Annotated in this window: 52 protein-coding genes and 2 tRNA genes (2 of these 54 running past the window's edge); 35 read left to right on the top strand and 19 right to left on the bottom strand. The window is 56.4% G+C overall.

Annotation, left to right across the window (positions count from 1 at the left end; all coding sequences use genetic code 11):
• On the top strand, positions 1-864 hold the 3' portion of the coding sequence (locus EU556_RS10185) for an LLM class flavin-dependent oxidoreductase (RefSeq protein ID WP_135433790.1). The gene continues 306 nt to the left of window position 1, outside the view; 864 of the gene's 1,170 nt are visible here — the last part of the coding sequence; its start codon lies beyond the left edge, outside the window; its stop codon occupies positions 862-864.
• Between the two features lie 142 nt (positions 865-1,006).
• Here EU556_RS10185 and EU556_RS10180 read toward each other — a convergent pair whose 3' ends face one another.
• From EU556_RS10180 to EU556_RS10170, 3 genes are all read right to left on the bottom strand, one after another.
• Positions 1,007-1,627, bottom strand: a complete 621-nt coding sequence (locus tag EU556_RS10180) for a DNA-3-methyladenine glycosylase I (RefSeq protein ID WP_210116258.1) — start codon at positions 1,625-1,627, stop codon at positions 1,007-1,009.
• 88 nt (positions 1,628-1,715) lie between these two features.
• Complete coding sequence (locus EU556_RS10175; protein ID WP_135433788.1) at positions 1,716-2,903, bottom strand: MFS transporter; 1,188 nt, start codon at positions 2,901-2,903, stop codon at positions 1,716-1,718.
• 217 nt (positions 2,904-3,120) lie between these two features.
• The gene (locus EU556_RS10170) at positions 3,121-3,897 is read right to left on the bottom strand and encodes a Bax inhibitor-1/YccA family protein (RefSeq protein WP_394346109.1); all 777 of its coding nucleotides are present in this window, start codon (positions 3,895-3,897) and stop codon (positions 3,121-3,123) included.
• A gap of 87 nt (positions 3,898-3,984) precedes the next feature.
• Between EU556_RS10170 and EU556_RS10165 the strand changes: the two genes are divergently transcribed.
• On the top strand, positions 3,985-5,223 hold the full coding sequence (locus tag EU556_RS10165; protein ID WP_135433786.1) for an MFS transporter: 1,239 nt from the start codon (positions 3,985-3,987) through the stop codon (positions 5,221-5,223).
• Between the two features lie 14 nt (positions 5,224-5,237).
• Here the strand turns inward: EU556_RS10165 and EU556_RS10160 are convergent, their stop codons facing one another.
• A complete protein-coding gene (locus EU556_RS10160; RefSeq protein WP_135433784.1) occupies positions 5,238-5,888 on the bottom strand; it encodes a hypothetical protein in 651 nt (216 codons plus the stop codon).
• A 127-nt stretch (positions 5,889-6,015) separates the two neighbouring features.
• Here EU556_RS10160 and EU556_RS10155 point away from each other — a divergent pair, with 127 nt between their 5' ends.
• The 8 genes from EU556_RS10155 to EU556_RS10120 all read left to right on the top strand — a co-directional run bounded on the left by EU556_RS10155 (position 6,016) and on the right by EU556_RS10120 (position 15,041).
• Positions 6,016-6,630: a hypothetical protein gene (locus EU556_RS10155; protein ID WP_135433782.1), complete on the top strand. Its 615-nt coding sequence runs from the start codon at positions 6,016-6,018 to the stop codon at positions 6,628-6,630.
• Positions 6,631-6,724: 94 nt separating this feature from the next.
• Positions 6,725-7,738: an MBL fold metallo-hydrolase gene (locus EU556_RS10150; RefSeq protein ID WP_135433780.1), complete on the top strand. Its 1,014-nt coding sequence runs from the start codon at positions 6,725-6,727 to the stop codon at positions 7,736-7,738.
• A 195-nt stretch (positions 7,739-7,933) separates the two neighbouring features.
• Positions 7,934-9,415: a sodium:solute symporter gene (locus tag EU556_RS10145; RefSeq protein ID WP_167855531.1), complete on the top strand. Its 1,482-nt coding sequence runs from the start codon at positions 7,934-7,936 to the stop codon at positions 9,413-9,415.
• Positions 9,416-9,539: 124 nt separating this feature from the next.
• Positions 9,540-10,037, top strand: a complete 498-nt coding sequence (locus EU556_RS10140; protein ID WP_167855530.1) for an energy transducer TonB — start codon at positions 9,540-9,542, stop codon at positions 10,035-10,037.
• Positions 10,038-10,151: 114 nt separating this feature from the next.
• Positions 10,152-12,002, top strand: a complete 1,851-nt coding sequence (locus EU556_RS10135) for an ABC transporter ATP-binding protein (protein WP_245327558.1) — start codon at positions 10,152-10,154, stop codon at positions 12,000-12,002.
• Positions 12,003-12,901: 899 nt separating this feature from the next.
• On the top strand, positions 12,902-13,432 hold the full coding sequence (locus EU556_RS10130) for a hypothetical protein (protein WP_135433774.1): 531 nt from the start codon (positions 12,902-12,904) through the stop codon (positions 13,430-13,432).
• The gene (locus tag EU556_RS10125) at positions 13,429-13,977 is read left to right on the top strand and encodes a hypothetical protein (RefSeq protein WP_135433772.1); all 549 of its coding nucleotides are present in this window, start codon (positions 13,429-13,431) and stop codon (positions 13,975-13,977) included. Before EU556_RS10130 ends, EU556_RS10125 begins: the two co-directional genes overlap by 4 nt.
• A 158-nt stretch (positions 13,978-14,135) precedes the next feature.
• Positions 14,136-15,041 carry a DUF2911 domain-containing protein gene (locus EU556_RS10120; protein ID WP_135433770.1) on the top strand — a complete coding sequence of 302 codons (906 nt, stop codon included), beginning with the start codon at positions 14,136-14,138 and terminating at the stop codon, positions 15,039-15,041.
• A 154-nt stretch (positions 15,042-15,195) separates the two neighbouring features.
• Here the strand turns inward: EU556_RS10120 and EU556_RS10115 are convergent, their stop codons facing one another.
• The 4 genes from EU556_RS10115 to EU556_RS10100 all read right to left on the bottom strand — a co-directional run bounded on the left by EU556_RS10115 (position 15,196) and on the right by EU556_RS10100 (position 20,595).
• Positions 15,196-16,884, bottom strand: a complete 1,689-nt coding sequence (locus tag EU556_RS10115) for a sodium:solute symporter (protein WP_135433768.1) — start codon at positions 16,882-16,884, stop codon at positions 15,196-15,198.
• A complete protein-coding gene (locus tag EU556_RS10110; protein WP_135433766.1) occupies positions 16,881-17,063 on the bottom strand; it encodes a hypothetical protein in 183 nt (60 codons plus the stop codon). Before EU556_RS10110 ends, EU556_RS10115 begins: the two co-directional genes overlap by 4 nt.
• A gap of 18 nt (positions 17,064-17,081) precedes the next feature.
• Positions 17,082-17,759, bottom strand: coding sequence for a phosphatase PAP2 family protein (locus tag EU556_RS10105; RefSeq protein ID WP_135433764.1), 678 nt, complete (start codon positions 17,757-17,759; stop codon positions 17,082-17,084).
• 151 nt (positions 17,760-17,910) lie between these two features.
• Positions 17,911-20,595, bottom strand: a complete 2,685-nt coding sequence (locus EU556_RS10100) for a PIG-L family deacetylase (protein WP_135433762.1) — start codon at positions 20,593-20,595, stop codon at positions 17,911-17,913.
• Between the two features lie 228 nt (positions 20,596-20,823).
• Between EU556_RS10100 and EU556_RS10095 the strand changes: the two genes are divergently transcribed.
• Positions 20,824-21,729: a bestrophin family protein gene (locus tag EU556_RS10095; RefSeq protein ID WP_135433760.1), complete on the top strand. Its 906-nt coding sequence runs from the start codon at positions 20,824-20,826 to the stop codon at positions 21,727-21,729.
• A 125-nt stretch (positions 21,730-21,854) separates the two neighbouring features.
• Here the strand turns inward: EU556_RS10095 and EU556_RS10090 are convergent, their stop codons facing one another.
• A complete protein-coding gene (locus EU556_RS10090) occupies positions 21,855-22,526 on the bottom strand; it encodes a carbonic anhydrase (RefSeq protein ID WP_135433758.1) in 672 nt (223 codons plus the stop codon).
• Positions 22,527-22,856: 330 nt separating this feature from the next.
• Between EU556_RS10090 and EU556_RS10085 the strand changes: the two genes are divergently transcribed.
• The 5 genes from EU556_RS10085 (at position 22,857) to EU556_RS10065 (ending at position 29,586) form a co-directional block, all read left to right on the top strand.
• Entirely contained in the window at positions 22,857-24,503 is a 1,647-nt protein-coding gene (locus tag EU556_RS10085; RefSeq protein WP_135433756.1) for a S8 family peptidase, read from the top strand.
• A gap of 278 nt (positions 24,504-24,781) precedes the next feature.
• Positions 24,782-26,686, top strand: a complete 1,905-nt coding sequence (locus EU556_RS10080) for a T9SS type A sorting domain-containing protein (RefSeq protein ID WP_135433754.1) — start codon at positions 24,782-24,784, stop codon at positions 26,684-26,686.
• Between the two features lie 171 nt (positions 26,687-26,857).
• A complete protein-coding gene (locus EU556_RS10075) occupies positions 26,858-27,682 on the top strand; it encodes an MOSC domain-containing protein (protein WP_135433752.1) in 825 nt (274 codons plus the stop codon).
• A gap of 326 nt (positions 27,683-28,008) precedes the next feature.
• The gene (locus tag EU556_RS10070; protein ID WP_135433750.1) at positions 28,009-28,815 is read left to right on the top strand and encodes a DUF547 domain-containing protein; all 807 of its coding nucleotides are present in this window, start codon (positions 28,009-28,011) and stop codon (positions 28,813-28,815) included.
• 99 nt (positions 28,816-28,914) lie between these two features.
• A complete protein-coding gene (locus EU556_RS10065) occupies positions 28,915-29,586 on the top strand; it encodes a DUF2461 domain-containing protein (protein ID WP_135433748.1) in 672 nt (223 codons plus the stop codon).
• A gap of 229 nt (positions 29,587-29,815) precedes the next feature.
• Here EU556_RS10065 and EU556_RS10060 read toward each other — a convergent pair whose 3' ends face one another.
• Entirely contained in the window at positions 29,816-30,439 is a 624-nt protein-coding gene (locus EU556_RS10060) for a deoxynucleoside kinase (RefSeq protein WP_135433746.1), read from the bottom strand.
• 168 nt (positions 30,440-30,607) lie between these two features.
• Here EU556_RS10060 and EU556_RS10055 point away from each other — a divergent pair, with 168 nt between their 5' ends.
• Positions 30,608-31,078: a hypothetical protein gene (locus EU556_RS10055; RefSeq protein ID WP_135433744.1), complete on the top strand. Its 471-nt coding sequence runs from the start codon at positions 30,608-30,610 to the stop codon at positions 31,076-31,078.
• A 120-nt stretch (positions 31,079-31,198) separates the two neighbouring features.
• Here EU556_RS10055 and EU556_RS10050 read toward each other — a convergent pair whose 3' ends face one another.
• Positions 31,199-31,849 carry a DUF6565 domain-containing protein gene (locus tag EU556_RS10050; protein ID WP_135433742.1) on the bottom strand — a complete coding sequence of 217 codons (651 nt, stop codon included), beginning with the start codon at positions 31,847-31,849 and terminating at the stop codon, positions 31,199-31,201.
• A gap of 146 nt (positions 31,850-31,995) precedes the next feature.
• On the opposite strand from EU556_RS10050, the gene EU556_RS10045 reads away from it, so the two are divergent.
• Together EU556_RS10045 and EU556_RS10040 are read left to right on the top strand one after the other, a co-directional pair.
• A complete protein-coding gene (locus EU556_RS10045) occupies positions 31,996-32,511 on the top strand; it encodes a GNAT family N-acetyltransferase (protein WP_135433740.1) in 516 nt (171 codons plus the stop codon).
• 160 nt (positions 32,512-32,671) lie between these two features.
• Positions 32,672-32,950 (top strand): CDGSH iron-sulfur domain-containing protein, encoded by a 279-nt coding sequence (locus EU556_RS10040; protein ID WP_245327556.1) that lies wholly within the window; start codon positions 32,672-32,674, stop codon positions 32,948-32,950.
• Positions 32,951-33,050: 100 nt separating this feature from the next.
• On the opposite strand, the gene EU556_RS10035 is transcribed toward EU556_RS10040, so the two are convergent.
• Positions 33,051-33,311 (bottom strand): acyl-CoA-binding protein, encoded by a 261-nt coding sequence (locus EU556_RS10035; protein ID WP_135433738.1) that lies wholly within the window; start codon positions 33,309-33,311, stop codon positions 33,051-33,053.
• Between the two features lie 150 nt (positions 33,312-33,461).
• Here EU556_RS10035 and EU556_RS10030 point away from each other — a divergent pair, with 150 nt between their 5' ends.
• Positions 33,462-34,766: an amidohydrolase family protein gene (locus tag EU556_RS10030; protein ID WP_135433737.1), complete on the top strand. Its 1,305-nt coding sequence runs from the start codon at positions 33,462-33,464 to the stop codon at positions 34,764-34,766.
• Between the two features lie 212 nt (positions 34,767-34,978).
• Entirely contained in the window at positions 34,979-35,482 is a 504-nt protein-coding gene (locus EU556_RS10025; protein WP_135433735.1) for a CinA family protein, read from the top strand.
• Here EU556_RS10025 and EU556_RS10020 read toward each other — a convergent pair.
• Complete coding sequence (locus EU556_RS10020; protein ID WP_135433733.1) at positions 35,479-36,525, bottom strand: hypothetical protein; 1,047 nt, start codon at positions 36,523-36,525, stop codon at positions 35,479-35,481. The genes EU556_RS10025 and EU556_RS10020 overlap by 4 nt on opposite strands.
• A gap of 184 nt (positions 36,526-36,709) precedes the next feature.
• Here EU556_RS10020 and EU556_RS10015 point away from each other — a divergent pair, with 184 nt between their 5' ends.
• The 3 genes from EU556_RS10015 (at position 36,710) to EU556_RS10005 (ending at position 40,000) form a co-directional block, all read left to right on the top strand.
• The gene (locus tag EU556_RS10015) at positions 36,710-37,942 is read left to right on the top strand and encodes a S1/P1 nuclease (RefSeq protein ID WP_135433732.1); all 1,233 of its coding nucleotides are present in this window, start codon (positions 36,710-36,712) and stop codon (positions 37,940-37,942) included.
• A gap of 286 nt (positions 37,943-38,228) precedes the next feature.
• Positions 38,229-39,134 carry a manganese catalase family protein gene (locus tag EU556_RS10010; protein WP_135433730.1) on the top strand — a complete coding sequence of 302 codons (906 nt, stop codon included), beginning with the start codon at positions 38,229-38,231 and terminating at the stop codon, positions 39,132-39,134.
• A 116-nt stretch (positions 39,135-39,250) separates the two neighbouring features.
• On the top strand, positions 39,251-40,000 hold the full coding sequence (locus EU556_RS10005) for a peptidylprolyl isomerase (RefSeq protein ID WP_135433729.1): 750 nt from the start codon (positions 39,251-39,253) through the stop codon (positions 39,998-40,000).
• A gap of 105 nt (positions 40,001-40,105) precedes the next feature.
• Here EU556_RS10005 and EU556_RS10000 read toward each other — a convergent pair whose 3' ends face one another.
• The gene (locus tag EU556_RS10000) at positions 40,106-40,567 is read right to left on the bottom strand and encodes a hypothetical protein (protein ID WP_135433727.1); all 462 of its coding nucleotides are present in this window, start codon (positions 40,565-40,567) and stop codon (positions 40,106-40,108) included.
• Positions 40,568-40,664: 97 nt separating this feature from the next.
• A complete protein-coding gene (locus tag EU556_RS09995; protein ID WP_135433725.1) occupies positions 40,665-42,779 on the bottom strand; it encodes a M13 family metallopeptidase in 2,115 nt (704 codons plus the stop codon).
• Positions 42,780-43,040: 261 nt separating this feature from the next.
• On the opposite strand from EU556_RS09995, the gene xseA reads away from it, so the two are divergent.
• The 6 genes from xseA (at position 43,041) to EU556_RS09965 (ending at position 47,414) form a co-directional block, all read left to right on the top strand.
• Entirely contained in the window at positions 43,041-44,513 is a 1,473-nt protein-coding gene (gene xseA / locus EU556_RS09990) for an exodeoxyribonuclease VII large subunit (RefSeq protein ID WP_135433723.1), read from the top strand.
• A 17-nt stretch (positions 44,514-44,530) separates the two neighbouring features.
• On the top strand, positions 44,531-44,758 hold the full coding sequence (gene xseB, locus EU556_RS09985; RefSeq protein WP_135433721.1) for an exodeoxyribonuclease VII small subunit: 228 nt from the start codon (positions 44,531-44,533) through the stop codon (positions 44,756-44,758).
• A 200-nt stretch (positions 44,759-44,958) separates the two neighbouring features.
• Positions 44,959-45,333, top strand: a complete 375-nt coding sequence (locus tag EU556_RS09980) for a hypothetical protein (RefSeq protein ID WP_135433719.1) — start codon at positions 44,959-44,961, stop codon at positions 45,331-45,333.
• A 70-nt stretch (positions 45,334-45,403) separates the two neighbouring features.
• Positions 45,404-46,024, top strand: a complete 621-nt coding sequence (locus EU556_RS09975) for a hypothetical protein (protein ID WP_135433718.1) — start codon at positions 45,404-45,406, stop codon at positions 46,022-46,024.
• Positions 46,025-46,188: 164 nt separating this feature from the next.
• Positions 46,189-47,001 carry a sensor histidine kinase gene (locus tag EU556_RS09970; protein ID WP_135433716.1) on the top strand — a complete coding sequence of 271 codons (813 nt, stop codon included), beginning with the start codon at positions 46,189-46,191 and terminating at the stop codon, positions 46,999-47,001.
• Positions 46,998-47,414 (top strand): response regulator, encoded by a 417-nt coding sequence (locus tag EU556_RS09965; protein ID WP_135433714.1) that lies wholly within the window; start codon positions 46,998-47,000, stop codon positions 47,412-47,414. Before EU556_RS09970 ends, EU556_RS09965 begins: the two co-directional genes overlap by 4 nt.
• Positions 47,415-47,538: 124 nt before the next feature.
• Here EU556_RS09965 and EU556_RS09960 read toward each other — a convergent pair whose 3' ends face one another.
• Entirely contained in the window at positions 47,539-47,901 is a 363-nt protein-coding gene (locus EU556_RS09960; protein ID WP_135433712.1) for an MGMT family protein, read from the bottom strand.
• Between the two features lie 176 nt (positions 47,902-48,077).
• Between EU556_RS09960 and EU556_RS09955 the strand changes: the two genes are divergently transcribed.
• The 5 genes from EU556_RS09955 (at position 48,078) to EU556_RS09935 (ending at position 55,230) form a co-directional block, all read left to right on the top strand.
• Positions 48,078-48,572, top strand: a complete 495-nt coding sequence (locus EU556_RS09955; RefSeq protein ID WP_210116257.1) for a YciE/YciF ferroxidase family protein — start codon at positions 48,078-48,080, stop codon at positions 48,570-48,572.
• 280 nt (positions 48,573-48,852) lie between these two features.
• Entirely contained in the window at positions 48,853-50,028 is a 1,176-nt protein-coding gene (locus tag EU556_RS09950) for an efflux RND transporter periplasmic adaptor subunit (RefSeq protein WP_135433710.1), read from the top strand.
• Positions 50,029-50,131: 103 nt separating this feature from the next.
• Positions 50,132-53,218 (top strand): efflux RND transporter permease subunit, encoded by a 3,087-nt coding sequence (locus EU556_RS09945; RefSeq protein ID WP_135433708.1) that lies wholly within the window; start codon positions 50,132-50,134, stop codon positions 53,216-53,218.
• A gap of 100 nt (positions 53,219-53,318) precedes the next feature.
• Complete coding sequence (locus EU556_RS09940) at positions 53,319-54,746, top strand: TolC family protein (RefSeq protein WP_135433707.1); 1,428 nt, start codon at positions 53,319-53,321, stop codon at positions 54,744-54,746.
• 280 nt (positions 54,747-55,026) lie between these two features.
• Complete coding sequence (locus tag EU556_RS09935; RefSeq protein WP_135433705.1) at positions 55,027-55,230, top strand: hypothetical protein; 204 nt, start codon at positions 55,027-55,029, stop codon at positions 55,228-55,230.
• Positions 55,231-55,309: 79 nt separating this feature from the next.
• Here the strand turns inward: EU556_RS09935 and EU556_RS09930 are convergent, their stop codons facing one another.
• From EU556_RS09930 to EU556_RS09920, 3 genes are all read right to left on the bottom strand, one after another.
• Complete coding sequence (locus EU556_RS09930) at positions 55,310-56,575, bottom strand: zinc dependent phospholipase C family protein (RefSeq protein WP_135433703.1); 1,266 nt, start codon at positions 56,573-56,575, stop codon at positions 55,310-55,312.
• 231 nt (positions 56,576-56,806) lie between these two features.
• Positions 56,807-56,891 (bottom strand) — tRNA-Ser (locus tag EU556_RS09925).
• A gap of 75 nt (positions 56,892-56,966) precedes the next feature.
• A tRNA-Ser gene (locus tag EU556_RS09920) sits at positions 56,967-57,026 on the bottom strand; it runs 27 nt beyond the window's last position.

Genomic DNA, 57,026 nt, shown 5'->3' with positions numbered 1-57,026 from the left:
CCGCCCATGCTGGCACGCGCCCTGGCCTCCCTCGACCACATGCTGGAAGGCCGGCTTACCATCAACATTATCAACTCCGACTTGCCTGGCCTAAGGGAAGTGCCGGAGCTGCGCTACCAGCGCTGCGCCGAAACCATCGAGATTCTGCAGCAGGCCTGGACCCAGGAGCGCATTGTGCACAAGGGCGAGTTGTACCAGTTCGATATGCCCTCCGACCCCGCCAAGCCCTACCAGCAGAACGGCGGCCCACTCCTGTATTTCGGGGGCACGTCGGAAGGTGCCCGGGCCGTGTGTGCGCAGTACTGCGACATGTTCTTGATGTGGCCCGAAACGGAGGAAATGCTCTACGGAACCATGCAGGATATGAGCGCCCGTGCCGCCCGCCACGGCCGCCAGATCGACTTTGGCTTACGCATTCACGTGATTGTGCGCGAAACCGAGGACGAGGCACGCGCCTACGCCCGTAAGCTCATGTCGAAATTTGACCCAGTGAAGGGAGCAGAAATCAAGAGCCGCGCCCAGGATTCGTGGTCGTTGGGGGTGCACCGGCAAAACCAGCTGCGCGAGCACGCCGACATGGAAGGCTTCGTGGAGCCCCTACTCTGGACCGATATCGGCAAGGCTCGTTCCGGGGCTGGAGGGGCCCTAGTAGGCACTCCCGATCAGATTGTGGAGAAAATCAACCGCTACATGGACATGGGCTTCCGCGCGTTCATCTTCTCCGGGTACCCCTTACTGGATGAAGCCGACTACTTCGCCCGCTACGTGCTGCCCCGACTCCCCAATGTGTCCATGCCTGATTTCCAGGGACGACGGCCCCAGCAAACGCCCGTGACGCCCCTAACTACTGCGCCATTGCGTTAACGATAAGCGTGTTCAAGACTTGGGTTAACAGGCCTAGCAGAACGCTCCTGCAGCACTCTCAAGCTCGGGAGTGTAGAGAAGTACTAAAAGAAAGAGGCTGCGGTGTACCGCAGCCTCTTTCTTTTACGAGCCTGTGCCGTCGTTACAATTGTGCAGCTAAGGCCACGCATTCTGCATGACGAGGGCAACTGAGCAGATGGTCGTTGACCAGGCCAGCGGTTTGAAGGATGTTATAGCATGATACGGGGCCTGTCATCACGAAGCCGCGCCGCTTTAGGTCTTTGCTCATGGCCTCGTTCTGGGACGTAGACACGGGCACTGGGTTGGTTTCGCTGCGCTGGTTGTCGAGGGGGCGGCCACCCACGTAGTGGTAGAAGAATGGCAATAAGCCGGCGTCACCGCCTACTTCCTGGCGGAGGCGCAGCCAGGCTTGGGCGTTCTGCACGGTAGCTTCTAGCTTGCGCCGGTTGCGCAAAATGCGCGGGTTCTGCAGCAGCTCGCTTATTTCTTCCTCCCCAAACCGCGCCAGCCGCTCGGGGTCGAAGCCGGCTAGTAGCTCCCGAAACCCCTCGCGCCGCTTCAATACCACCGGAAAATCGAAGCCCAGCTGAAAGGTGTGGAGCACCAGGTACTCAAACAGGATGCCTGCTTCGGCCACTGGCTCGCCCCACTCATAATCGTGAAACTCGCGCAGCAACTCGTTGTGGTGCGCCCAGGGACAACGGCCGTCGGGAGTTGTAACAGGCAAATTGGGCAGCATCATGGCAGAACCAGTAGGGAGTTAGGTACGCCTTCTGGTACGGGTAAGCGCCAGTCTTGGTCGAGCGAGCTACGGTTGCCACCACAGCACGCTAGGCCACTGCCTCTGCCACGATGGGCTCTGCTTGAGCCTGCCGACGGCGGCGCAGCACCAGCATCGCGGCAAAAACAACCCCGCCTACTACCAGCGCGCCACCCACCCACTCGGGTGAGGTGTAGCCCAGACCGGCGGCAATCGGTAGGCCACCCAGGTAGGCGCCCAAGGCATTGCCCGTGTTGAAACCCGACTGACTCAGCGACGACGCCAGCATCTCGGAGCCCTTGGCCGCCCGAATCATCAGCATCTGGATGGGAGCCGCCGTGGAAAAGGCCAGGGCCCCGGTTAGCATGGTGATGAGCACCGTAGACCACTGATGCTGGGCCGCCACCGGAATGGTAAACAAGGCCGCAGCCATGGCCAGTAGCAGCCACGTGGTGGCCCGCAGCGGCGACATCCGGTCGGTGAGCCAACCGCCCAGCATATTGCCCAGCGCCATACCCACGCCCGCCAGCACCATCAGGATGGTGACGGCGTTGTGGCTAAAGCCGGCTACCTCCGTGAACAGCGGCACGATGTAGCTAAACCAGGCAAAAAAGCCGCCATTGCCGAGAATGGTAATGGCAATAATCATCCAGGGTTCCAGGCGAGTAAAGGCCACAAACTCTTGCCGAAGGTTGGTTTCGCGGGCCGGAAGCTCGGGTAACAGGCGCCGCACGCTTACTACAGTCAGCAGGGCTACGACAACGATGAGCACGAAGGGAATGCGCCAGCTGAAGGTGTGGCCTAGGTAGGTGCCAATGGGGACCCCAATGATGTTGGCAATGGTGAGGCCCGCAAACATGATGGAGACGGCCTGCGCCTCCTTACCCGGCTCCGCCAGTCGGCCAGCTACTACGGCGCCCACGCCGAAGAATGCCCCATGCGGAAGCCCCGAGACAAAGCGCGTCAGTAGCATCAGCTCATAGCCAGGTGCTACTGCCGAGAGGCCGTTGCCCACCGCAAAAATCAGCATGAGCAGGCCTAGAATCTTGCGAGGCGGCAATTTGCTGGTAAGGGCTACCATTAGGGGCGCACCCACCACCACGCCTAGGGCGTAAGCAGATATCAGGTGGCCGGCCGTGGGAATGGAAATATGCAGGGCCTTAGCGACATCGGGCAGAATGCCCATCATGACAAATTCGGTCATGCCAATGCCGAACCCTCCCAGCGTGAGAGGTAGTAATACGCGTTTTGAATTCATAGCGGGGAAGCCCAGGAAGCGAATAGGCCTACAGACAATTACAATGGCCTTTAAGTTTTAATAATCTCAAATCAACTCTCTTACAGTTCAGCCAGTGCGCGGCACCAAATACGCCTCTGCAGGCAAACTACCCACAAAGTTGCTCCAATAGGCCTACAAAAAAACAGTCAACCCAGACCATGTCTGGATTGACTGTTTCGAGCTTGATTATTTACTCTTAGTCTCTATTTCCGGCGACCGAAGATGCGAGCAGGAACAGGAACAAGTTGATAAAGTCGAGGTAGAGGGTGAGGGCACCCAGCATGGCAGCTTTGCGGTCGGTGTCTTCGTCACCAAGACCTACGAAAGCCAGTGCCTTCAGCTTCTGCGTGTCGTAGGCGGTGAGAGCCACGAACAGAATCACGCCAATGAAGGATGTGATAGTGTAGAGTACTGAGTTCAGCCAGAACAAATTAACCACTGAGGCAATGATGAGGCCTATCAGGCCCATGAACAGCAGGTTACCCCAACGCGACAAATCGGTGCGGGTGAAGTAGCCGTAGAGGCTCATTACCCCGAAGGTGCCACCCGTTACAAAGAAGGTGGAGGCAATAGAATCGGCAGTGAATACCAAGAAGATAATGCCAAGGGTAATGCCATTCAGCGCCGAGTAGGCCACAAAGGCCCCGGTCACCGAACTCACCGACATTTCGAAGGCACGGGCCGAAATGTACCCTACCACAAACATTTGTAGCAGCAGCGCCCAGAAAACCAACCGATTACCGGCCACTAGCTCAACAATCTCCGGTGACGAACCCACCAGCATGGCTACGCCACCCGTAAGGGCTAATGCCCCGGCCATCCAGGCGTATACTTGCCGCATGAAGCTGGCCTGCACTTGCGCAGCCTCTTCGGCGCTGATATGAATTTCAGGCTGGTAAGCAGCCTGTTCTTCGGGGGTAATATTTTCCCTAAACGGAAATAGAGAGTAAGGATGAAAACTAAACGATGCCAAGATACAGGTTCGCCGAACGCTATATATACAGTCCTATAGAGCAGGCTAAAAAATATCCCTATTTCCCCGCGTCCACCTCGTTCACCCATGTCTCTCGACCGTCGCCTTTGGCTGATTTATAGTATTATTCTTCTTGACGTGGTGATTGGTGCGGCCATAGGGCCGGTGCTGCCGGAGTTTGTGCGCGGGCTGGCGCGGCCGCAGCTGTGGATGGTGCTGGGCACCGGTATTTTCCTGGGAGTGCAGCTGTTTTCGGCGCCCGTACTCGGTCGCCTGTCCGATGGCTGGGGCCGTAGGCCAATCCTGATTCTGTCGGCGGTGGGCACGCTGCTGGCAAATGCCTTGCTGTTTCCGGTGCGGGCCACGCTGTACTTTGCCAACCGCTTCAGCGACGGTTTGACGAATGGCATGTACGCCACCATCCGGGCGGCCATTACGGATATTTCGCCGCCCGAACGCCTGTTTCGGAACTTGGGTATTGAGGGCGCCATTATTTCTCTGGGCTTCGTGCTGGGGCCCATGGCCTCCGGCGCCGTGCTGACGTTTTGGGAGGTAGAGCCTAGCCGGCAGGTGGCCTACGTGGTGGGGCTGGCCGTAACCCTGGCCGCCCTAAACGTGGGGCTCAGTTTACTGTTACGCGAAACCCATACCCAGCGCACACCCGTGCGTGGCGCCGAGCTGCGGGCCGAGCTTAGCCGGGCCGTAAACCCACTCACCCTTTGGCAGCGGCTGCGCGACCAGGATACGCCCAGCCGCGGCTTGCGGCCCATCGTGCTCATGCAAATCGCGCTTACCCTGAGCACGGGGTACTACACCTACTTCGTGCCCTTCATCAGCATCGGTGAGCTGCACCTAGATGCCCGCGGCATTGCGTACTTCTTCATGTTTTTTGGAGTGCTAAGTGTGGTGATTAATTACCTGTTCTACACCTACCTCGCCGACCGCCTCAATCAGCGCCGCGCCATCTTCTGGCTGGCCGCCCTGGGCGTGCCTATTCTAGTGGGTTATGGGCTCGTAGGCCAGTCGGTCACACGCCTGTACGTGCTCACGGCCCTCGACTGCCTCACGCTTTCCCTGATCCAGGGACTACTGGAAGGCCTGCTGGCCCAGCGCACCACCGATGCCGACCGTGGTGAGATATTCGGGCTAAACCAAGCCGTGCAAGGGCTGGCTAGCTTTGTAAGCACGTTGGTGCTGGCGGCGCTATCGGTGGTCGATTTGCGCCTGCCCTGGCTGTGGTTTGCGGGGTGCTTAGCCCTGGTGGCCTGGCAGGCCCGCCAGCAGTTGCGGCAAGCAGAAGCATCGGCGGCACTGACAAAGAGTTAGCTCTTGCCGCGGCGCTAGTAGTAATAGATGCGTAGGCCAGTCCAGAAGATAGTGCCAAGGATACCCAGAATGAAGATGCGCAGGCCGTGTCGGCGGTCGGTGGGTGCGAAGGCCAGCACCCGTTGGCCGTTGGGTAATTGCTTCTGGTGCTTGTATAGGTGCCAGCCGATGAACACGGCTACAATGCCACCAAGGATGGCCATGAGGTAGCCGGCTAACACCCAGGTTTTCTGGCTTTCCTCGGGTTTGGCCAGTTCCACGAGTCGGCGCTGGCGGAGCAGTTCTACTACATCCGGCGACACATCGTGGCCGCGCTGGCGCAGGAGTTGGCGGGACAGCATTACGTCGAGGTTGTTCCACTCGTCGGGCTTAGCCAGGATTTCCATCAGCTCATCATCGGTGAAGGTGTAGAGGTAATGGTCGGTGGGCACGGAGGCCGTAAGCGTCTCGTTGGCTTGCTCCTCCGCCAATCGGGCCGCCTCAAAATCCTCCGGGCGCAGCTTCACCACGAAATAGGTATCGGTCGGGTTGAAGGCAAACGTCACGTCAAGCCGGGGCCGGTCGAAGCCGGTTTCAAACTCAATGCCACGCTGGCGCAGAATATCCAGCAGGGGTTGCGCAACTTCCAAAGACGGAAAGCGCTGGTAGGAAATAAATTCTGACATCGTATCGCGAAGCTATGCAACTGCTAGGTTACTATTTTTCTGCCTCCTTTTTCGGGCAGGGCACGCAGCCTGCTGAATTGATGTTGCGTATCTTGTGAAAGGAAACCTTGCTTCCTACCCCTTGCTTATGCTCCGTTCTTCCCTTGTCCTGCTCAGCCTGCTACTAGCTGGCGCTACCGCTTCGGCCCAAACGCTACCTTATGTGGCGGCCGGCACGCCTGTTTCTGGTCCTGGTCTAGGCACGCTCAGCCAGCGTACCTCGTTCAGCCTGAACGCGGGAGCCATGTTTGCCGGGCGCTATGGTTCGGCCAGCTACATCAGCCCCACCATGGCCTATCAGGTTACCAAGCGTTTTTCGGTATTTGGCGGTGCTACCTTCCTGCGCACCACACCAGGGGTGGCCTACGGCTACGCTTACCCAGGTACCGAAGCAGGCTACCGCGCCTCGCAGCCGGGCTACTATGGTATGAACCGCATGCTCATTCAGGGTGGCGGGCAATATGCGCTGTCGCCGCGGCTTACCCTCACGGGCTCTGCTTGGAAAGACCTGACCCCGGGGGGCTACAACGTAAACCCCTATGCAGGCTTCGGCGGCAATATGGGCTCGGGCGTTAACCTGCGGGCCGACTACCACATCACGGAGAACTTCTCGGTGTCGGGTGGCCTACGCATGAGCAACGGCACCTCGGGGTCCCCAGGGTATTCGCCCATGTATTCGCCGGGCATGCCGTTCGGTTACTAACTCTTCATGACTTTTTCTGAGCCACCCGCCATCCTCGATGACGGGTGGTTTGTTGTTTATTTGCCTCCGTCTTTTTCCGCTACTCCCCTTTTGCATGGCCGCTGCCCGCTACGTCCGCAACGAACAGCTTTCCACAATTAAGCCCAATTACCCCGGCAACAAGATGATTGGCCGCGAGTACTGCAACGGGGAGGAGCTCTACGAGCCTAACTTCGGCACCGTTATCCGCTGGCAACTGACCGAGAACCCACAGAAGGAAGAAAAGAAGGCTGATACCTGGGTGCCAGAAGTGGTAGACTGCACCGCCTTCCTGCAAAGCCAGGAAGATGGCCTAGTGTGGCTAGGACACGCCTGCTTCGTGCTGCGCGTGGGCGGCAAAACTATCCTCACCGATCCGGTGCTGTTTTCGTCGCTGGGCCTGCGCCGCCGCCACCCCCTGCCCTGCCGCCCCGAGGATTTGGCAAACATTGACTATTTGCTGCTCAGCCACGGCCACCGCGACCATCTTGATGAGCAGTCTATCAAGCTAATAGCCCGCCAAAACCCGCAGCTGCGGGCCTTTGGGCCACTGGGTATGCAGCAGTTAGTACGCGGCATGGCTCGCAGCCTACCTGTGCAGGAAGCGGGCTGGTGGCAGCAGTTTGACCTAGGCTCCGAAGCACCCTTTGAGCTGTTCTACTTGCCCGCCTCTCACTGGCACCGCCGTGGCCTCTTCGATCTGAACACCGTGCTGTGGGGCAGCTTCCTGCTGCGCCTGCCCGATGGCCGCACTCTCTACTTCGCCGGCGACACCTCCATGGCCGACCACTTTGAGCAGATTGAAAAGCAGTTCGGCCCGCTGGATGTGGCCCTCATGCCCATTGGCGCCTACAAGCCGGCGTTCATGATGAACCTAAGCCACACTAACCCGCACGAGGCGGCCAAAGCCGTGAACATTCTGCGGGCCGGCCACGTGGTGCCCATGCATTACGGCACCTTTGATCTTTCCGATGAGCCTGCCTCCGAGCCGATTCGGGAGCTGCAGATGGTAGCCAACGGCCAAATGCTGCGCGGGGAGCTGCACGTTCCCGCCGTGGGCGAGGTGCTCCGCTGGCAGGACTGGGAGTAGGAATAACCGCCGCCGAGTTTGTAGTTGCCAGTCGCTAGGCCTAGGCTGTTAGGTAAGCGGTAGGGTTTCGCGAGAACATGTGTCGGTAGTTGGCGGCTAGTTGGTAGCTTTGGTGTTTACTATTCCCCGACTGCCGTCCGGCTTGCTGGCTCTATCCAACTGGCAACCGGCAACTCATAACTGGCAACTCACCCCATGTCTCCTACCCTTATTCTGAGCCTGATTGCTGGCTACTTCGTGGTGCTGGTCATCATTGCGCTGCTCACCTCGCGCAAGGCCACCAGCGAATCGTTTTTCATTGCGAACCGCAACGCGCCGTGGTATATGGTGGCGTTTGCCATGATTGGCACCTCGCTTTCGGGCGTCACGTTTATATCCATTCCGGGCATGGTGGCCTCGCAGTCGTGGAGCTACATGGCGGTAGTGCTGGGCTACATTGTGGGCTACCTGGTGATTGGCACCGTGCTTATGCCCATGTATTACCGGCTGCGGCTAGTGTCTATCTACACCTATCTGGAGCAGCGCTTTGGGTTCTGGAGCTACAAAACGGGGGCGTTTTTCTTCCTGATTTCCCGGGCCGTGGGAGCGGCATTTCGGCTATTTCTGGTGGCGGGCGTGCTGCAGCTGGCCGTGTTCGATAGCCTGAACGTGCCGTTTGCCGTGACCGTGAGCATCAGTATCCTGCTGATTTACCTCTACACCTTCCGCGGCGGCCTCAAAACCATTCTCTGGACCGATACTTTCCAGACCATGGCCATGCTGGTGTGCGTGTTCGTGAGCATCTACCTGATGGCCGACGAGCTAAACCTGGGCTTTGCCGGGCTGGTGAAAACGGTGAAGGAAAGCGCCATGTCGCAGATCTACTTCTCTGACCCCAAGGACGATAAGTTCTTCTGGAAGCAGTTTGCCTCGGGTGCTTTCATTACCATCGTGATGACTGGCCTAGACCAGGATTTGATGCAGAAGAACCTAAGCTGCCGCAACTTGCAGGATGCCCAGAAGAACATGTTCTGGTTTACCATTGCCATTGTGGTGGTAAATGTGTTTTTCCTGTCCTTGGGCGTGCTGCTCTACCAGTTTGCCGCCGCCAAAGGCATTACGCTGCCCACCAACCCCGCCACCGGCAAAGTCATCGGCGACAACGTGTTTCCGCTGCTGGCTACCAACCACTTCTCGCTGTTTGCGGGCATCGTGTTCATCCTCGGCATTATTGCCGTTACCTACGCCTCCGCCGACTCAGCCCTCACGGCCCTCACCACCTCATTCTGCGTGGACATGCTTGATATCAAGCAGTACGAGGAAAAGAAGCAGACCCGCGTGCGGCAGCTCACGCACTTTGGCTTCTCGCTGGTGCTCATCGTCATCATTCTGATTTTCCGGGCCATCAACGACCAGAGCGTAATTACGGCCGTTTTCAAGGCGGCCGGCTATACTTATGGGCCACTGCTAGGCCTCTATTCGTTCGGGCTGTTCACCAGCCGCGGCCTCCACGACCGCCTGGTGCCCTACGTGTGCGTAGCGGCGCCGCTGGTAACGTGGTTTATCAATGCCAACTCCAAAACCTGGTGGGGTTACGAGTTCGGATTTGAGATTCTGATTCTGAATGGCTTGCTCACCTTCTTAGGCCTATTGGCAATTTCTCGCGCCCGCGTGCCAGAATTGAACCCTGTAGCATAGGGGTTGTTTAGGGAGACGTACCTTTGTATAATATATAGAATACCGGAACGTCCATTGCGTAGCGGCTCTTGTCGCCATGTGGTCTTTCTGGATCTATTGCACCAACGCCTCCTACTACTGCCTTATGAAACATCTTTTCTTCATCTTGTTGCTCGTAGCTTCGGGCGCCGCGGCGCAGGCGCAAACCCAGCAGCCTACCTCTGCTGCTCCAGCTACCACCAAGCAACCCATTGAGTTGAAAGCAGGCCGGATGCAGGCCCAAGCCAAACCCGCGGCCAACCGGCCCGATGCGCCCCCGCAGTTCCCCGGCGGAGCCCAGGGGCTGAACACGTTTTTTCAGCAAAACTTAAAATATCCGGAGGCGGCCAGCGTCAAGCAGGTCAGCGGCAATGTGGTGATGACCTTCACGGTAGAAGCCGACGGCCACCTAACCAACCCCACGGTGCTCCAGCCCCTCTCCCCCGAGTGCGACACCGAAGCGTTGCGGGTGCTAGGCCAGATGCCCGCTTGGAAACCCGCCACCCGCAAGGGTCAGCCCATTGCCACCCAGGTCCGCCTGCCCATCCCCTTCGGCAACTCCGAGAATCTGAAGGTGGAACAGGGCAAACCCAAATTTGAATAATGAATTGAGACAGGAGATAGTGAGAAGTGAGAACTGAGCCGATGTTCTGGCGCCTATGGGCTGCAGCGGACACCGTCTTAGTTCTCACTTCTCGCTTCTCACTTCTAACTAGCAATGGCAGCCAGAAGCGGAATGAATACCAGTGGCCAGTTGGGGGCCGATGTACCCAAAGTCAAGCTTACCAAAGAAAATTTCCAGCGCGGGCTCCGGATTTTCCGCTTCGTGCTGCCATACAAGGCCCCATTTATTGCCGGTCTGCTCCTGCTCTTGTTCAGCAGCGTATCTACGATGGTAATGCCCAAAATGCTGGGCTACTTGGTAAACGTTGCCAATCACCAAACCGAGTCGCTGCCACCTTTTATTCCGGCTACCATTACCGGCATTGCGGCCTTGCTGTTTGGTGTGGTAGTGGTGCAGGGTCTGTTTTCATTCGGACGCATCTTCTTCTTTTCGCGGGTTAGTGAGTTTACAGTCCGGGATATCCGCCGCACACTCTACCAAAAGCTGGTTACGTTGCCCGTGCCGTTTTTTGAGCAGCGCCGGGTAGGTGAAATCACCTCTCGCCTTACCTCTGATGTGGCCAACATCCAAGATACGTTTACGCTGACGCTGGCCGAGTTTATGCGCCAGATTCTGACGTTGCTGGCGGGCGTGGCTTTTATCATGTGGGAGTCGTGGCGGCTGTCGTTGTTTATGCTGGCTACGTTTCCGCCCCTAGTGCTGCTGGCCTTCCTGTTTGGGCGCAGCATCCGTAAGTTTGCCAAGCAAACCCAAGATGAGCTGGCCAAGACCAACGTCATCGTGGAGGAAACCATGCAGGGCATCAACTCCGTGAAGGCCTTCACCAGCGAGCAGCATGAGGTAAACCGCTACGGGGCCGGCCTCAACCGCACGGTGCAGTTCGCCCTGAAATCGAGCATTTACCGCGGCGCCTTTGTGTCGTTTATCATCGTGGCCATCTTCGGGGGCATCTTTCTGGTGCTCTGGCGTGGCGCTACCTACGTAGAGCTGCCCGCCTCTGACCCGCGCCACCTCGCCATGGGCGACCTGGTGTCGTTCATTCTCTACACCATGTTCATCGGGGCCTCAGTGGGTGGCCTAGGCGAGATGTACGGTAAAATTCAGAGCAGCCTGGGCGCTTCGGAGCGCATTCTGGAAATTCTGGATGAGGAGTCGGAGCCGGTGCACCAGCCCCGCCTGAATGGCACAGCGCCTTTGCAGATTCACGGCGACATCGAGTACCAGAACGTGCAGTTCCGCTACCCCACCCGCCCCGATCTGGCCGTACTCCGCGACATAAATTTCCACATTGAGGCTGGCGAGAAAGTAGCGCTGGTAGGCCCCTCGGGGGCCGGTAAGAGTACCATTGTGCAACTGCTCATGCACCTGTATCCTCTCAGTGGCGGCAGCATTAGCATAGACGGTCGCAACATCAACGATTTGGACCTGACGGAGCTGCGCCAGCACATCGGCATCGTGCCCCAAGAGACGCTCCTATTTGGCGGCACCATCCGGGAGAACATTCTCTACGGGCGGCCCAATGCCTCGGAAGCGGATATTCTGGATGCGGCCCGGCGTGCCAATGCCTGGCAGTTTATTTCCTCCTTCCCCGAGGGCCTCGATACGCTGGTGGGCGAACGGGGCGTGAAGCTTTCCGGGGGTCAGCGCCAGCGTATTGCCATTGCCCGCGCCATCCTGAAAAACCCCGCCATCCTCATCCTCGACGAAGCTACTTCCGCCCTCGACTCCGAGAGCGAGAAGCTGGTGCAGAGCGCCATGGATGAACTCATGCAGAACCGCACCAGCATCATCATTGCCCACCGCCTCAGCACCATTCGCAAAGTGGATAAGATTCTGGTTATCGACGGTGGCCGCATTGTAGAGCAAGGTTCCCACGATGAACTGGCCCACAACGAAAACGGTATCTACTCCAACCTGCTGAAGCTGCAGTTTGAGCTCACCTAAATCACAGACTTAGACGGATACAACGGATTTCACAGATTTCAGAAAAGGGCGAGGCAATGTGCTTCGCCCTTTTCGCGTATATAAATGCATATGGTCGTTTCGAATAGATAGAAGCTTTTTAAGCTCGTTACTCCAAAGGAATATTAGCTTATGCGTCAGCTTCGCGCTATCCGTCATCGTCGATTACCTGATGCGCCTAAAGTAATACTGGGCCATTGGAGCAGTTTGCTGTTTCTGCTGTGCGGGCTGCTGATGTCGTCGGGTCGTGTCACGTATTATCCAGAGAACCAGTTCTGCACTTACCCTCAATTGCGCAACCTCCTGGATGCATACTGAGAGAAGATCCAATCCTAACTTTTTCCTTCGATGCGCAACGCCGCTTGTATGTTTCGACCGAAGAAGTGCTACAGGCCCTTACTCTTGAGCGCGTGGCTGCTCGTCATGGGCTCTGCTTTAGTAGCCGACAACTGTGGGAGGCCGCACACCTATCGTATGCTGGTCTACCCATAGCTCAACTACCACACTATTTAGATCTAACAGCACAGCAGCGTTGGGCAGTTTCATTGCCGGGCGTTACAGCTTCCACTACCAGTAATGAACTGTTGGAGTATGTAGAGGCCTTCCAAGACTTGGTACAGCAACAGTATCACCATAGAGGCTACATTGACTTACGCCTTGACGCCCAACTTTCGGGCGCAGATGTGCGGGCACTTTTTCATCTTCTCCAATCCCGGGGTATCAATCGGTACAACCTGATAGCCGAGTGGACAAAGCCTGTGGCCTACTATCCTGCACCCAATGTAATACCGGGACTTTAGCGTATCTCTGTGCTACCAAGCTGGGCTATTGGCATTCGTTTAATTCCTTTGTGAGAAACGTAAGCAGCTATAGACAGCAGTATGCACGCTATCCATATCGCACCCCATAGTATTACTTTCACTGACTACCAGGCGATTCACCAGCTGCAGCAACGCCAGCGTTACCCAGGCCAAGCGGCTCCAAAACCTGTAACCTCCGATTATTGGCGGAAAAAAGGACAGCTCTGGATAGGCTCCGTGGCTTCGATGGGCGCTGCTTATTGGGGGTTAGGTCCTGGTAAATGGTTGGCGGCGGCCATTGTTGTTACGATGTTTACTGGCCTAGGCCTCACACATCAATGGTTTGAATATCGACGGGCTTTTCGTCAGCATGCCCAGTCGCAACCCGCTACTGGTTTCGAGCTAACTGCTGATACTGTCATTATCAGGCAAGGCTCCCATTGTCGCACGGTTCGTTGGCAGGATTTCTATAGTATTCAGCACGTATCAGACTGGCTCCTTCTGTACACTTCGGTTGAGCATTGTTACTACCTCAACCTGCAACAGGTGCAACCACCTAACACTGCTGCCGACGTGCTAGGCCTCTTGCCCAAGTCCATTCCCGCTGAATGAGCGACCTTGCGGGCATGCAGCCCCTTGTATTCTCCCAAATCACCATGTCGGCCGACGAGTACGTGGCCGTGAACTTCCGGCTGTGGCGCCAGCAGCCCGCCACACGGCGCAACAACTGGCTCCTGCTGATAGGCCTAGGCCTGTTGAGCTTCAGCTTGTTTGTTCGTGTGAGTCAGCAGAATGGGCAATTTACCGCTTGGTCGACGCCGGTATTCTTGTTGGTGGGGCTGCTGTACGCGCTGTTACGCCCGGTGCTCGTGCGCTGGACGCTGCGTCGGGGCTACAGCAAAAATGCGGTGTTAAACGAGCCCGTAGATTTTATCCTCACAACCGACGAAATAATAGGAAGAAGTGAGCTAGGCCAGTTTTCAGGAAAATGGGCCACTATTCGGCGGGCAGTGCTAGTGCAGCCCGATTGGCTGTTGCTGTACCCTACTGAGGCCGCCTGTTATTACCTCGACGTGCGCCGACTACAGGCACCGGCTACTTTTCCTGATGTAGAACGGCTGCTTGCGCAGCACCAGATTCCGCTGCGCCGGGTGTAGAAGTGGCCTAGTAATGACATAGGCTCGCGCTTGTTGCCAAATATATTAGCAAAATCCGCGTAATAAAGTTGGTGATATTGAAAGCGCAAGCCGCATTTACCGTGGTTTTGCCTAGTTTTACCCCCACATCCCATTCTCTTTTTCTTAGTTTCGCTTCTATGATCATCACGACCACCCTGAAGTCGTCGCGTCTGGTAGGCTCGACCTTGCTGGTAAGCGGTTTGCTACTGGCTAGTGCTGCCCAGGCCCAGATCAACACGCCCGCCGCCAGCCCCAAGAGCACCGTGCAGCAGCGCGTAGGCCTCACCGACATTACCATCACGTACTCCCGCCCCGGCGTGAAAGGCCGCCCCATTTTCGGCGACTCTACTACCAAGGCCATTGCGCCGTTTGGCCAGCGCTGGCGCACCGGCGCTAACGCCACCACCAGCATCAAGTTTTCTGACGATGTAACGGTGGAAGGCAAGAAAGTAGCCGCCGGCGAGTACGGCATCTACACCATCCCCGGCAAAACCACCTGGACGGTAGTGCTCAACAAGAGCCTCAAACAGGGCGCCGACGTAAAAGGCTTCAAGGATGCCGACGACGTGGCCCGCTTTACCGTGAAACCCTACGCTCTCACGAGCAAGGTTGAAACTTTCACCATCGGCTTCTCCGACCTCACTCCTGCCACTGCCAACGTGGAAATGCTGTGGGACAAGACCGGCGTTAAGTTCAAGGTAGCTTCCGATGTCGATTCGAAAGTAATGGCTCAGATCGACGAGAAGGTGGTGAAGAACGCCAGCGCTAATGCCAACGATATGGCCGCCGCCGCTGTGTACTACCTCGACAACAATAAGGATCTGAAGCAGGCGCTAACCTGGATTCAGAAGGCTAACGAGAAAGACCCTAAGTTCTGGAACGTGCACACGGAAGCTAAAATCCGCATGAAAATGAAGGATTACAAAGGCACCGTAACGGCCGCCGAACAGTCGAAGAAACTGGCCACCGAGGCCAAGAACACCGACTACGTAAAGCTGAACGACAACCTCATCGCCGACGCCAAGAAAGCCGGCAAGCTGTAAGCCAGAGTGGCCTAGGCCACCTGCTTTGCTATTAGCACGTCATCCTGACAAAGGAAGGATCTTCTCACGTTAGCACGAGCCATTCTAGGCCAGTTGTTCTAGCGTGCAAAGATCCTTCCTTTGTCAGGATGACGTGCTTTTTATAAAGTGTCGTTTATGCTGTGGCACCTCGCTTGGCTGGCACCAGCACGCTGAGTAGAACCACCAGCACGCACCCGATAATATTGAACCAGAGGTAGCCAATATCGGTGCGCCAATACAGGAGCAATACGGCAATCTGCGCCACAATAGCCGACCAGAACACGGCCCGGCCGCCCACCGATTTTATGAAAAAGGCCACCACGAAAATACCCAGCATGGTGCCGTAGAACAGAGAGCCGAGGATGTTCACGGCCTGAATCAGGTTCTCCAGTTGCGCCGCAAACGTGGCAAAGCCTATGCCCACTACGCCCCAGCCGACGGCCGCCAAACGTGAGGCCCGCACATAGTGGCGCTCCGTTAGGCCGGGCCGGGCGGGCTGGTACAGGTCAACAACAGTGGTCGAAGCCAGGGCATTGAGGCCGCCCGCCGCGCTGCTCATGGCCGCCGACAGCACCACGGCAATCAGCAGGCCAACGAAGCCGTGGGGCATGTAGGACAGCACGAACGTGAGGAATACATAATCGGTGTCTTTGGCCTCGGCAGTGGGCACGGCGCGCTTCAGCAGCCTCTGCGTTTCGAGGCGTAGGCCACTGCTGGCCGCATCGGTAGTTTGCAGGTGCGTTTCGGCGGCGGCTACTGCGGCTTCATTGCCCGCGCGGAGCGCCTGCACAAGGCCAGTGGTAGCTTCGCGCCGTGCTTCAAATAACATGGCGTGCTGCTGCTCCAGCAACCGGAGCGTGTCGGCGCGCTGGGGTTGCCGGGCTACTTGCTCACGCACGGGGCGGTTGAAAGTCAGTGGGGGCGCGTTGAACTGGTAAAACACGAACAGCAGCACCCCAATCAGCAGAATTCCGAACTGCATGGGCACCTTCACGAGGCCGTTCATCAACAGGCCTAGCCTGCTTTCCGTAACGCTGCGCCCGGTTAGGTAGCGCTGCACCTGGCTTTGGTCGGTGCCGAAGTACGACAAGGCCAGGAACAGCCCGCCCGTCATGCCCGACCAGAAGCTGTAGCGCTCCTTGAAGTCGAAGTGAAAATCGACTAGGTTTAGTTTGCCCCGGTGCCCAGCCACTTGCAGCGCATCGGTGAAGCCGATGTCGGCGGGCAGATAGTGCACCAAGAGGTAGCCCGCTACCGCCATACCGGTGAAGATAACGGCCACTTGCCACTGCTGGGTAACGGCCACGGCCCGCGTGCCGCCCGCCACGGTGTAGCTGATCATCAAGCCCCCAATCAGCCAGACGGTGAGGTGCACATTCCAGCCCAAAATGGCCGACAGCACCAGCGCCGGCGCATACAACGACAAGCCATTGCTGAGCCCCCGCTGCACCAGAAACAGCCCCGCCGCCAAGGTGCGGGTACGTTTGTCAAAGCGGCCCTCCAGGTACTCGTAGGCCGTGAATACGCGCAGGCGGTGGTAGATGGGCACCGCGAAAATGGCAATCAACACCATGGCCACGGGCAGGCCGAAGTAGAACTGAATGAAGCGCATCCCGTCGTCGTAGGCCTGCCCTGGCGTACTTAGGAAAGTAATGGCCGAAGCCTGAGTGGCAATAATGCTCAGCCCGATGCCCCACCAGCGCGCCTGCCGGTCGCCGAGCAAGTAGCTGTCCATGGTGTGCTGGCCGCGGGTGCGCCAGGTGCCGTAGCCCACAATAAACGCCAGTGTGCCGCCCAGCACCAGCCAATCGAGCAAGCTCATGCAAACAGCCGGGTGAGGTAGGTGAAAAACGCTACTTCGGCGGTCAGGGCCCCCAGCACCAGCAAGTACCAGGCCCGCCACGAGGGCAGCAAGGGCGGTGCTGGCTCAGCGGCACGGCGTGAGGTTTCGGTAGAGTGGGCAGGGTGGTCGGGCACAAGTGGGCGGGTTGGGGTACGCAAGAGGCAACAAATGCGCCGCTAAGTTGCATCAGGAGCCGCAGAAACCAACTCGCGCCGCAAGCCCGGCCGCAGCCACCACGTCCCGATTTCAAAAAGGCAGGTAAGCCCAACCGCTAGGTACACGGCCGCTACCACATCGCTGAGCCAATGCAGTTCCAGTACTACACGCCCCAGACCTACTAATCCTATAAAGCCAAGCAGCCAGGGCCGCAACTTCGGAAACCGCAACGCCAGCGGCAATAGCAGGCCCGCCACCGAAGCGGTATGCCCCGATGGAAAGGCATCGTACTGGCCTAGCGGCTGCCAGAAGTCGGCGTTAGGTGCGGTGTGCAGCCACAGCACCTCGGGGCGCGGCCGGTCGAAATACATTTTCAAGATATTGCCCAGGGCCTCACTACCTACCCAACTCAGTAAGACCACCAGCCAGATGGTAGCATGTCGCCAGCGCAGCACCCACGTCCCCAGAAACAACAGTGGTAGCAGCAGCCAGACCCACGGCAGGCCTAGCGGACTAAGCAGATGTGTCACCAACCCCAGATAATCGGCGACTGACATTACGCTATTGAAGAAGCCCCGCAGTGGTTGCCAGTTGTGCACAAACAACGCGAGCGGTTCATCCAGCAACCAGATGCTGAGCAGCGTAAGCGGCAACAGAAGTACAGTAGCAAACAGCAGAAGCCGGAAGTAATAGCGCACAGGTATAGCAGAACATTTACTGGCCTAGATAAATAAAATAAGACCGTCATGCTGAGCGCAGCCGAAGCATCTCTACCGCTTTTCTAGGCCCGTTGATCAGCCAGAGGTAGAGATGCTTCGGCTGCGCTCAGCATGACGGTCTGTAGCTTAGCTACTTGCCCAACGACACCATGTTGGTGAGCAAGCGGTAGGCGCCGGGCACACCCGCGGGCAGCTCCCGGAACAGAGAGAGGCCAGTGTAGATGTAGTGGCCCTTGCCGTAATCAGCGACGAGGATGGCGCTTTCCTTCGCCGACTCGTTAGGGTCGTGGGAGCTGATGACGGTTTTGTACTTGGCATCCCAGGTGCTGGGGTAGTAGAGACCTTGCTCCTGCACCCAGCCTTCAAAATCTTTGGCCGTGATTTTATTAGGCGTGTTGAGCAAGGGCTGGCTGGGGCTGAGGAAGGTCACGGCGGCGTTTTCTACCGTTACCCGGTCGGCAGACAGCGTGAGGGGGTACGGGCCAATCTGGGGCATCACGGTGCCACGGTTCACCACGTACTGCACCACCATGTTGCCGCCGTTTTCTACGTAGCGCAGCAGCGTGGGCTGTAGAGTCTTGAGGCGGTCTACGGTGTTGTAGGCCCGCACCCCGAGCACCACGGCATCGAAGCGGCGCAGGTTTTGGTCGGTGATGTCCTCGGGCTTGAGCAGGGTTACGTTGTAGCCGATTTGGCGCAGGGCGTCAGGCACTTCGTCGCCGGCCCCCATGAGGTAGCCAATTTCTTGGCCCTTACGCTTGAGATCCAACTTCACCAGCGGCGCTACCGATTCGGGGAAGAGAATCTGAGTGGGGATGTGGTTGTACTCGATGGCCTGGTAACCGCGCGAGTACGGCTGCCCATCTACGGTAGCCACGGCCCGCAGCTCGGTTTTGCCTTCTGCCGCGCCCGCGCCGGGCTGCACCCGGAACTGCACGGTTTGCTCGGCGTCTTTGCTGGCAATGTCAAAATTAAAGCTTGCGGGCTCCGACTTCCAGCCTTGCGGCAAGGTCAGCGCCACGGAGCCTTTCACGCCCGCCTTACCGGCCCGCAAGGTCACGGGAATGGTTTTAGGCGAGTTGTCGGCGAAGACGTAAGCCCGGCCGCCGATATTCACAGCTACCGGCGGCACCACGGCCAGCGGGCGGTACTTCTCCCCTTCTACTGGGTCGGTGCTTTTGTATTGCACAGGAACACTGTAGAACAACGGGGTACCTGATACATTTACTTGCAGGCCGATGTAGGCTGATGCCGGATTCTCAGGCAAGCCAATAAGGTTTTGCTGGTTGACCAGCAGCATGGCGTTACGCTCTTGTATTTGTTTTCCGCCGCCCCCATCTGGCAAGTGCTGAGCCGGCACGGTTGTCACACCCGGAACTTGCGCTATGCGTAATTCACCTCCTGCCGCCAGCAGCAACTCGTTGGGCACCCGGTACATGCCAACCGTGCCCGCTTCCCGCAGCCAATACGGCTGTGACGTTGAAAGCTGAGCGGCAAACCGAATGGGCAGACGCACCGAAAGCGTCTTCTCATTGCTAAGAGTCGCATTCAACGTAGTATCGCGGCCAAACCCAAGGGCTCCGGCACCTCGCACCGTTACGGGTACTGCTGAGCGGTTGAGCACATCGAGGCGGACTGCTACTGCCTGCCCAGGAGCAACCGTAGGCTCAGTGAGGGTAGCCTCCATGTACAGGCCTAGACTAGCCCGAATGAGTTCTTCTATTTGCTCTTGCTTGGTTTTGATCCAGTAATACTCCGGCATCCGATCAAATGCCTTGCTCCCTCCTAGCGCTTTAGCTTGCTGGTCTAGCTTCAGAATGCCTTCCCGCACCTTCAGCAGCCCCACCACGCTGGCACTGGGGTTGCTGGGGTCATACTTGCGAATTACATCCTCCACTAGCTTGCCTACAGCCGCGCCACCGGGCACGCGGTTCCAGGTCATGTCAACGCCCTCAAAGGGGTCTGCCTTGGGTTTGTCGCCTTTCACGTATTGCAGGTACTCCAGCGCCTCGCCGCGCGTGGCCGATGAGCCGAAGCCCTGACTTTTGTGTTGAGAGCGGCTGCGGGCGGCAATTTCGCCGTAGCTCTGGCCTAGCAGCGGGTTATAGACGCCGGCATCGAGCTTCAGGTAGCCATCCATGTTTTCGCCGGGCTTCACGAAGAAGCTGCCGGTGTTCCAGAGCAGGCGCTTGGGCTGCCAAGGTTGTACGTATTTCAGCTGCTCCGGGAAACGCTTGGGGTCTCCGGCGGCATCAAAGGCCTCGGCAGCCAGGATGGCGCTGGCCTGGTGGTGGCCGTGGCCGGCGCGGGCGTCGGGCGGGAAGCGGGTGATGAGCACATCGGGCCGACGCTGCCGGATCACCCACACCATATCGGCCAGTACTTGCTCCTTGTCCCAGATAGTGAAGGTTTCCTCGGAGGTTTTCGAGAACCCAAAGTCGTTGGCGCGGGTGAAGAACTGCCGCCCTCCGTCAGTGCGACGGGCCGCCAGCAGCTCCTGGGTGCGTATCACGCCGAGTTGCTCGCGCAGTTCCGGGCCAATGAGGTTCTGGCCACCGTCGCCGCGGGTGCAGCTGAGGTAGCCGGTTTCCAGCAGGCGACCGTTGGCCATGTAGGCAATCAGGCGGGTATTCTCATCGTCGGGGTGGGCGGCCATGTACATGACCGAGCCCAGCACGTTGAGCTTCTTAAGGCCTAGCAGAATTTCCGACGAAGAATACGTTTTGGGAGCCTGCGCGGCGGCGGTACCAGTAACCAGAGAGCAGTGAGCAGCGAGCACCGCCCAAAGGGCCGCGCGGAAGGAGCGAATACGCATGGAAGAACGTGAGGGAGTACTAGCGAGATGGTAAAGATACTGGCCTAGCCGGGAGGTTGCAGAACCAGCCACCTTCGCCCGTGCTGGCAAAGGCAACCGGCGGCAAGTAACCAGAATCAGACGCAGGTTGTTGGCAAATTTCGGGGCCCTTCCAACTAGGGTAAGCATCCTCAGACAGTTCCGGGCCGTTAAGGCATGTATACCCTCTCGCCACCTTCCCCATTGCCTATGCTGCTGGACACCCGACTTCCCGTTCGCTATATTTTCCGCGACATTTTGCCGGATATCATCCGGGTATTTTTTATATCCGTGATATTTCAGCTGCTGAAGCAATTCTTAGCACAAGATATTCCCCTGATTCCGCTGCAGCTGCCTACCGTGCTTGGGGGGTCTATTTCCCTGCTGCTGGCGTTTAAAATAAGTCAGTCGTACGACCGATGGTGGGAAGCGCGCAAAGTGTGGGGCGCCATCACCAATGACTCTCGCACGCTGGTGCTGCAGGTCCGCACGTTTGTGGCAGACGGGGCCGCGCTGCCATCTGAGCTTTCCATTCAGGCCATAACCTACCGCCAAATTGCTTGGTGCTACAGCCTAGGCCAGGCGTTGCGTGGCCTAGACCCCATGCACTGCTTAGACGAGTTTCTTTCGGAACCAGAGTTGGCCTATATCCAGGGTCACGCGAACAAACCCCTGGCCTTGCTAGATCTACATGCCAATCAAATCAAACAGCTATATCAGCGCGAGGCTATCAATAGCTTCCAGCAAGTACAGCTTGATGACACACAGGTGCGCCTCTGCGACGCCATGGGCCGCGCCGAACGCATTAAGAGCACGGTGTTCCCGACCAGCTACCGGCTCATGGTGTACTTATTCATTTACCTGTTCCTGATAACCCTGTCGCTAGGCTTGGTAGAAACTATTGGGCCCTGGGAGGTGCCACTGCTACTGGGCATTGCCACCACGTACTTCCTGCTCGAGCGCACGGCCCGTTACCTGCAAGACCCCTTCAACAACCGCCCCACCGACACTCCAGTCACAACTATTGCCCGCAATATTGAAATCAACCTAAAACAGCTACTGGGCGACAGTAAAGTACCGGCTCCGCTGGCCGCTGAAGAATACTATCGCATGTAAGCCCTGACTGGCTAAGTCCTATGCTGTAGACCTTCTAGGCCACTATGCACGCAATAGCACAACAGCAAACAGGCCGCCCTAACCTCAGTTAGGGCGGCCTGTTTGCTGTTGTGTACAGTATTTTACTAGGACAACTTAGGGGAATTTTCTACCCACTGCGAATCGGCGCTCAGGTCGTATATTTTCTGGATATCGCGCAGGATATGCTCGAAGTCTAGGTTTAAATCTTTCAGGAGCCCGCTTTTTAGATCAAACACCCAGCCGTGCACCGTGGGGTATCCTTTCTCCAAATACATCTGCTGCACTACAGCTGTTTTGGCTACGTTTACGCACTGCTCCTGCACGTTCAGCTCCACCAAACGGTCGTAGCGGGCGGCCGTATCCTCAATAGCGTCCAGTTCTGAATAGTGCAGGCGGTACACGTCGCGAATATTACGCAGCCAAGGGTTCAGCAAGCCGAGGTCTTTCGCCTGCATAGCGTGCTTCACACCGCCGCAGCCATAGTGCCCACACACCACAATGTGCTTCACGTTCAGATACCGCACGGCGTACTCAATCACCGACATGGCATTAAGGTCGATGTTGTTGACCAGGTTGGCAATGTTGCGGTGCACAAATACTTCTCCCGGCTTCACGCCCATCAGGTCCTCCGCCGTTACGCGGCTGTCGCTGCACCCGATGTAGAGATAATCGGGCTGCTGATCTGATATCAAGGCCTCCAGAAAAGCTGGGTTGCTGGCCGTATGCGTTTCTACCCATTTGCGGTTGTTGTTGAAGATATCGTCGTAGGTGGGCATGTGCGGGGCAGTTAAGAAGTGAATGAGATGAATGAATTGCCGGTAGCTGGGGCTAGCACACCGCTACTGGCAGCCCTTAGTACGCACAATCTACCGCTAAGATGCCAACTCTCGCGCTGGCGCCCTTGTGTACGCTAAGCGGCTTGGTGCCAGAAGTCATTTGCAACACTGACGTAGTAGACTCGAATAAACTCCTCCTGGCGTGCGTCTGGGGAGGCCTAGCGGACGTCTGTACCTTTGTGCCCGCGTCTGCGGCGCCTAATTTATAGCCTGACTTCCCGCGCCTTCGTATAGGCCGTTTTACGAAATACGTCCGCGTTTCTTTCCTGCATGTCCTTTCCACTTCCCTCCCAGTTGCGCCTGCTGGCTCTAGGCCTGTTGCTGCCCACTCTCTCCCTGGCCCAGACTCCAGCACCAGCTTCTGCGGCTCCCTCCACTGCCCCTACCACCTCGCCCCAGTGGTATCTGCTAGATCCGCAGCGCGATGGTGTGATGGGCGTGAGTGCTACGCGCACCTACGCGGAGCTGCTGCAGGGCCGTACCTCTACCCCCGTAACCGTAGCTATTATTGATGCGGGCATTGACACGGCGCACGTGGACCTAAAGCGCCTGCTCTGGCGCAACCCCAAGGAAATAGCTGGCAACGGCAAAGACGACGACCAGAATGGCTATGTAGACGATGCCTACGGCTGGAGCTTTTTGGGTGGCCCCGACGGACGCAACGTGGACATTGACACCTACGAGGATACCCGTATGCTGGCTCGGCTGCAGCCTCGCTTCAAGGGCAAAACCCGGGCTACCGTGCCCGCCGCGCAGCGCGCCGACTACGACCTCTACGTGAAAGTAAACAAGAGCTATACTGATAAGCTCAAGGAGAACACGCAGCGCCTGAAGGAAATAGAACAGGCCTACACTGAGAACCTGCAGGGCTCGGAGGCAGTGAAGCAAGCCCTGAATGTAGCGGCGCTGGATACGGCCACGTTGCACCACCCCCCCACCACCGACCCCGAGCTGCGGGCCGTTACGCAGGGCCTCTACCAAAATCTGGCGCAGGCGGGCTATCCGTCGCTGGAGGCCGTGCTGGAAGAAATCAAGGAAGCCCTGACCGACACTAAAAACCAGCTCGACTACAGCCTTAATCTGAAGTTTGACCCGCGCGGTGTGGTGCAAGATCATCCTAACGATGTGAAGGAGCGCCGCTACGGCAACCACGACCTCTACGGTCCCGAGCCCAGCCATGGCACCCACGTAGCCGGCATCATTGGCGCCGACCGCGAAAACGGCCTGGGCATTCTAGGCCTAGCCTCAAACGTGCGCCTTATGGCCGTGCGGGCCGTGCCCAATGGCGATGAGCGCGACAAGGATGTGGCCAATGCCATCCGCTACGCCGTAGATAACGGAGCCAGCATCATCAACATGAGCTTCGGCAAGTATTACTCGCCTCAGCGTGCCGCCGTGGAAGAGGCCATTCGGTATGCGGGCTCCAAAGGGGTGCTGCTGGTTCACTCGGCTGGCAACGAAAGTAAGAACCTAGATCAGGAAATGCAGTACCCGTCGCCTACGTTTCAGAATGGGCAGCGCATCCCAAACATGATAACCGTAGGTGCCTCCTCCCGCACTAACAACGCTGACCTGACGGCCGATTTCTCCAACTATGGCCGTCATGCCGTGGATGTGTTTGCCCCCGGCAACCAGATTTACTCCACTATTCCGGGCAGCAAATACGCCAACAAGAGTGGCACCAGCATGGCGGCCCCAGTAGTGACGGGTATAGCGGCGGTGCTCAAGTCGTATTTCCCATCCCTCACGGCTACCCAGCTTAAGCGTATTATCCTGCAATCGGCAGAGCCCGTGCACACGCAAGTACATCAGCCAGGTACTAAAAAATTGGTAGACTTCCGGGAGCTTTCTGAAACCGGTGGTATCGTAAATATGTACCGAGCTGTGGAGTTGGCCCGTCAGCAAGCTGCTCAGTAGGTACCTAATCTTCAAGCACTTCGGAAAGCCGGCCTTCTCACGAGGGTCGGCTTTTGCATTTGGGGTGTGGTGCGCTCAGATTGCTCCCATAATCAAAGAGTGGTACTATGGCAGCTTGGAACCATGATTGGGCATAAAGGCAGGTATTTTTATATGAATTTATCAATAAAAAATGTGATTACATTTGAAGCCGACAATTGCATTTTATTGTTTTTATTCAAATTAAAATTTAAATAGCCATACTTTTTGTAATTTTATGCCATCAAATCACAATAACTATGAAGCAGCTATACAAGCACTTGCGAGTCTTTTTTCTCTCATTACTGTTTGGTGGTGCAATTGCTAACGCCGCCCAAGCTCAAACAAAAAATTCACCTACTATTGATGGTGTAGTTAGCTACTCTAGCCCAACAGCAACAGAATACGGTTCAAAGGGAGAAAATTGGGTAGAGAGTGGCGTGCTGGCTTCAGGCGGCACTCGTTGGTTTCTGACCTTTGATGACACTTATCTGTATATCGGCGTGGAAGGAGTTAACTCAGCCGTGCCAGCAGTGCTGTATTTCAATACAAGTACTGAGGCAGGCCTAACTTCAGGAGTAGAAGGGAGTAGTGTTAAGCTACCTTTTGAGGCTGATGTTGCCATAATCGTTGGTAGCTCAGCAGCAAGTAGTCAAGTACAAGTTGTTGATAAACAACGCGGAGACCTTACGTGGCGCGAAGCTTCCGTACCTGCACCAACCTCGTCAGATATAGTATCAAAAGGAAATACACGCGAGATGCGTGTTGCTTGGAAAAGCTTTAATACCCAGATGAGGCCTCCTACATTCGAATGGCTTGCCTACTTACGTAATACTATTAACAACCCCGCTCCAGTAGTTAATACCTCCGGTACGGATTATACCTACTACTATAATGTATACACTCCCTCAAACGCACCAACGTTTGAGCGCTTGAGCTACACAGCCTCTGCAACTACCAATACTCTTCCTGGTGGTACATTCTTCAACTATGCAGTAAATGCGGGTAAGAAAGAGGTAAAACTCACTAGCGACCTCACGGTAGGTGGAAGGCTTTACGTGCGCAATACCACTGTCAACACAGGGAGCAATACCATCACGCTCGATCAATACGCTACTCTTGATGAGGAAGAAAATGATCAGGTGAACCGCAACAACAACGGTTACATCTTGGGTAAAGTCGCCATGCAGACTACCCTAGATAAAGATGGGGTATACAGCTTTGGGGATATAGGACTAAAGTTGGCTGTTAAGGCACTTTCTCCTAGTCAAACTTATCCTGGTAATACGTTAATTACGCGTCTTACTGGGCAGACCTACACGGGCTCTACCGGTAGAACAACAATTAGCCGGTTCTTTTTTGTAAGTCCCAGCACTACTGCCAGCAGCAATTTAGATGTAGAAATAAGCTTGCATTATGCTCAGGAAGAAAAGAATTCTATTCCTGAAGGCCGTTTATCATTTTTCAGGTCGACTTTACCGGCTACCATTACCCTGTCAGGGGCGGCATTTGCAGAAGAAGGAAGCGACCGTACTGGCTCTAATGCCGGTAGTAACACTGTTGTGCTTGGTAAAGTTAGAGGAGCTAAATTACAAGGTCTCTGGACCCTCGCGGCCCAAGGTGTCCCTCTCCCAGTTGAGCTAACTCAGTTTACCGCCCAAGCCGAAACGAATGCCGTGCGGTTACGCTGGGCTACAGCTTCTGAGCTCAACAACAAGGGCTTTGAGGTGCAGCGCCAGATGCCTGCCGGCACTTGGCAAACCCTGACATTCATTAATGGCCACGGCACTTCCGACCGGAGTTCCTCCTATGAATACCTTGACCGTACGGCTGGCGCGGGCATCCAGTACTACCGCTTAGTTCAAACCGATCTAGATGGTAAAATCACGTATTCTGCCGTAGTAACTGTAGCAGTGGGCACTCAGGCGGCTGGCTTATTTACGCTGTATCCCTCCCCGGCTACTACGTCTTTGTCGTTAAGTGGCCTACAGAATGGCAAGCACTCGGTGGCCATCTATAACACGCAGGGCCAACGCGTAGCCAGCCACGAACTCTCGGAGGCCCAAACTACCGTTGCCATCGACCATCTGCCCGCTGGCATATATACGCTGCGCGTTGTTGGAACAGGCCGGGCAAGTGCTAGTGCCCGGTTCGTGAAAGAGTAACAGACCTGAGCCCAATTTACCCGCTGACCTCCCGGCGCTGCTACTTGCGGCGCCGGGAGTTTTCGTTTACTGCCCACCACCGTTGGGTTATTCTGTGTTTTCAGCCGGTGCTGGCACATCGTCCGTCTATTCTCACGCTGACTTCACCTATTCGTAGTCTACCTTTGAGGCATGGCTTTGCAACTCTCCGATCTGTATATCTACCCAGTAAAATCTTTAGGCGGCATTCGGCTTACTGAAGCACACATTGACACCCGCGGCTTACGTCACGACCGGCGGTGGCTGATTGTAAATGAGCGCAATCAGTTCATGACCCAACGCCAAACCGCGGCCATGGCCCACCTGAAAGTAGAGCCGGCCTACAATGGTTTTCTACTTCGCCACAACCAACGCCCTGAATTACTGCCCCTGTTTGTGCCCTTCGAGGCCACGCCCGAAAAAACCCTGTTCGTGACCATCTGGGACGATATGGTGTTTGCCTGGCGGGCCCGCCCCGAGTGTGACGAATGGCTGTCGGAAGCGCTAGGCCAACCCTGCAAGCTGGTGTATATGTCGGATATGGTGCGCCGCGACGTAGAGCCTGAATTCAACCCCGACAGCAAGCTGGTCAGCTTCGCCGATGGCTACCCTTATCTGTTGGTGGGCCAAAACTCCCTGGCAGACCTGAACACCCGCTTAGCCGAGCCCGTGCACATGGATCGTTTCCGGCCCAACTTGGTTTTCAGTGGCGGCGAGGCCTTCACGGAAGACACTTGGCACGAGTTTAAGATTGGGGAGGTAACCTTCCGGGCCGTACGGGCCTGCAGCCGTTGTGTGCTCACCACAATTAACCAGCTAACGGGCCAAAAACACCCACAAAGCGAGCCCTTGCGCACATTAGCTAGCTTCCGCACCCAAAATGGTAAAGTGAAGTTTGGTCAGAATGTAACTGGTCCGGCTACTGGCCTTATCTCAGTTGGCGATGCAGTATCAGTGTTGAGCTATAAGCCACTATAGGCCAGTGGCATTAGCACTATTCTACCCAAAAAGTAGATCATCAACTGGCCTAGATGATTAGATATTTTACACTATACCAATCACCAAATTTCACAACCACCTTATTTGTAATACCTTACAATAATACATTATTATCTACAAGCAATTAAGGTATATAAATCTTCATATTGCATTCCGTTTATAGTCAATATTTAATGTAATTTTGACCAGCTAAGTTCTTAGATGGTTAGGCGCACATTTGTACTCTGTATTTGAAATGCAGCTGTGCGGTTACCTGCCCTACCAGAGGCCTAGCTGACTTCGTTCTTTACCTGCCCTCTCTCGCCATGCCTGTTGCTTTTACTCATTTGTCACGCTACGCCTGGCTGATCTGGCTGCTGGCGCTGGCCCCGACCGTGCTATATGCCGGAACCCAAACCTCGCTCCAGCAGCTGCACGAGCCCTGGAACGACCTACTCAGCCGCCACGTCACCTATGATGGTCGCCTGGATTACCAGGGAGTTCTAGAGGATGAGGACGAACTGCTGCAATATCTAATGAGTTTGCGGAAGGTAGAGCCCACAGCTGCCTGGTCGCCGCAAGACACGAAAGCCTTCTGGCTCAATGTGTACAACGCTTCGGCAGCCTACTTGGTGGTGCAATACTATCCCGTAAGCAGCATCAACGACATTCGGGTGAAAGTATTAGGGGGCAGCAAGTCGCCGTGGGATGCTCCGGTGGTAAACGTAGGCGGGCAGATGTATTCGCTGAATCAGATTGAGCGCGAAAAGCTGAGCGGCCCCTCCCCCGACCCTCGCACCCATTTTGCGCTGATGTACGCCGCTGCTTCGGCTGCCCCTCTGCTGAAGGAGGCCTACGATGGCAACCGCCTCAACCAGCAGCTCGACGTCCAGACGCGGCGCTTCCTCAACGATTCTAATTTCAACCAGCTCACGCCTACGCACTTAAAGCTTTCCAGCCTTTTCGATGCTTACGCCAAAGACTTTGGTTCCCCCTCTGAGGTGCTGGCATTCGTGAGTCGCTACGTGCGTACACCCATCGAGCCTACGGCCACTATCGAGTACATCTCCTTCAGCTGGGCGTTGAATGACCGCATTGGCCCCGATACCTCCCAGCCCATGAGCAAGCACTAGGCACCCCGGCTGCTACCAACCCCAACCCCATGAGCCCCGTACCGCTAACCCGGTGCGGGGCTTTTTTTGGGCCTCCACTAGTTCCTTTACCCTCTTTGTATGCAACGCGACTTCATTTTATCCTTTCTGCGTGAGCTAGCCGCGAATAACAGTAAAGCCTGGATGGATGCCCACCGAGCCGACTACCACCGGGCTCGAGCTGAATACACCGACTTTGTGGCCGAGCTGATTAGGGGCGTGCAGCAGCTGGAACCTGACCTGCTAGGCCTGACCCCATCAGACGTAATGTTTCGGATTAACAAGAACGACCGCTTTCAGCAGAGCGACGAGCCGTATAAGCGCCACATGGGAGCTGGCATCAAGCGGGGCGGCCGGCATAGCCAGTGGGCCGGCTATTTTGTAGCTGTGCAGCCCGGCGGCGAAACGTATGTGGGGGCCGGACGCTGGCAGCCCGAAGCTGAGCAACTAGCCCGCATTCGGCAGGAAATCCACTACAACCCCACTGAGTTTCATGCCTTGCGTCAGAGCCCAGAGCTATTACGCCACTTCCCTAGTGGCCTAGACATGACCCAGGCGCTTAAAACAGCTCCCAAAGGCTACGACCGCACCGACCCAGATATTGAGTGGCTGCGCCTCAAGAGCTTTTTTGTGTGGCAATCTTTCTCCGACAAGGAAGTATTACGTGCTGATTTTCCTGATCGGGTGCTGGCCGCCTGGCAAGCCGCCCAGCCCTTCGTGCATTTTTTGAACGAAGCAATGGCGGTGGAATAAGGCAAGAAGTATAGGATGATGAGATACTAGCGCATAAGCCAGCGTAGCGGCTTCCAACCACTTTGGTTAGCTCAATCACCTCAATCTTTCCACAAACAAGAAGCCCTTACTTCCGCTGAGGAAGCAAGGGCTTCTTTGGATGTTAACGTCTCGAAGACAGCAGGGACAACCTTTAAAGTTGGGCCTTCCATTTATGACAGGCCTAGGCCACTGTTCTCCTATTCTGCTGTTAGAAAAGCCCGAATAGTGTGCTGTTGATCTTGTCGATAATTACGCTCAGGTCCTCGGGGTTATGGACGTAATCAAGATTATTCACGTCTACGATGAGCAGCTTACCACTCTTGTAGTTGTTGATCCAGTGCTCGTAGTGCTCGTTGAGGTTTTTGAGATACTCAATCTTGATGTTGTTCTCGTAGTCGCGGTTACGGCGCTCAATTTGCTGTACCAGCTTGGGCAGGTCGGCACGGAGGTAGAGCAGCAAGTCTGGCGGATCTACCATGCTGATCATCGACTCAAACAGGCCCAGATAGTTATGGTAGTCCCGCTCCGACATCAGGGTTGATTGGTGCAGGTTGGCCGCGAAGATATGGGCGTCTTCGTAGATAGTGCGGTCCTGAATAACGCCTTTGCTGGCACTTTGCAGCTGTTTAATGTGCTGGGTTTGCCGGAAGCGGCTGTTGAGGAAGTACACCTGCAGGTGAAATGCCCAGCGCGGCATATCATCGTAGAAATCCTTCAGATAAGGGTTATGGTCCACATCTTCCAGAAATACCTCCCAGTTAAAATGGTGCGCCAGTTTATTGGCCAGCGTGGTTTTGCCGGCTCCGATGTTGCCGACGATTGCAATGTGCATGAGCGAAGCGCGGAGAGTGCGAGAAGTGAGCAGATTAGGTTAAGCTACAAAAGTAACGGAGTGCCCTGAATCAGCGAAGCCATTTAATAGCAGTTTTCTAATAGAAAACTAGCTATATTACTTGCTCGCTCCTGTCCCTACCGCCCGCCCCACAACCAGCTTTACCCGATGCATCGTATCCAGCTACAACACATTGGCTCCTTGCACGATGCCCACGGCAACCGCTTAGTAGAGCTGTATTACGCACCCGAGAAAGAACTACTCCACGTGGAATGGTTTGGCAACATAACCGGGCGTGAGGTTATCTATGTGGCGCAAGAATTTCTGAAGCTGCAAAAACAGATACAGGTCTCGGTGCTACTCAACGACAAAAGCAACGCCGCCGGCGACTGGACTGAGTCGATGGAATGGCTGGAGTTTGACTGGCTACCGCAGGTGTTGTGCGAGGGCTTGCGCGCGGTGGCCTACGTCTTCAGCCCCGATGCGGGAACCCACTACGTTAGCAAGGACTTTTCGGAGCGCGTGGCGCAGTACATTCCAATCAAACTGTTCTACGATGTACCCTCCGCCCGGCAGTGGCTCAACAGCCAAGTGCCCGTGCAACCTAGCGCCGACCCCGGTTTCGCGGCGCAAGCATAGGCCTATTCTCAACTTAGGAGGCTTATAATGCAAGTCGGCGGCTGCCCTTCCTGGGAGTAGCCGCCGACTTGCATTAGCGCCGCATGGCCACACTGGGTCAGCCGTTTGGTGCGTTATCTTCTACTGCTCGTTGATGGCGTCTTTCACATTGCGGGCTTTTTCCAGCGTTCGGAACTCACCTTGCAGGCTCCGGATGCGCAGGCGCTCTTCTAGGGGCAGTTCGGTGCGGACTTGCTCGTAGCGGGCATTTAGGTTGGTAAGTACGGCGCTGGCCGCACTCCAGTCGGCCGCCGTCCAATTACTTTTTTTGTCGCGCATGGTTTCTACCAAACGGTAGTACAGGTCGGGCAGCTCCGTAGCGCGGGCCCGGCTGATAACCACGTCTTCGCCAAGAAAGCGGCGCTGGGCCTGGGCCGATGTTTCGGGCCGGCGGGCGGCTTGGTCGAGGCTATCTTGCTTGGCCGACCACTTCTTGTAGCGGGTCTTTTGCGTATCGTACTCGCGTTTGCCCTCTACCGTGAGGCTGTCTACGGCCCGGTCGATGCGGCGGCTTTGGCGCTCAAACTCGGCGTTGATGCGTGGTTTTTCGCGGCGGATATCGGCCGCGGCGCGGTCTATTTTGTCATTCACCCAGTCGCTGAACACGTCCAAGTCGCGCTCTACGGCCGAGGTGGTACTCACCTTGGGGCGGGAAGTGGAGGGTGTCTTTTGCGCCACTGCCGCAGAAAGGGAGAGCAGACTGGTAGCTATTGCAAGCGGAATCTTTTTCATGAGTCGGGAGAGTGCGTGAGCGAACGGGAAATAACGGATGAGGTACACTACCCCGTATACCGTGGCTGGCAGTTTCTGTCCCAAAAACGGGCCAATCATAGGTTTGGGTTCGGTTTTGCGCGAAATAATGCCGTTTTTTGCTCGCTATGTCAGCTTCTGCCGCCGCGCCCATTACCATTCATCCGGCCACTCTGGCCGATATCCCGACCATTATTGAGCTGGCCGAAGCCACTTGGGAGCCCACCTACCGGTTCATTATTTCCAAGGAGCAAATCGACTACATGTATCGCGTTATCTACACGCCGGCTTCGCTGGAGCGGCAGATGACGGAGCAAGGCCATCAGTTTTTGCTTCTGCTGGATGAAGGCCAGCCGGGCGGATTTGCCTCCTATTCCGCCAAGCCGGAAGCAGGGGCCTATCACCTCAACAAAATATACATTCTACCCTCGCACCAAGGCCGGGGGTTTGGGCAATTGCTGATTGGGGCCGTGGAGCAAGCCGTACGCCAAGCCGGGGGCCACGTGCTAGAACTGAATGTAAACCGCCACAACCCCGCCTTAGCCTTCTATGAGCGCCAAGGCTTCCAGCGCCATCATGAGGAAGACATTCCGATTGGCCCTTACTGGATGAACGACTACGTAATGCGTAAAGAGCTTCGCTAGGCCAGTGCTAACGGTATACAGTACTGCGGCAGTTTAATAATACTGCTTCGGGGTTGCTGCCAGCACAGCCTAGGCCAGTAGCGTACCCGCCTCCCACTGCAGCTCACTGCCGTAGTTTTCATTCTTCTGTCACCACCATATCACTTCACCACCTCACTATATGGCTACCAAACTCACAGTACTCAGCAATGGCTCCCTCCGCGTAGAGGGCACCGATTTCGAACTTGTAGACGCCCAGGGACAGCCCTACGGCCTCGGCGGACGCGAACGAATCAGCATCTGCCGTTGCGGACTCTCTTCCAATAAGCCTTTCTGCGACGGTTCGCACAAAGGTCACTTCGAGCACGACGCTAAGGCGTTTGACTTGCCGGCCCCTGCCGCCCCGAAGCCAATTGCTCCGCCCACTGCTCCCGATGCCGGTGGGCAGCCTCTTGGCTAGGCCAGTTGCATGCAAAGCACAACGCCCGCTTCCGACATCCGGAAGCGGGCGTTGTGCTTTATTGATTGGCAGCTTCTACTACTGTTCTACTAGAGCCGTATTACACGCCTTGGAACAGAGAGTCAACCAAGCTCACGTACTCCTGACGAGCATCATCCTGCGATTTGCCTTTTAGGGAAGACCAGGCGTCGTACTTCGCAATGGCTTTAAAATCGAACCCACCCGGACGGTCGCCGGATACGTCGCCTTCGCTCGCTTGCTTGTAGAGGGCGTAGAGTTGCAATAATACGGTGTTGGAGGGCTTGCTGGGGAGTTGCTGAGCCCGTTGGGCAGCGGCTTCAAATTCGGCGGAGGTAGCCATGTAGTAAACTAGATAAAACAGGTGAAGTGGATTGTGAGCAGGTACGGCGGAGCCGGCCTGGAAGATACGGATTACAGCGAATTTGTGCTGCATGCAGCATTTTTTTACCGCGTATCTTCCGGCTTCTGTCCTCTACCTACGCATTTCTCCATGACCTCACCCCTACTTCGTTCTCTTACGGCCTTCATCCTCACCAGTGCCCTATGCACTGCTGCTCCGGCCTGGGCGCAAAAAACCTACCTGCACTGTGGCCGCCTCCTGGATATGCGCCAAGACCGCGCCCAAACGGAAATGACCGTGGTAGTAGAGAAGGGCCGGGTGGTGGCCGTAGAACGAGGCTACACCACTCCTGCAGGCTCCGCCGATAAGGTAATAGACCTGAAAAACCGCACTGTGCTGCCCGGCCTCATTGACTGCCACGTGCACCTGGAGAGCGAAACCAGCAAAAACAACCAACTGCAGGAGTTCACCCAAAACCCCGCCGATATTGCCTTCAGCTCCCTCGATCATGCTCGCAAAACTCTGCTTTCGGGGTTTACTACGGTGCGCGACCTGGGTGGCTCCGGCGTGAATCTGGCTTTGCGCAATGCAATTAATAAAGGCCAAGTGGTGGGCCCGCGCGTGTTTACGGCCGGCAAAGCCATTTCGGGCACCGGCGGCCACATGGACCCCACCAACGGCTACCGCCTCGACCTGATGGGTATGCCGGGCCCCGCGGATGGTGTAGCCAACGGCCCCGACCAGTGTCGCCAGGCGGTGCGCGAGCAGTACAAGCGCGGCTCCGACCTGATCAAGATTGCCTCCACGGGCGGGGTGCTTTCGGTGGCCAAAGATGGTAGCAGTGCCCAGATGACGGAAGCCGAAATTAGGGCTATTGTGGAAACGGCCCGCGACCTAGGCCTGCAGGTAGCCTGCCACGCGCACGGCGCGGAGGGCATGAAACGCGCTATCCGGGCGGGGGTGACTAGCATTGAGCACGGCACGCTCATGGACGACGAAACCATGAAGCTCATGGTGAAAAATGGCACTTGGTACGTGCCTACCATCACGGCCGGTAAATCCGTCGCCGACTCGGCCAAGATACCGAACTACTACCCGGCGCTGGTTACGCCCAAGGCCATCAGCATTGGCCCCAAGCTCCAGAGCACCTTTGGCCGGGCCTACAAAGCAGGTGTTAAGATTGCCTTCGGGACGGATGCCGCCGTATTCCGGCACGGTGTAAATGCCCTGGAGTTTCAGTACATGGTGGAAGCTGGCATGCCTGCCGTGCAGGCCTTGCGGGCAGCTACCGTGAATGCGGCCACGCTGCTAGGCCAGTCGGAAAACCTAGGTACGCTGGAGCCCGGCAAGCTGGCCGATGTGGTAGCCGTAGAAGGCGACCCTACGCAGGATATCAAAGTGATGCAGCGCGTGCGCTTTGTTATGAAGCAGGGCACCGTTTACCGGCAGGAATAACCGCCCGCACGGCCTTCTACTGGCCTAGTACCATCAAATACCTAAGCACATGTAGGCCAGTAGCAGACGGTATAAGTCCATTTAACACGTGCTCAACACAAGCTCAACCGGGCGTTATTCGTAGGCCACTTCTAAGAGGTGTCGCACAGCAGAACAGTAGCAACCCTACCCAGGGGGGCACCCGTATCCTCAGCGCTCCCCTTTTTCTGACTATGAAAAAAACGACCCCGGAAGTCCTAATCAAAGATTTTATCAAGCATAAGCTCAAGCTAGCCTTAGCCGAAAGCTGCACCTGTGGCCTTGCCGCCGCTCAACTGGCACCCGCCGAGGGCGTAAGCGAAGTGCTGCTGGGCTCCGTCGTGACGTATCATACCGATGCCAAACAACAGCTGCTCGGCGTCAAGAAGGCAACTCTCACTACCTATTCTGCCGAGAGCCAGCAGACCACCAATGAAATGGCGCTGGGTTTGCACCGCAACCTCCCCGACGCCGATGTGTGTGTGGCGGTAACGGGCTTGTGCGGCCCTGGCCAATCAGAAACCCCCGATAAGCCCGTGGGCACCGTGTTCGTGACTATTCTGTTTAAGGGCCACGCACACGAATACCGCGAGCAGTTTGATGGCAACAGTGACGCCATTCGGCAGCAGGCCACGGAGTTTATCTACCGCAAGCTGGCGGAGCTGCTAGACCGCGAGCAGGTGGCCCCAGCTACCTAGGCCGGTACCCGCCGGTTGGCCCGCCCTACCAGCATTAGCTGCAGGTTGAGGCGCACCACGTCGCCAATGCCGCGGCAGGCAGTAAACAGATCGGTGGTGTGGTGCTTGTTAAGCTCTTGTTTCAGTTGCGCTACCTTTTCAGGTGGGGATATTTCGTCCCGCCGCATGCAGTCTATAAGATCTTTGAGGCGGTAACGCTCCGAGCGTACGCGCCGCGCCATGAGGGTGCGTTCCTCGGCCTGGTACTGCCGAATGGTTTCGGGCTCCAGCAACTTACTGCACAGCATTACCACTTGGCGGTTGTCTTTGAAGTACTGGGGCATGTACATGGTTTTCTTACCCTCGTAGCTCTGCTGGTCGAAGTCGATGGCGCGCACCCGGTACTGCTCGTCCTCAAAGTCGGGGGTGACAACGATTACGTAGTTGTAGGCGCGCATATCGCCCAACAGCCGGGCAAAACACCGCTCATTAAACTTCACAAACTCCTTGGCAATGCGCACCTGATTGAGGTGGGGCCGCTGCAAATGCTCGCGGATGAAATCGTCGCCGGGAATGCCGGCAATGTGCTCCTCAATCAGCGTATCGCCGTACACGAGGTAGTTCATGCTATTGGGCGAGAGCAAGTGTTCCAGCTCTAGGCCATACACCCGTGAGGCATCGGCCCGCTTCACGTAAAAGTAATCGTAGTTGTCGTTGAGCTGATTTACGATGCGCACCCGAAACGGATTGCTGTTCCCGAAGCGACAGTAGTCGATGCGGTCAGCCAGCAAGTGGTCAGTAAACGACAGGTCGTTGCCGGTCTTAAGCAGAGCGTATACCTGGGCTAGGCCCTCACTCAGCTCCCGCAAAGCCTGCGGCTCATAAAACACGGTTTCCCACAGCGTGTCCCGCTCCTGCCGATCAAGCAGCGGAAAGCTGCCGCTGATGCGGGTGAGGTCGGCGTAGGTAATGGGCAGGCGGGTTTCCCGGTCGTAGTGGTGCAGGTACTGGCGCAGAGGCTGCCCGATGGTGTAGCTGATTTTTTTACGGGAAATAGCAGTCAACGAACAGAGGAGTTAGGTGGGCAGACAAGTATCTAACGCGGAAAAAGTAAAAAGATACGCGCTCAGACAGAGCTGGTAAGTGGTTTTCAATCACCACTTCGTCAAAAAAGACAGTTCCTGCCTCATTGAATCGTCAAATTCCCGAACTTTGTTGAGCCGCGGGGTGCGGCCTGTTTGTGCTGCCATGAAAAAACTGCTCCTCACACTTCTCGTTGTCGTATTGTGCCCGATTCTGTCGCAGGGTTGGGGCTTTTTCGGTCACCGTACCATTGCCCAGATTTCGGTGTATGCCCTGCCTGCCTCCATGCGGGGCTTCTACTACCGGCACATGGCCGAACTGGTGAAGCGCAGCACCGCAGCCGATGAGCGCCGCGAAGCCGACCCGGCCGAAGCCCCGAAGCACTTCATCGATATGGACCATTACGGCGACAATCCCTTTGGGCTGATGCCGAAGCTCTACGACAAGGCCGTGGCCAAGTACACCGCCGACACGCTGCGCAAATACGGCACTGTGCCCTGGACGGTAATGGAACTGAAGGACCAGCTTACCGACGCCTTCCGTAAGCGTGATACCGTGGCCATCGTGCGCCTTTCCGCCGACCTAGGCCACTATGTTTCTGATGCCTTTGTGCCCCTGCACACCACCGAAAACTACGACGGCCAGCTTACCAATCAGGCGGGCATTCATTCTCTGTGGGAGAGCAAGCTGCCGGAGCGCAACATTGCCAAGTACAAGCTCGATGCGGAGTCGGCTAAGTACCTGAAAGATCCGCAGTCGGATATTTGGCAGGTGGTGCAGGACTCATACGGTTTTCTGGGAGCCACCTTTGATTTCGAGGACGACCTGAACAACAAATTCACGACGGAACAGAAATACGTGTTCTCGCACAAGTACGGCAAAACCCGCCGCTCGTACTCCGATGCCTTTGCCGATGCCTACCACGAAAAAGTGGGTGGCATGGTGGCCTACCGCCTCAAGCAGGCTCCTACCATGGTAGCTTCAATGTGGCTGACGGCCTGGAAAGATGCTGGCAGCCCCGACCTCGACAACATGATGGCAAAAAAGCCTAGCAAAGCGGAAAAAGAGAAGCTGGCGGCAGAGCTTAAGGTCTGGGATAAGAATGAGCTGGTAAGCAAGCAGTTGCTGCTCTCGTTGCAGAAAGTAGAGCAAGAGGTCCGCCCCGACCTTATTAATGCCGCTCAGGATATGGCTCCCGTGCAGGAAGAGCCCGCCCCGGCTGCCACCACCCCCACCGGCTCGCCCGTGCCCGGCGCCCCAGCCGTACCGGCCGGCACCAACAAAGTGAAAGTAAAGACCAAGCCCGCGGATGCGCCCTCGCAGAAGCAGAAAGCCAAGGCCACTCCCAAAAAGAGTACCTCTGATGGCTGGGGCACACCTAGCGGCTCTGGCTGGTAGTAAAAAAACAAGCAAAAATTAAAAAGGCGGCTCCGGGTTCGGGGCCGCCTTTTTTGGGTCCAGAAACTAGGCTACTACACGAGACGAGTCAAGGTTCTCCGTAGGCGCTAGCCTCCCGAGCAGAGGGGTACTAGGCCAAGCATTCAGCAAGCTCAACAGTTTCATAACTAGCTATTTATCTATATATAATATTCGGGCTTTCATCAACTTAAGGCTTGACTGAGCCGTTAGAAAATCTCCGCTGTTTGCGGCAGTGTTCTTTTCTTACACTTAAACAGAAGGTGCTATGATTCTGCGTTATGATCGGCTGGCTGTGGAGCTGCCTAAACCCAAGAACCCTTCGCCCAACGATGCGGCGGCTATTCAGGAGCTGCTCGGTGGCAAGTATGGGGAAATGTCGACACTGATGAACTACACGTTCCAGTCGTTCAACTTCCGGGGCCGTAACCGCCTGCGTCCGTTCTACGACCTGACTTGTAGCATTGCCGCCGAGGAATACAGCCACATCGAAGCCGTATCTTACGCCATCAATCTGCTGCTAACGGGCCAAACGCCCCGCGGCAAAGACCCAGTGCCCGCTCCTTTGGCGGGCGTTGCAGATGCCCGCAACAGCTACCATTTTCTGAGCAGCGCCCAGGCCGCCTTGCCCGTCGACTCGATGGGTAACCCCTGGACGGGCCACAATGTGCACGCCAGCGGCAACCTGAAGCTGGACCTGTTGCATAACTTCTTCCTGGAATGCGGAGCCCGCGCCAACAAAATGCGGGTGTACGAAATGGTCTCGGACCCGTGCGCCCGCACCATGGTGGGCTACCTGCTGGTGCGCGGCGGCCTGCACGTAGTGGCCTACGCCAAAGCGCTGGAGAAACTCACGGGCGTGGAGGTGAGCAAGCTGGTGCCGGTGCCCGAGCTTAGCAACGACGCCTTCCCCGAAGCCAAAAAACTTCAGGATCAGCAGAAGCTGCACCTCAAGCTCTACACCTTCAGCCCCGACGATTATAAGCAAGCCGGCATCATCTGGAACGGTACTCACCCCGAGGATGGGCAGCCGCTGGAAGTAATTCAGGGCGGATTTGAAGGCGTACCGTATCCGGAACTGGAAGAGGAGCCCCAGCTCAACTCGCCGGGCGCCGACGACTACGACCCCCAAATGTTTGCTGACATTGCCAAGAAACTCGGGATAAAGCTTTAGGCCTATCGGCTACGGGCAAACGGCTATTTTTGGGTGCGGCCTTCTGCGGAAGGCCGCACCTTTTGCGTTTTGGCCCGTTTGCTACTGGCCTAGGCCATTCATCCGCCCGCTTTCTCATGAAACTCCTTTCTGCCTCGCTTCTGCTCGGCGCCACGCTAGCCTTTGCCTGCAACCGCGCCCAACCCGAAACTGCCACGGACCCGGCCGCGCCGGCCCCCATTCACGGCCCCGATCTTATGGCCCTAACCGACTCGGGCGGTGTAGCCGAGCGCCAGATACTGGCCTACGGGCAGCAGTACCCGGCCTCGGAGGTAATCATGCACACGCGCCTCGGCGATATGCGCATTCGACTTTACGATGACACTCCCCTGCACAAGGCTAACTTTTTGCTGCTCAGCCGCAAGGGCGTGTTTGATGAAACCGTGTTTCATCGGGTGGTGAAGGACTTTGCTATTCAGGGCGGCAACTCCAACTTCCGGACTATTCCGATGAAGGAGTACCACCTGAAACCAGAAATCAGGCCCAACCACTTTCACAAATACGGCGCGTTGGCCATGGCGCGCTACGATGGCGCACAAAACCCCGGCAAGCTTTCCTCCAACAATGATTTTTACATTGTGCAAGGCAAAAAGATGTCGGCTGCCGAGGCGAAGGCATCATCTCCCCGTCCCCTCACCCCCGACCAAATTCGCGCCTATACCACCATTGGCGGCACACCTGGCCTAGACGGTGAGTACACAGTTTTTGGGGAAGTAATTGACGGACTCGATGTCATCGACAAGATTGCCAATGAGCCCCTCGACCCCTACAACTGGCCTAAGAAAGACGTACGCATCAAGATGGAAGTAGTGGAGCCAAAGAAGTAGCAGGTTCCTCTCGCCAGGCTCCTGTGGCCACATCAGCCCAAACGCCCAGCACCCCTGACTAGCTCAAGGATGCTGGGCGTTTGTGCTGACGTGGCTTCGGGCTAGCTAGGGCCGGCGTACGGCAATCAGGCGCGTGTGCAGCACGTCGCCGGGCTGCTCCTGCAGTAGTTCCCGCGCTTCGGCGCGGGTGTAGGTCATGACGTTGCTGGCAGTAGTAGCGAAGAATTGAGGCGCACTCGTGTCGGCTTGGGGGTCGGTAGACTCCTGCCGGGCGGGGTACAAATCCACCTCATCCGGACGCACAGCAAACACCTGGTAGAAGTAATACCGCCGCTCGGTGGTGTTACGGGGCTGAAACTGCACCACGTACACATCGCCTACTTTGGGGTTTTGCAGTTGCGCGGAGAGCGTAGTATCTGCCGAGGCAGCTGCGGCAGTTGGAGCGGCCGTGGGCTGAGCTTCGGGCGTAGTAGCGGTGGGCTGCTCTGCAGATGGCGCAGAGTTACAGCCGCCAACCAAGGCAGCACCAGCTAGCAGCAGTGGCAAGAAGCGAGGAAGATGTAGCATAAGGCTGACTAACGAGGAACGGATAATAAACAGATACAAAAAAGGTGGCCTACGTGTAGCAGGCCACCTTTTTGTTAGTTGCTGAATCAGGCTAGGCCTACCATACTTTGGCGCGGTCGGCTTGGGCACGCACCATCTTGGCGTTGTCCTTGCAGCCGAAAGCCTCAAAGAACTCGGGCATGTTCATGAGCGGACCAACCGTACGGAACTGGCCGGGCGAGTGAGGGTCCGTCATTACTTGCTGGCGCAGGTACTCAGGGCGAGCATTGGAACGCCAGATCTGGGCCCAGGCCAGGAAGAAGCGCTGCTCGGGGGTGTAGCCATCGAATTTAGGACGGGCACCATTGCCGTACTGCTTCTGCAACTGCTTTTCGAGGGCCGTGTAGGCGATGTTGAGGCCACCTAAGTCGGCGAGGTTTTCGCCCATGGTCAGCTTGCCGTTCACGTACACCGAGTCTAGGGGCGAGAAGGCCGAGTACTGCTTGCCCACCATATCGGCGCGCTGCTCAAACTTGGCGGCATCTTCCTTGGTCCACCAGTCGCGCAGATTACCCTGCGAGTCGTACTGCCGGCCTTGGTCGTCGAAACCGTGGGTGATTTCGTGACCAATTACCGCGCCCATACCGCCGTAGTTCACGGCATCGTCGGCTTTGGGGTCGAAGAACGGGGGCTGCATGATGCCGGCCGGGAACACGATTTCGTTCATCGGTGGGTTGTAGTAGGCATTTACCGTGGGAGGCGTCATGCCCCACTCGCCGCGGTCAATGGGCTTACCGAAGTGCTTCGAGTTATCGATGCTGGCCCACTGCCGCGCCGCCAACACGTTTTTCAGGTACGACTCGCGCGAGATGTTCAGCGTTGAGTAGTCCTTCCACTTGTCGGGGTAGCCGATTTTTACGGTGAATGCATTCAGCTTCTGCAGAGCCTCCTTCTTGGTGGCGTCGCTCATCCAGTCTGATTTCTGAATGTGCTCACCCATGGCCTCGCGGATGTTGGCCACCATTTGCATGGCCTTCTGCTTGGTTTCGGGGGTGAAGGCTTTGTCTACGTACAGCTGACCGAAGGCCTCGCCCAGGGCGCGGTCGGTGGCGCTGTTCATACGCTTCCAGCGGGGCTGCTGCTTCTTAGCGCCCGTCAGCACCTGCGCAAATCGGAACGACTCGTCGCCGAACGCCTTAGGCAAAGCTGAGGTAAGCGACGAGGTCATGTGCCAGCGCAGGTAAGTTTTCAGGTCACCGAGGGGCTCCTGCTTCAGCATAGTGCTGGCCTCCTTGAAGAAAGCGGGCTGGCCTACAATAACTTCCTTAGCCGAGCCTACTTGCAGCGTCTGGAGCAACGTGGGCAGCCCCAGGTTGGGGAACTGCTTGTTGGCTTCAGCCACCGTCATTTTGTTGTAGTTGGCGTAGGGGTCACGCAGATCCACGCGGCTCTTGCTGGCTTTGGCGAGGCGCGTTTCCAGGCGCATAACCGTGGCGGCGTTCTTGGCGGCGGCAGCCTCCGAGTCGCCCATGAGCTTGAAGGTGTTCGTCAGGTAGGTGGTGTACGCCGCCCGGATGCCCTTAGAGCGGGAATCATCCTTCAGGTAGTAGTCGCGGTCGGGCAGTGAGAGGCCACCCTGCCCAAACTGCACCGCATATACGGTGCTATTCTTTTCATCCTGGCCTACGTACTCGCTGTAGAAGGCACCAGTGCCCAAGAGCTGCTGCCGCGCAATCTCGGCCTGCAAACCCTTCAGATCCTTAATGGCGGCAATGCGGTTCAGCTCGGGCTGCAGGTACTTCAGGCCGGCTTTCTCAATGGCCACGGTGTCCATGGCCGAGGCGTAGTAGTCGCCTACTTTCTGCTCATTGGAACCCTTTGCAGCCGAGGTATTCTGAGCTGCCCCTTCCAGAATCTGCCGCATTACGGCGTTGTTCTTGTCGCTAAGCTCGTTGAACGAACCCCAGCGTACTTCAGCAGCCGGAATGGGATTGTTTTTGAGCCAGTTGCCGCTGGCAAATTGGTAAAAGTCGGTGCAGGGGTCCACTGACTTATCTACGTTGGCCACGTTTAGGCCTACACCGGGCGTAATGGCTTCTTCAGCGGGAGCGGCGGGCGTTGCGGGGGTGGTAGCCGCGGTTGTAGGAGCCGCTGTCTTGCTTGAAGCACAGCCGGCCAGGGCCAAACCAGCGGCGGCTACGGCCGCCAGGGTCAGGCTATTACGGTTTTTCATAAGGAAACTGTGTGGGTTGGGGAAGTACGGAAGAAGCAACCAAGGTAAGCGAAAAAGCCCACCTGCGCAGTTGCCGTTGCCTCAGGAAAGAGGCTTTTGCGGAACGCAAAGACGTGCTAGGCCTAGAAGCGTTGCACCACATCGTCAGCTCTTGCAATTGGTCGTGCTAGGCCATCCTAAAGTGAACTTACGTGGCCTAGCGCACCATTTCGGCGGCGTACAAGTTCACAGTTCATTACTTCTCACCGTAACTTGCAGTCTATGCCGCTTTATAACCGCCGTCCCGAACCGGGGCTACCTGCTTCGCGCCCCGCAGCTCTGCCCCTGGCTGAGCTGCTGGCCCGTGTGCGGCAGACCTTGAGCGAGCGGTTTGCAGACTCTTATTGGGTGCTGGCGGAAATTGCTGACCTCACCGTTCCGCGCTTCGATGGGGCCCACTGCTACCTCACCCTCACTGACCAGCACACTACCGGCCGCGGGGCCCAGCTCAAAGCCCAGGCGCGGGCTACCATCTGGAGCCAGCGTTACCAACAGCTAGCCCCCGCTTTTGAGGAGCAGACTGGCCTAGCGCTGAAAGTAGGCCTGAAGGTGATGCTGCGCGTGCAGGTGAAGTTTCATGAGCAGTTTGGTCTTTCGCTGGATGTGGTGGCCATCGACCCCACTTATACCGTTGGTGACCTGGCCCGGCAGCGCCTCGAAACCCTACGTAAGCTGGAAGCCAAAGGCCTGCTGGAACGGCAGCGCCGCCTTACGCTGCCCATTGGGGTGCAGCGGGTGGCAGTCATCTCCTCCCCCACGGCGGCTGGCTGGCAAGACTTCGTGCAGCAGCTACGCGAGGCGCCCTACGACTTTGCCCTGACGCTGTTCCCAGCTTCTATGCAAGGCGATGAGTCGCCGGCGAGCATTCGGGCGGCGCTGGCGGCCATTAAGCTGCGCCGCCGCGAGTACGATGCCGTGGTCATTATCCGGGGCGGGGGCTCTAAAACGGATTTGCTGGCTTTTGATGATTATGGGCTGGCGGCGGCCATTGGGGCTTTCCCCCTGCCGGTACTCACCGGTATCGGCCACGAGCGGGATGAAGCGGTGGTCGACCTTACGGCGCACACTTCGCTTAAAACGCCCACTGCGGTAGCCGCTTTCCTTATTGAACGGCTCGCCCGCCTCGAAGCCGCCTTGGATGGGTACGGAGGCCGCATTCGGGAGCTAGCTCAGGCCCGCGTGCAAGACGCCGCCGACCGCCTCAACCGGCTGCTGCGCCGCGCGCATCAAAACGCCCGCCAGCAGCTTCAGGAGCACCGCGAGACGTTGCACCACCGTATTCGGTTGGCCGCCGGAGCGCCCCGCGCCCAGCTGCGTCAGCAAGAGCAACAACTTACGCGCCGCCGCCACCAGCTGCACCGGGCCGCCCGCACTGGCCTACGCAGCCAGGAAGGACGTTTGCGCACGTTTGGCCGGGCGCTAGCCCAACGCTTCCGCCGCCTACACCGCCGCCGGGGCGAGCAGTTGTTGCGCCGCCGCTATGAGCTGCAACTGGCCGTTGAACGGCGCCTGCATCAGGCCGAGTTGCGGTTGCTACAGTTGCAGGTTACGGCCTCTACTCCCCCCGTAGAACAGCCTCTTGCGCTAGTAGCCGCAAGCGCCCCTCCGTCCCGACCAAAGTCGCCGGGTGCTAATAGCTCCCGCAAAGCTGCTAGCACGCCCAGCGAAGGGCAGCTTCCCTTATTCTTGTCTTAGCGCATTCCGCATTACCCATGCCCCAGCCCATTACGTACCGCCAAGCCATCGAGGAGCTAGAGACCATTCTGCGCGCCCTCGAAACCGACTCCGTAGATGTTGACGACCTTACTGCCCGCGTTCAGCGCTCGGCTGAGCTTATTCGTCTCTGCAAGCAAAAGCTACGCTCCGCCGAATCAGCTATTGATCAGGTATTTGAGAACCTAGATGACGAGGATGACTCCGACGAACTAGACGAGGAATAAAACAGCCAGTGGCCTAGAAACGGCCTGAGGAAGACTAAGAAAATGGGTGCCGACACAAGGCAGTTCCATTTCCTTGGGCCTTCTTCAGGCCGTTTGTTTTGCTAGGCCACTCCCTGGGCCAAACCTAGCGCAGTACTATTTTGCGCTTGGGAGTCCCATATATTTGTCTGTTTTAATTTTTCACACCCTTTGCCGCACCTATGAAGTCAAGTTCTACTGATCCTTCTTCTGAACTCAGCCAAGCCAGCCAATGGACCCGCAACTATCGCAACCAACATCCCGATGCTCCTAAGGGCCATTGCATCAAAAAGCAGCAGTTGGAAGCCATCCTGAACCAGCCAGGCTGCGAGGGCATTCGGGTGTACTATGGCCTAGATGAGCAGGGAAACCGCAAGCTGATTTTAGTGGGCATTGATGCAGACGAAAACGATATCATCACCGAGACGGGCATAACCAGTGCCTTGCGGGCCGCCGAAGTTACTGACGGAGCATCTGAGCCCTCATCAACCTCGGTTGTCACCGATCTGCCCCCCTGCCCTCCTTGCTGCAGCATCGAGAACCCCCTGAATTCATAAGAACCCGCGATTGGTACCTTCCTGGATAATTCGTGTGGGTATCTACAGCGACTTGGTCGTGTACTGCTCCATGCTCATTCCGCTCGGAATGGCATGGAGCCGTCGGGACTATCTCACGGGCAGCCTACGCACTTTAGCCATTTTGCCCGCCTTCTTCTTTGTTTCCTATTGGTTGATGCAGCTCGGCATTTACCTGTGGCGCTACAACTTACCCATTGCCCATCTGAGCACATTTACCGAATCACTTATTTATCTGAAGGTATTCCACGATGCCTTCAATCGCCCAAAACAGCAAAAAATCATCCGGGGCCTCACAGTTGCTTTTATTGTGTTTGCGCTTCTAGATTCGTTTTACTTAGAAGGTTTTCAGCAAATAAACTCCTACACCAATTTAGCCGAGAGCATTTTGATAACAGGGCTTATTCTGGCCTACTTTGAAGAAGTAATATTCTCTCAGCACCACGCTCGGCTGCTGCACTTGCCGCTTTTTAATGCTTCCATTGGCATATTGCTGTATTTGGCCGGCACCATTACCGTCTTTCTTTTTACAAATCAGTTTATTGCCACCAACGACGAGCTGCACACCCGATTGGTTTATTTATTAAGCAGTGTACTAGTCTTTATCTTGGCGTTGCTGCTTACCCGAACCTTTTATCTAGTTCGCCCTTCTGTGGCTACATCACAGCACTAACTTGGTTGAGGTGTAGGCCTATACCTCCTCCTACGTGCGGCTGCTTAGGTGTAAAACGGCCATCTATCGTGTCAGTACTATATCGGGTACTGCGGAGGTATGTAGTCAGATAAAACCCTGTATCTTCGGCAGCTGAATATTCTACTGGTCGCCGCTTTATTCTAATGCCCGACGCGCTTATCCCGTTGGTTCTCGTTACGCCTATCCTGCTGCTGCTGGCGCTGGGCATAGTGGGCTTTGTAGTGCGCTACCAACGTCGTTTGTTGCAGCAACAGCAGGAGCTACGGGCGCTGCAGGAGGTGGCTCAGCAGCAAGCACTAGAAGCGGCCTTGCTGGCGCAAGAGGAAGAACGCCGCCGCATTGCTGGCGACCTGCACGACGGCGTGGGTACTACCCTGGCCATTGTAAAGCTGCACCTCAACATTCTGGCCCAACCTGAGCTAACCCAGGAAGCCTCGGCCCTGCTGGATCAGGCTATCAGCGAGGTGCGGCGCATTTCGCGCAATCTGTTGCCGGCCGCCCTGCAAAAATTTGGGCTTTCCTTCGCGCTTGATGCCCTGGCCCGCACCATGCCCGCCGATGGGCCTACCCACGTGGTGCTGGAGCAATTAGGCAACCCGCGCCGCCTCGATCCGAAGTATGAGCTTATTGTGTACCGGGTGGTGCAGGAGCTACTGGGCAACGGCCTACGCCATGCCCACGCCGCGCATATTGAGGTGAAAGTAGAATTCGGTATTGATCATCTATCTATTCATTACACCGACAACGGCATTGGCTTTGACCCCACCGTGGTGGAAGCCCAACCTGCTCCTGGCGTGCGTACTGGCCTAGGCCTCACCAACCTACGCAGCCGCGTGGCCGTACTACGCGGAACCCTCCGCCACGAGTCGGCTGCAGGAGAAGGGAGCCGTGTTTGGATTTCCTTACCTATCCCGTATCTTACTAGTAGCCAGCCCTCCACTCTCACCTTTGCATGACCACACCCCCGATTCGTCTGGCCGTTGTTGACGACCATATTCTGTTTCGCAAGGGCTTAAGCGCCCTAATCAGCGGCTTTCCCAACATGGAGGTGGCCTTTGAGGCTGGCGACGGGCAAGAGGCCTTGGAGCGCCTCGACCAAGGTATTGTGCCCGATGTAGTGCTGATGGACTTGCAGATGCCCGTGCTAGATGGCCTGCAAACCGTGCGCCTGCTACGCGTGCAGTACCCACAAGTCAGGACCATTATCATCTCCATGCACGACGAGCCTGAGCTGATTGACAGCCTACGGGCCGAAGGAGCACACGGCTACCTGCTCAAAAATGCTAGTCCGGAGGAAGTACACCGCGCTATTCTGGCCGTGCTAGGCCAGGACACACGTGCCAACCGCATTATTTCGGCTCGGTTTTAAGCGCCTGTGAGTGGCCTAGCGCCCTGGCTTGCTGCTTAGCTGATACCTTACATGGCCTACGCGGCCTACTTCCTGCCAAGCCCAGGGAGGGGGCCGCGTAGGCCACTTGCTTTGTCAGGAGTACTTATTCCAGCTCTTGGGCGGGGTCCCAGAAAAGCCGTTTAAACTCTACCACTTGGTCATTTTCTACGCGTACTCCCTCGGCCTCCAGGGCTTCCTGCATGGCCGTTGGGGTTGAAAAGTGGTGCCGCCCGGTCAGCAGGCCATTTCGGTTTACCACGCGTTGGGCGGGCACTTTCTCTAGGCCTAGTGCTGGGGCCGCCGCAATGAGAGCATACCCCACCATGCGCGCCCCATGCCGCGCTCCTAAGTAGTGGGCAATGGCCCCGTATGTGCTCACGCGACCTGGCGGAATCAGCCGTACTACCTCGTGCACATCCTGAAAAAAATTACGGCCTTCGTTGGAAGGCGCATCGGAAGATTTCATGAGGGCAAGATACGGCTAAACTACTCCCCAAGATATTCCCTAAATCAAGCTCAACGGTATTAAAAAGCCCGATTTTTATATCAACCCCTGTGCAAAAGCACCCGTAAGAAAACACGCTGTACCCCGAGGGGGCAAGCATATTTTCTTGTTCTTTTCTACCCTTCACCTACCTAGCTATGTTTGACAAAATGGAAACCCTGGAAGACCTCTTCCAACACGAGCTAAAAGATCTGTATAGCGCCGAAAACCAACTGGTGAAAGCGCTGCCCCAAATGGCTGCCGCCGCGAAGGATGGCCGCTTGCGCGCTGGCATCGAGCGTCACCTGAAGGAGACGCAACAGCAAGTTGAGCGCCTAGAGCGTATTGGCAAATCCATGGATATCGACTTGGATGGTGAAACCTGCAAGGCCATGGAAGGCCTAATCAAGGAAGGACAAAAAACGCTTTCTGAGCGCGCCACCGATGAAGTAATGGATGCCGCCATCATTGCCGCTTCGCAGCGCATTGAGCACTACGAAATTTCCGGATACGGCACAGCAGCTCATTACGCCGAGCGCTTGGGCTACGACGAGGCCGCTCAGCTCCTGCGCCAGACGCTAGATGAAGAGCAACTCACCGATACCAAGCTAAATGACTTGGCGAAGTCCTATATCAACCAAAAAGCCATGTAGGAAGCGGTGGCGCCTAGTTCTGCTAGCCAGGGCACAGATCAGCCACCTTTCTAACGTGCTATACCGGACCACTCCGGACAAGAAAAGCCTGCAACCCGCGGGCTTTTTTTGTGTCTTACCCCCGTTGCCAGCGTAAACCATTGAGCGTTTCGTACGTCTTACCCCGGTTGCCACTGCACCACCCCCGCTAAAAGCAAACCCAAATCCTGCGGTTAGCGTTGTCACTTTTGCCCGTCTGACCACAGACTTCTCTATCAAGCTGGGATCCACCCCCTATTACATGCAAACCCAAGAACGCGAGCAGCAAATAGCTACTACTGAAACCGATACCCCTCGCTCCGGCGGTGCCGGCCGGCGAATACTTTGGCTGATTATTACTCTGGCCGTGTTGGCCGCATTGGTATTTATCAAGATGAAGTACTTCCCCTCGCAAAACGCGGAGAAAGGCGGGGGTAAGGGCGCCGCTGGTGGTGGCAAGGGCGGCCCTGGTGGCGGAGGCCCAGGAGGCAAAGGTGGCGGCCAAAAGCTACCCGTGCAGGTATACGTGGTGCAAGCCACCAACCTAGCCGACGAGGTAGCCGCAACGGGTTCCATTCTGGCGGAGGAGTCGGTGGTAATTAAAAGTGAAATTTCGGGCAAAATCACCCACCTCAATATTCGGGAAGGCCAGCCCGTGCGCAAAGGCCAGTTGCTGCTCAGCATCAACGCCGACGAAATTCAGTCAAACCTGCGCAAACAGGAGTATAACATCAAGCTGTACCGCGACCAGGAGCGCCGCCAGCGCACTTTGCTCGACAAGGAATACATCAGCGCCCAGGAGTATGAGCAGGCCAACAACCAGTTGCTTACCGCCCAGGCTGATCTGCAAACCCTTCGGGCCTCATTGGCTAAAGCCTACGTGCGCTCACCTTTCGATGGGGTGCTAGGCCTCACCACTGCCACAGTGGGCACTTACGTGAGCCCTGGTGCTGAAATTACTACGCTCTCCAAGGTGAAGCCCGTGAAAATCAACTTTACGGTGCCCAGCCGCTTTGCCAACTTAGTAAAGGCCAACGACCAGATTACGATTACCGACGAGGCTTCTAACAAGAAGTTTGAAGCTAAAGTGTACGCTCTCGATCCGCAGATTGACCCGGTAAGCCGGACTCAAACTGTACGCGCCCGCTACGCCAACACTAACAACGAGCTGCGGCCGGGTGCCTTTGTGAAGGTAAACCTGCAATTGGGCGAATCGACGGATGCGCTGCAGGTTCCCACCGAATCGGTGGTGCCAGAAGCCGCCGGGTACAGCGTGTACACGGTGGAGAAGGGCAAAATGGTGCCCAAGAAAGTCAAGATTGGCGTGCGCTCTGCAAAGCTGATTCAGATTACGGATGGCCTAGCGGTTGGCGACACGGTCATCCGCACTGGTATTCTGCAGGTGAAGCCGGGCGACGCGGTAAGAATCACCAAGTAAGCTCCTGATGGCGGGCAACGGACGGCGCGGGGTCTCGCAGCAGCCGTATTTTATCCGTTGGCCATTCTGTTTTTTAGAGCGAGACACTCAGTGTATTTGACGTATGAGCTTATCCTCCACCAGTATAAACCGGCCAGTGCTCGCCATTGTGATGAGCTTGGTCATCGTGATTTTTGGGGTGATTGGGTTTCGCTACCTGAGCATCCGGGAATATCCGAGCGTTGACCCACCCATTATTACGGTATCGGCTAGCTACACCGGCGCCTCCGCCGATGTAATGCAGGGTCAGGTAACTGAGCCGCTGGAAGAAGCCCTGAACGGTATCCAAGGCATCAAGAACCTTACCTCTAACAGCCGCGACGGCCGTACCCAGATTACTGTCGAGTTTGACCTTGACGCCGACCTGGAAACGGCGGCCAACGATGTGCGCGACAAAGTTTCGGGAGCCCAGGGTCGCCTTCCCCGCGACATCGATCCGCCGGTTGTGAGCAAAGCCAATGCTGACTCACAGCCCATTGTAATGACCTACCTCAGCAGCAGCCAGCGCAACTTGCTGGAGCTGACTGACTACGCCAACAATACCCTAAAAGAGCGCCTGCAGACCATTCCGGGCGTGTCGGAGATTCGGGTATATGGCGAGCGTAAGTACTCCATGCGCTTGTGGCTCGACCCCGTAAAGTTGTCTGCCCTGGGGGTATCACCAGTAGATGTGCAAGCCGCCCTAACCCGCGAGAACGTGGAGCTGCCCAGCGGTTCCGTACAGGGCGAGGCAACGCAGCTTACCCTCCGGACCATGGGCCGCCTGACTACTATTGAGGACTTCAACAACCTCATTATCCGCCAGGACGCCTCTTCGCTGGTGCGTTTGTCAGATATCGGATACGCGGAGCTTTATCCGGAAAACGACCAAACCATCTTCAAGGTAAACGGGGTGCCCATGGTAGGCCTAGCGGTAATTCCGCAGCCGGGCTCCAATCAAATTGATATTGCTGATGAATTTAACAAACGCCTTGAACTCTATGGCAAAGACCTCCCCAAAGACTTGGTGCTGAAGCCCGGCTTTGATAACTCGGTCTTCATCCGCAAATCCATTAATGAGGTAGAGCACACCATCATTGAGGCCTTTGTGCTGGTGGTTATCATCATTTTCTTGTTCCTGCGCGACTGGCGTTCTACCATTATTCCGGTGGTGGCCATACCGGTTTCGTTGGTAGGTATCTTCTTCGTGATGTACCTGATGAACTTCTCCATCAACGTGCTCACGCTGCTGGCCATCGTGCTGGCCATTGGTCTGGTAGTAGACGACGCCATTGTGGTGCTTGAGAATATCTACTCCCGTATTGAAGAAGGCGAAGACCCCAAAACGGCCGCTATCAAGGGCTCTGAGGAGATTTTGATGGCCGTTATCAGTACCACTATTGTACTGGCAGCCGTGTTCCTGCCGGTAGTGTTCCTGACGGGTATCACGGGTCGTTTGTTCCGGGAGTTTGGGATTGTGGTAGCAGGCTCGGTGCTGATTTCGGCTTTCGTGTCGTTGACCCTGACGCCTATGATGTGCAGCCTCCTGCTGAAACGTGAGGAAAAGCACAACTGGTTTTATCGCAAAACGGAGCCCTTCTTCGAGAAGATGATTGGCTCATACAAGGAAAGTCTCGAAACCTTCCTGCGTAACCGCTGGCTGGCCTGGGTGGTAGTGGCTGGCACCGGCGTAGGCATCTGGTTTTTCATGAAGGCGATTCCGTCGGAGCTGGCTCCCGTGGAAGACCGGAGCCGGGTGAACATCAACGCCACCGGTCCCGAAGGTGCCTCCTTCGAGTTTATGGATGCGTACATGAGCCAACTCACCAAGCTAGCCATGGACTCGACGGGGCAGCAGAGCCTGAGCAGCGTATTTGCCGTAACGTCGCCAGGTTTTGGGGGCGGCTCTAACTCGGGTACAGCCCGCGTGCTGCTGCTGGATGCCGACAAGCGCCCTCTGGAGCAACAGCAAATTGCCGATAAGCTCAGTGCCGGCGTGAAGAAACTGACGGCGGCCCGTACCTCGGTTTCGCAAGACCAGAGTATTGGCGGTGGCGGTGGTGGCCTACCAGTGCAGTTCGTTATTCAGACTCAGGATTTCGATAAGCTGCGCACGGCCGTGCCGAAGTTTCTCGATGCCGCTCGTCAAGACCCCACGTTTCAGTTCGTAGACGTGAACCTGAAATTCAACAAGCCGGAGCTTCGCGTCAACATCGACCGGGAAAAGGCGCAAAGCCTGGGCGTATCGGTGCAAAGCATCAGTCAGACCCTGCAATCGGGCCTGAGCGGACAGCGCTACGGGTATTTCATCCGGGAAGGCAAGCAATACCAGATAATCGGGCAGGTGGCCCGCGAAGACCGCAGCCAACCCCTGGATGTTCGGTTGCTGTCAGTGAAGAATGCCAACGGTGAGCTGATCCAGCTCGATAACGTAATTCGGTTGGAAGAGAGCAGTACACCGCCCCAGCTCTACCGCTTCAACCGGTACAACTCAGCTACGTTCTCCGCCTCGCTGGCCCCCGGTCGTACCCTTGGTGATGGTATTGCCGCCATGCAGGCCATTGCCGACAAAAACCTCGACGACACCTTCTCCACCGAACTGTCTGGTGCCTCCCGCGACTTCCAGGAAAGCTCTTCGTCGCTGGTATTTGCCTTTGGCTTGGCGCTGGTGCTCATTTATCTGGTATTGGCGGCGCAGTTCGAAAGCTTCCGCGACCCGGTTATCATCATGGTAACGGTGCCACTGGCTTTGTCGGGCGCTTTGCTCAGCCTGTGGTACTTCAACCAGACGCTTAACCTGTTCTCGCAGATTGGCATTATCATGCTCGTAGGCCTGGTAACGAAGAATGGTATTCTCATTGTGGAATTTGCTAACCAGCAGGTAGAGCATGGCAAGGATTACATGACCGGCCTGATTGAAGGCGCTACCGCCCGCTTCCGCCCGATTCTGATGACCTCTTTGTGCGCTATTCTAGGTATTCTGCCCATTGCTGTAGCCTCAGGCGCAGGGGCCCTTAGCCGCCGGGCCATGGGTATTGGCGTGGTAGGTGGCTTGTTCTTCGCCACTGCTCTCACGCTGTATGTGGTACCAGTAATGTACTCGTACTTCGCCACAGCCAAGAAGCACAAGCACCCCGCTCCCGAAGAAGAAAAGCAAGCGGTACTGGCCTAGGCCACCTTCCTCCAGGCCTAGCATCCTAGTTTGTTCTCTCACTATTACCCGTTTTCTTCCCTGTAGGAAAACTGTCTTTTAGATTTAGCATAGCTTTTCAATGCGTTTTTCGCTCCGTCGCTTTTCTGCTTTTCCCGTTTGGCTATTTCTGGCGGCTCCCTTTGCTACCTACGCTCAGCAACCGGCCCAGCAGCCCCAGTCTAAGCCTCAGACGCAGAAGCCCGAAACGGTGCCTGCCTCACCGCGGCTTACGCTGGCCGAAGCCATTCGCATTGGGCTGGAAAACAACTACGACATTCGCCTTTCCCGCCAAGACGAGCGCATAGCCGAAAACAACGTGACGCGCGGCAATGCAGGCCAATTGCCAGTAATAAATGGCAATGCTACCCGCACCTTTAACATTAATAATACCCGCCAGCAGCGCGAGCAGTCTAGGCCAGTAATTATCAACGGCGGCCGGGCCAACGCCCTCAACGCCAACGTGGCCGGTACCTGGACCATTTTTGATGGCCTAGGTATGTTCATCGCCTATGACCGGCTTAAAACATTAGACCAAAGCCAACGTCAGCTTACCCGCGCCACGGTAGAGGAAACGGCTGCCAGTATTACCGATGCGTATTTTGTGGTGGTGCGCGAAGCCGGTAAAATCACTTCTATTGAGGAAGCCCTGAAAATCGGGCAGGCTCGCATTGATCTGACTCAGGCCCGCGTAGATGTGGGCGTAGCGGCCAAAGTGGAAGTGCTTACGGCCCGCGTCGATTACAATGCCGACCGCTCTCTACTCATTCAGCAGCAAGAGGCACTGCAAACCGCTAAGATCAACCTGAATACGCTGCTGGGCCGCACGCCTGGTATTGATTTTCTGCCCGCCGACTCAATTGTGGTGACCACAACCCTGAACCGCGACGAGGTGCTAGCGGCCGTGAAGCAAAACAACCCGCGTCTCCAACAAGCCCGCTTGGGCACCGATATTGCCACCTATGACCGGCGCCTAATTAGGGCTAGCCGTTTCCCGCAGCTCGGCCTGACGGGCGGTTACGGTCTGACGCGCAACATCAACAACGCCTTCCTAATTAATACGGCCACTGGTAGCGTACTGGGTTCTAATACAAACCGCGTATTTGGCCCCACGTATGGTCTGACGGCTTCCATTCCCATCTTCGACGGGTTCAACCGCAACCGTTTGGAGCAGAATGCCCGTATTGCGGAAGTACAAAGCCGCTTGGCTCTCGATCAAACTCAGTTGCAACTGGATGCGCAGGCAGAACAAGCCTACGCGCAGTATCAAAACCGCCTGCAGTTGCTAGAACTGGAAGAAACCAACATTCTACTGGCCCGTGAGAACGTAGCTATTGCCCTGGAGCGCTACCGTCTGGGTCTGCTCACGCCCATTGCACTGCGCGAAGCCCAGCGCACCCAACTCGACGCCGAAGTACGCCTGCTGGATATCCGCTACCAAGCCAAGCAGGCCGAGATTGTGCTGCGTCGCCTCAGCAGTGGCCTAGTGCTAGACGGGGCGACCCAATAGTCTCATCTGCATATTTTCATCAGAAAAAGGAGCCACTACCATGGCTCCTTTTTGCTGTAAGCCGCTTTGCACGGATTCTCTACTTGTCTATTCCTATACTACTATTCATTCACTCAGGAAAATCTACCATTAACTGGGTTGCGGCTTGGGCCCACCGAAAAATGCAGCACAACAGGTGGCCTAGGAAGTAGGTTTGGGAACCTTTTACGTCAGAGCTAATCCGGAATGGCTTGATGAAAAGATAGCTGTTCTACCCTCTCCATCTTCTCAACCTATTGTCATGTTTGCTTCTATCTGCCGCTTCTTCCTGGTTCTCTCGCTCGTAGCTGGTACTGTTCTCGCCGCCACTCCTCACGCCTCCGCTTCGGTACTGCCCTTTGGCAAGCATGGCCGGTTGCTGCCCAGCGTACGAGCCAAAATCAAAGGACACAACCGCTTGCACCGCCCCGTATACCGGACGTACAAAGCATACAAGGCGTACTAATCTCACGCCGCATATCAACTACATGAGAAGCCCTCCTGTGCGCAATGGCGCAGGAGGGCTTCTCATGTAAGCTCTTTTTCTATTTCTGATTGAGTTGCAAGTCGCGCAGTTGGGCAAGTGCCTGCAAAGTTTCCTCACGAGTCTTGGCCTTCTTCTCATCCTCGTCTACTGGCGTCTTCGGATCGGAACCAAAGAAGTTGACGATGTTCTGCCGTAATGGCGGGGTCACGCCCTCAAACTTGTTGGCAGCGAGCTTACGCACCAGCTCACCGTAAGCCTCATCGGTTAGCTTATACTCCCCTACTTTAGTAGGCTTGCCGGTATCAAAATCAGTATTGGGCAATACTTGCGTAGAGGCCACAAGCGTATCCTTGGATTCCAGCTCCACCCTCCGGCAGTACTCAGTACTTACATCGCGGAAGCTGGACAAGAAAAGCTTCTGGGCCTCGGGGGTTGGAAGTTTAAAAGCAAACGGACGAAGCGGCCCAATTTTCGGTAGCACCCGCACGAAGTAGGATAAAATACGGGCACCCGTGCCAGGCACCTGATAGTCGGTGCCATACTGTTGGCGGTACTCCCGCTCGCTCTGTTTGTACACGTACTCCCGACGACGGGCCCGCGGGCTCAACCGCCGAATTTCTTTTTTCTGTGACTGCCAGGCTGCCCGACTAGCAATAGGAATAAGGGAGCGCACGGCAAAACGAAAGGAGCCAACGGCCAAGTCGACGTTGAATATCACCTTGCCCAGTTCTAGGCCATACGTTTTTTGAAACGCCCGCTCCAGCACTGGCTTGCTCACTTGAAAACCGATAGCTCGCTGGTAGTCGGCGCTGTGGTAGCGCCCAGCAGCCAGCTGCACCACGTCGAAGGCAAACTCTAGTTGAGTGTGCTGAATAGGGGCTTCTTCATAAGTGATATTATTGCCGAATTTCTGCTGCAACTCAGGGTACACCGATGGCATGGCTTTGTTGGTACCCTCGGGGTGGCCTACGATATCGGCAGTGTAGTGCGAAAGGGCCCCAAGGGCGAAAGCGTACTCGTTGCGGTTGTGCGCCTCGTCTAGCAAGTTTCGAACAAAGTCTCCGCTCCGCACATAATGCGTGAGGTTGGTAAACAGCTCTGACCCGAAAGGATAAAAGCCCATATCCTGAATGATGGAGCCGCCATAGGCGTAGCTCTTTGCTTCCGTCAATTGTTCCTCCGTTGCATTGGGGTACCGCTTTTCCAGCATCGGCTTGAGGCAGCGCGCCCACGTAGAGTCGATGTTGGCCTGGTGGGAAAGCACGGAGTAACCCGAGGATGAGAAAGGCATCACCAACAGGAGCACGAATAATAGGCGGAGCATGGGGCGGGGCAGACGGATAAAGAGTCAGTTCACCGCAAACGAGAGAACGGGCATCCGCGTTGTCCAGCTTAACCGTTAGCCCAACTTGGTTTTGTTACACTCTTCTGCCTAGTGAGCTACAGGGCTGCCGCACGTGCCTTCAGCCCGCGAAGGTGTCAACGGTGGCTTAGGCCAAGGCCATGTGCTCTAACGAAAAACGCCTGCCTCCGGAGTAGGAAGCAGGCGTTTTAGCAGAGGAGGAGGGATTCGAACCCCCGGAAGTTTAACCTTCAACGGTTTTCAAGACCGCCGCAATCGACCACTCTGCCACTCCTCTAGTAAGATTTCTACCCAAGTATACAGTTCGCGGTTCGAACTGGCAAGACTTTTCTGGGTAAGAAAAAGTCTTCTGCAGAGAGGGGGGGATTCGAACCCCCGATACCGTTGCCGGTATAACGGATTTCGAATCCGT

The sequence above is a fragment of the Hymenobacter fodinae genome (genome assembly GCF_004745825.1).
In the GTDB taxonomy this organism is placed as follows: domain Bacteria; phylum Bacteroidota; class Bacteroidia; order Cytophagales; family Hymenobacteraceae; genus Hymenobacter; species Hymenobacter fodinae.
This window is presented reverse-complemented; position numbering and strand designations above follow the sequence as displayed.

Bases quoted from the DNA above. Each gene is read 5' to 3' on its own strand.
- EU556_RS10180 (WP_210116258.1), bottom strand. From the start codon at position 1,627: ATGATGCTGCCCAATTTGCCTGTTACAACTCCCGACGGCCGTTGTCCC.
- EU556_RS10175 (WP_135433788.1), bottom strand. From the start codon at position 2,903: ATGAATTCAAAACGCGTATTACTACCTCTCACGCTGGGAGGGTTCGGC.
- EU556_RS10165 (WP_135433786.1), top strand. From the start codon at position 3,985: ATGTCTCTCGACCGTCGCCTTTGGCTGATTTATAGTATTATTCTTCTT.
- EU556_RS10160 (WP_135433784.1), bottom strand. From the start codon at position 5,888: ATGTCAGAATTTATTTCCTACCAGCGCTTTCCGTCTTTGGAAGTTGCG.
- EU556_RS10155 (WP_135433782.1), top strand. From the start codon at position 6,016: ATGCTCCGTTCTTCCCTTGTCCTGCTCAGCCTGCTACTAGCTGGCGCT.
- EU556_RS10150 (WP_135433780.1), top strand. From the start codon at position 6,725: ATGGCCGCTGCCCGCTACGTCCGCAACGAACAGCTTTCCACAATTAAG.
- EU556_RS10145 (WP_167855531.1), top strand. From the start codon at position 7,934: ATGTCTCCTACCCTTATTCTGAGCCTGATTGCTGGCTACTTCGTGGTG.
- EU556_RS10140 (WP_167855530.1), top strand. From the start codon at position 9,540: ATGAAACATCTTTTCTTCATCTTGTTGCTCGTAGCTTCGGGCGCCGCG.
- EU556_RS10135 (WP_245327558.1), top strand. From the start codon at position 10,152: ATGGCAGCCAGAAGCGGAATGAATACCAGTGGCCAGTTGGGGGCCGAT.
- EU556_RS10130 (WP_135433774.1), top strand. From the start codon at position 12,902: ATGCACGCTATCCATATCGCACCCCATAGTATTACTTTCACTGACTAC.
- EU556_RS10125 (WP_135433772.1), top strand. From the start codon at position 13,429: ATGAGCGACCTTGCGGGCATGCAGCCCCTTGTATTCTCCCAAATCACC.
- EU556_RS10120 (WP_135433770.1), top strand. From the start codon at position 14,136: ATGATCATCACGACCACCCTGAAGTCGTCGCGTCTGGTAGGCTCGACC.
- EU556_RS10115 (WP_135433768.1), bottom strand. From the start codon at position 16,884: ATGAGCTTGCTCGATTGGCTGGTGCTGGGCGGCACACTGGCGTTTATT.
- EU556_RS10100 (WP_135433762.1), bottom strand. From the start codon at position 20,595: ATGCGTATTCGCTCCTTCCGCGCGGCCCTTTGGGCGGTGCTCGCTGCT.
- EU556_RS10095 (WP_135433760.1), top strand. From the start codon at position 20,824: ATGCTGCTGGACACCCGACTTCCCGTTCGCTATATTTTCCGCGACATT.
- EU556_RS10090 (WP_135433758.1), bottom strand. From the start codon at position 22,526: ATGCCCACCTACGACGATATCTTCAACAACAACCGCAAATGGGTAGAA.
- EU556_RS10085 (WP_135433756.1), top strand. From the start codon at position 22,857: ATGTCCTTTCCACTTCCCTCCCAGTTGCGCCTGCTGGCTCTAGGCCTG.
- EU556_RS10080 (WP_135433754.1), top strand. From the start codon at position 24,782: ATGAAGCAGCTATACAAGCACTTGCGAGTCTTTTTTCTCTCATTACTG.
- EU556_RS10075 (WP_135433752.1), top strand. From the start codon at position 26,858: ATGGCTTTGCAACTCTCCGATCTGTATATCTACCCAGTAAAATCTTTA.
- EU556_RS10070 (WP_135433750.1), top strand. From the start codon at position 28,009: ATGCCTGTTGCTTTTACTCATTTGTCACGCTACGCCTGGCTGATCTGG.
- EU556_RS10065 (WP_135433748.1), top strand. From the start codon at position 28,915: ATGCAACGCGACTTCATTTTATCCTTTCTGCGTGAGCTAGCCGCGAAT.
- EU556_RS10060 (WP_135433746.1), bottom strand. From the start codon at position 30,439: ATGCACATTGCAATCGTCGGCAACATCGGAGCCGGCAAAACCACGCTG.
- EU556_RS10055 (WP_135433744.1), top strand. From the start codon at position 30,608: ATGCATCGTATCCAGCTACAACACATTGGCTCCTTGCACGATGCCCAC.
- EU556_RS10050 (WP_135433742.1), bottom strand. From the start codon at position 31,849: ATGAAAAAGATTCCGCTTGCAATAGCTACCAGTCTGCTCTCCCTTTCT.
- EU556_RS10045 (WP_135433740.1), top strand. From the start codon at position 31,996: ATGTCAGCTTCTGCCGCCGCGCCCATTACCATTCATCCGGCCACTCTG.
- EU556_RS10040 (WP_245327556.1), top strand. From the start codon at position 32,672: ATGGCTACCAAACTCACAGTACTCAGCAATGGCTCCCTCCGCGTAGAG.
- EU556_RS10035 (WP_135433738.1), bottom strand. From the start codon at position 33,311: ATGGCTACCTCCGCCGAATTTGAAGCCGCTGCCCAACGGGCTCAGCAA.
- EU556_RS10030 (WP_135433737.1), top strand. From the start codon at position 33,462: ATGACCTCACCCCTACTTCGTTCTCTTACGGCCTTCATCCTCACCAGT.
- EU556_RS10025 (WP_135433735.1), top strand. From the start codon at position 34,979: ATGAAAAAAACGACCCCGGAAGTCCTAATCAAAGATTTTATCAAGCAT.
- EU556_RS10015 (WP_135433732.1), top strand. From the start codon at position 36,710: ATGAAAAAACTGCTCCTCACACTTCTCGTTGTCGTATTGTGCCCGATT.
- EU556_RS10010 (WP_135433730.1), top strand. From the start codon at position 38,229: ATGATTCTGCGTTATGATCGGCTGGCTGTGGAGCTGCCTAAACCCAAG.
- EU556_RS10005 (WP_135433729.1), top strand. From the start codon at position 39,251: ATGAAACTCCTTTCTGCCTCGCTTCTGCTCGGCGCCACGCTAGCCTTT.
- EU556_RS10000 (WP_135433727.1), bottom strand. From the start codon at position 40,567: ATGCTACATCTTCCTCGCTTCTTGCCACTGCTGCTAGCTGGTGCTGCC.
- EU556_RS09995 (WP_135433725.1), bottom strand. From the start codon at position 42,779: ATGAAAAACCGTAATAGCCTGACCCTGGCGGCCGTAGCCGCCGCTGGT.
- xseA (WP_135433723.1), top strand. From the start codon at position 43,041: ATGCCGCTTTATAACCGCCGTCCCGAACCGGGGCTACCTGCTTCGCGC.
- xseB (WP_135433721.1), top strand. From the start codon at position 44,531: ATGCCCCAGCCCATTACGTACCGCCAAGCCATCGAGGAGCTAGAGACC.
- EU556_RS09980 (WP_135433719.1), top strand. From the start codon at position 44,959: ATGAAGTCAAGTTCTACTGATCCTTCTTCTGAACTCAGCCAAGCCAGC.
- EU556_RS09975 (WP_135433718.1), top strand. From the start codon at position 45,404: ATGCTCATTCCGCTCGGAATGGCATGGAGCCGTCGGGACTATCTCACG.
- EU556_RS09970 (WP_135433716.1), top strand. From the start codon at position 46,189: ATGCCCGACGCGCTTATCCCGTTGGTTCTCGTTACGCCTATCCTGCTG.
- EU556_RS09965 (WP_135433714.1), top strand. From the start codon at position 46,998: ATGACCACACCCCCGATTCGTCTGGCCGTTGTTGACGACCATATTCTG.
- EU556_RS09960 (WP_135433712.1), bottom strand. From the start codon at position 47,901: ATGAAATCTTCCGATGCGCCTTCCAACGAAGGCCGTAATTTTTTTCAG.
- EU556_RS09955 (WP_210116257.1), top strand. From the start codon at position 48,078: ATGTTTGACAAAATGGAAACCCTGGAAGACCTCTTCCAACACGAGCTA.
- EU556_RS09950 (WP_135433710.1), top strand. From the start codon at position 48,853: ATGCAAACCCAAGAACGCGAGCAGCAAATAGCTACTACTGAAACCGAT.
- EU556_RS09945 (WP_135433708.1), top strand. From the start codon at position 50,132: ATGAGCTTATCCTCCACCAGTATAAACCGGCCAGTGCTCGCCATTGTG.
- EU556_RS09940 (WP_135433707.1), top strand. From the start codon at position 53,319: ATGCGTTTTTCGCTCCGTCGCTTTTCTGCTTTTCCCGTTTGGCTATTT.
- EU556_RS09935 (WP_135433705.1), top strand. From the start codon at position 55,027: ATGTTTGCTTCTATCTGCCGCTTCTTCCTGGTTCTCTCGCTCGTAGCT.
- EU556_RS09930 (WP_135433703.1), bottom strand. From the start codon at position 56,575: ATGCTCCGCCTATTATTCGTGCTCCTGTTGGTGATGCCTTTCTCATCC.